Genomic DNA, 57671 nt, shown 5'->3' on the forward strand with positions numbered 1-57671 from the left:
GCCGAGGATGACGCGCGTCGTGAAGAGGCTGCTCAGGTATGAGCTGGTCGACCCGCCCGCCGCCCCTTCCCCGCCGATCGTGCCAGTCTGCACCTCCACGATATCAAAGACGTTCCGCGGAATTCTGCTGCTGATGAAAGTGCCGGCGAGCCGACCGCCGATCGTGAGCAGCTGCTCCGTGTACTGCGACGAGGTGTTGCTCAGCGCGAACGCCGGCTCCCCGGTCACCAGGTAGCTCAGCAGATCCGACTGCGACAGCGGCAGGCTGTCGGCGCTCGCCAGCGAGAGCACGGGCGCGCTCAGCGTGCCGGTGATCGCGACCAGCACGCGCACGTCCTCGCGGTTGAAGCTCTGCCGCGGACGCCGCACGGTGTGAATGGCGCGGATGTCGAGCGACGGGTTCACTTCCGGCTCGCCGAAGAACCGCAGCGTTCCGCGCTCGACCTCGAAAGTGGGCTGGACGACGCCGAGGTTGAGCACGTACGTGCCACGCTCCGCGTTGAGCGTTCCCGCGAGCGCGAGTTGCGGCGAGTCGGTCGACGCTCCCGTGATCGCGGACTCGGTCCGGCCGCGTACCAGATCGAGCCGGCCTCCGAGCTTGATGTTCGCCTCCGACGAGCGCAGCCACACGTCCTCGCCGACGGTGACGGCGACGTTGTCCAGCGTCAGGTTCGTCGCGAACGCGCTCGGCACCTTCGGCAGGAACCGACGCGCCTGGAGCAGCGTGGAGTCCACCAGGCCGTACAGCGCCGGATCGTCCAGGTCGATGACGTCCTTCCCCAGCAGCTCCGGCAGGTAGACGCTGCCTTCGTTCACTACCAAGCCGCCGCGCAACACGGCGGCGTCGTAGTCGCCCACCAGCTCTATCTCCGGACCGGTCGAGACGTCGAGCGTCGCGAGTCCGGCCCGCTGCACCGCGCGGAAATGGTCCGCCCGCATGCGGATGTCGAACCGCGGCCGCGTGTACGTGGTGAGGTCGATGTTCCCGATCACCGCGGCCCCGCCGTTCCGCCCCCCGCCGCGCGGCGTGTATACCGTGAGCCGGCGGATGTAGAGCGTGTCCTGCACCAGCTCGATCTCGCCGTCGAAGTTATTGTACGTCACTCCGGTGGCGGGAATGACGAAGCTCCCGTCGGTAACGCGCAGCATCCCGTTCAAGACGGGCTGCGTCACCGGCCCCGCGGCGCTGAGATTGATGTCGAGCGGCCCGCGCGCGTTGGTGACCGGAAGAACGCTCTGCACCACCGATAGATCGACGCCGGAGCTGAGCACGGAGCCGCGGACGGAATCGTTGGCCACCCGCACTCCCTGCACCAGCAGTGATCCGCCGGAGCGGTCGCGCGCGGCCCCTTCCTTGGTGAACAGCTCGAGCCGCAGCGAATCGAGCTCCACGAATTCCTTGGCCAGGGTGATCACGGCCGGCGAGCTGAGGCGGTAGTGATGCGCGCTGTCGGCCGCGATCGAGGCCGTGTCGAGCGCGACGAGCACCGTGTCCCCGCGCCGCTTGGTTCGCGCCGCCAGCCGCGTGCTTGCTCCGTTGGCCGCGACGAGCGTCGCCGCCGCGGTGCCAGTTCCGGCCGGGCTCTGATCTGTGCTCACGTCGACCGACGCGAGCCGGATCCGCCCGAACGAGACGGTGTCGGCCTTCAACGCAGCCGAGCCCGACACCGCGCCGTTCTCGCTCCGCGCGTCGAACGTCCCGCTGATCCGCTTTGCGCGGTTGTCGCGCACCGCCAGGTCGTTGCCGGCGACACTCCCCTCCACCGCCACCACGCCGGCGCTGGTCGTCGCCCGCCCCCGCACGGTTACGGCCCCGGTCGAGCGCCCTTCGCCGAGGTACGGCCGCAGCGCGCCGGGTGAGTCCGCGCGCAGCATGAAGTCGAACGCGCCCTTCGCCGACGGCGTGAGCCCGACAGTTCCGGTCGCGGACGCGGTGCCCGCCGGAGACGCGATCGTGAGCGTGTCGATGCGCGCGATCCCGTCCGCGATCGCGACGCGCGCGGTCGCCCGGTCAATCGCCAGCTCGTCGACGGTCGAGCCGCCGGCCGCGACGTGCACGGTGCCGCGCAGGTCTTCCGCGCTCGCACCGGTGAGATCGATGCCGTAGCGCGCGTTCAGCGAAGTCGGCGGCAGATCCGCTCGCGCCAGCAGACCGCGCGCATTCGCGCCCGTCACAACGCCCTCGCCCTTCACCACATAGCTCGGCGCTTCCGCGTCCACCTGTCCGTCGAACGAGATCGATCCATCGGCGTTGGCGAGCGTCGCCGCGACGGTCATGCCCGCGGCGGTCCCGCTCACGCGGATCGGTCCGCTCATCTCGCCGCGCAGCGGTATCGCGGGATACGACCGCGCGAGCGTCGTCAGTGACACAGGCGCGCCGGTCAGATCGACGTCGTACGTCACGTACTCGTCACCGAGCGTGAGGCGACCGGCGCCCGTCACTCTCGACGGCGGTCCCGGCCCGTCGTGGTGCAGCACGTCCGCGTTGCTGAATCGGACGTCGGTCCAGACGGAATCGAGTGTCGCGGTGCCGGCGAGCGTACCCAGCAGGCGCGGAAACTCGGGATTGAGGAATTGCGCGGTCCGCAGGTCGAAGCGTCCCACGTTCACGTCGAACCCGCGAAAGACCGCGAGCGCCGGCAGTCTTATGTCGAGCACTCCGCGGCCGGTGCCGCGCGAGATCGCGCCAGGCACGTGCGCGTCGGCGAACACGAGATCGGCCCGCTCCACCCGGAACCGGTCGAGCGGACCGCCGGACGCGGTCACGGTGCCGGTGATCCTCCCCTGCCAATCGTACGTGAACGGGCCGCCGGCCAGCGTGCGCAGCAGATCGAAGTCGACGGGCGCCGCCTCCAGCCGCACGTCTTTCGCTACGAGCAGTGGGCGACCTACGCCGAACGTCATCGTGCCGCTCAGCCGCGATTTCGTACTGGTCACGTCCATGTCGTAGATCCGGTAGTCGAGGACCCCGAGATCTCCGGGCGAGTTGCGGATGGCGAGCTTCATGCGCCCGCCACCCGTGCGCGGCAACGTCGGATACACCCACGCGACGTCGGACAGCGACACGGAGTCGCCGATCACGTCGACGTAATACCGCAGCGGCAGACCGCCGCAGCAGACGATCTTCGCCTTGCCGCTTCCCGTCGATCCCGGCAGATCGAAGTACGGCGCGTCCGCCCAGACGGAATCACCCAGGTGCCGGATCGTGCCGCGCACGTTCCGGAAATAGAACGGCGGGTCGAGTCCCTTGACCGCGAGATCGCGCACCGTGAACACGCGCGCCGCGCTGTCCGGGTCGGCGAGACGCGACGGTCCGAGCGCGACGTTCCCGCGCTCCCAGCGCCAGGTGCGCGTGAACCCCTCGCCCGAGCGGCGCACCTCCCGCGCGGGATCGGTGAGCGCCGCCGTCACGATGCTGTCGCGCACGCGCCGCGGCGGATTCCCGAGCACCCGCCACGGGATCGTGACCGCGAACTTGGCGTCGCGAATCAGGGCGGAATCCAGCTGCACGAACTCGCCGAACCCGCGGCGGCGCCCGAGCGGCGCCGGCTGGCCGCGCGGGAAGATCCGCTCGAAGTTCCACTTCCCGTCCGGGTAATACCGCAGGTGCACGTTCGGGTGCTCGACCTCCAGGCGCCGCACGAGTATCCGCTTGTCGAACAGGTCGCGCAGCTCGTACCGCACGAAGACTCGTCCCGTCGCCAGGAACAGCGAGTCGTTCTCGTCGCGGATCTCGATCGAGTCGATGACCACTCCGTTGAGCAGGCCGCCGCTGATGCGGCCCACGTGCATGGTGCCGCGCACCTTGGCCGCCAGCCACGATTGCACGAACGCGCGGACGCGCTCCTGCCCGAACTGCGTCTGCGTGCCGCCGACGACCAGCAGGACCACCGCCAGCATGAGCCCGATCAGAATCGCGGCGCTCGACAACACGACCTTTTGCCTGCGCGACATCGCCTAGAACGCCTGCCCGATGGCGAAGCTGAAAGTGAGACGCGAGGCGAAGCTGCCGTCGCGCGCGGGCGCGAAGGTCCGCGGACACCGGCCCTCCTCCTGCGTCAGCACGATCCCGTTCTCTCCTTCCACGGCGTGCACGGGCAGCACGTTGGTCGGGCTCACGCACGGCAGCGAGCCGCCGAGCGCCGTCGGAACCTCGTAGTACAGCGGCCCGGCCGGGCGATCGTACGGGTTGTAGCCGACGACCATGCGGATCAGCCCGACGGGCGACAGCGCCCCCAGCTGAATGCCCGGTGTCGCCTTGAGGCGAAAGTTCAGAAACACGTCGTCGGTGCCCCGGTTCCAGACGTCGCCCACGTCCGTGAACAGAGTCATCTGGAGAACGTTGGAGAAGACAGGAGCGGGCACGCGCAGCTCGACGTTGCCGACGAGCAGTGAGTTGCCGCCGACGGGAACGGCCCGGCGAAACCCGCGCTCTCCTTCACTGACCCGGAAGAGTGTGTCGCTCCGTCCGGTGACGGCGGGATACAGCGTGTCGAACTGGACCGCGATGTATATCGCGGATCCCAGCTCGTTTTGCGGAAAGCCGCGCACGGTCGTGGGTCCGCCCGCAAACAGCCTCTCCTCCGGCGGGACGAAGCGCGTGGGATCCCCGAATGCCGGGCCCAGCAGCCCCCCCGCCCGCAGCCGGAGTGCGAGGACGTTCCTGCCGCCGAGTCCCCAGTACCGCGCGGCGTCGCCGAGCAGCTTGTTGAAGCCGAGCGACTTGTCCGCCAGCGTGAGCCGCGAAGCGTGTCTCGCGTCGGCGCGCCAGGTGTAACCGCCCGTCGGATAGATCGCGTTGTTGGCCGCGTTGCGCGAGACCACGACGCTCGCGACGCCGAGCGGTTGGAGTCGCTGCAGCCGCTCCCGATCCTCTCGATCGCACCGGTTGAACACGGCGCAGAACAGCGCGGGCTGCGCCTCGGTACGCCCGTAATCGAGCTGGTACGCGAAGCCGACCGGCGTGCGCTGCAACCTGCGCCAGTCGAGCCCGACGATTCCGCCGATCGCGGTGGTGCGCAGATACGCCTTGTACTCCGACGTCCGGCCGCTGTAGACGGTGATTGTCGGAACGGTCCGCAGACCGAAGAACGACGGCTGCCGCAGTGTCGCGCCGAAGTAGTAGTTCAAGCGGCTGCTGTACGGATCCGATTTCGCCTGCGGACACAGGTCGCGCGCGCCGTCGAGCGGATGGCCGATGCCGATCTTCGACACGCGCGCGCTCAGCTCGAGCCGGCGCGCGCCCCGGAGGAAGTTGTAGTTGGTGAGCTCGCCGGTGGCGCGGACGCAATCCAGCGTGCCGTAGCCCAAGCCGACACGCGCGGCGCGCATGGCGTCCTCCGCCAGTGCGATGCGGATATCCGCCACCGAGTCACCGGGCACGGTGTCGTCGATGCCGATCGCGACCTGCCGGTACGCCTCGGTCTGATACAGCGCCCGCTGCGCGTTCAGGAGAGCACGCTCGCGATACACGGCGCCGCTGTCCACGCCCGCGATCCGCCGCACGACGGCGTCGGGGATCTGCTGCGTCTTTCCTGCGCGGGGCGTTACGACGACGCTCACCCCGCCTATCCGGGTGAACCGTCCGCTCGCCACGCGCAGCGTGTCATGAGCGACCAGCGCGGCCTGATCCTCCACGAACGAGTTCGTGACGACCGCCGCCGGGTAGCCGTTGTTCCGGAGCCGGCGCGCGATCGTGTCGCGCGCCGCTTCGATCCGCACCCTGTCGAACGGATCGCCCGCGCGGATCGGAAGGTTGCGAACCATGCGCGCCGAGTCCCGCACGCCTTCGAGTCCGACGACCGCGAGGGACGCCAGCTGGGTGGGCGGGCCTTCGTCGATCAGGAACCGGACCGCCACCGCGCTCGACCCGAGGCGAGTCGTGGCGGTGTCGACCGCGACCCGGGAATATCCGCGGTTCCGATAGAACACGATCAACCTGACCCGGTCGTTGACGAACTCAGCCGGGTCGAGGCAGCGGCGCGCGGCGAACGGCAACCGCAGCGCGCGCCGCGTCCAGCCGGATGGTGTCGTCGCGATCGTCTGTGCGAGCTGTCCGTCCGAGAACGCCGTGTTCCCGGAGAATTGCAGCGAACGTACCTCGAGATCACCCGGGCCGCAGGGCGCCGTTTGGGCGCCGGCGGGAGAGGAAAGCGCCAGCAGGAGCGATGTGAGGAAACAGACGAGCCGCACGGGGCGGCGATCCATCAAGGCGCTGCCAGCTTTATCGCTGCGCGAGGTGGCTGCGGCGGCTCGGAACGTGCGATGCTTTTCGTCCCGACTGACCGCGGAACGAGCGGCGTCTTCTCGGCCATTACGCGGGCGAGATAGAAGCCGGCCAGTCCCGCGCCCAGCCCGACCGCGATCGCGGGAAGCAGCTCGGCCAGGCCAAGTCGTCGGCGATAGTTGTATTCCGCGGTCACGATTTATGCTCTTGAAATGGTTCACTAAGTTCACGCGAATCTCACCACCAGTCAACAGTTTAGCCCTATGCGCCGAGCCTACCTAATCCTTCTTTTGCTCGCCTCAGTGGCGTGCCGCGGTGGTGATTCCTCGCCGTCGCGTCGGACGTTGATCGATTCGCGAGACACCTATGACCCCCGCTCGCTCGACCCCGCGCTCTCCACCGACGTGCCCACCGGTCGGGCAGTCGCGTACGTATTCGACGGCCTCGTACGTTTTACACCGGACGCGCAGATAGTACCCGGGCTGGCCAAATCCTGGGACGTCTCGTCCGACGGGACGGTCTACACCTTCCATCTCCGGCCGGGTGTGAAGTTCCACGACGGCCGCCCGTTCACCGCCCGGAACGTGCTGAGCAGCTTCCAGCGCGTGCTCGACCCCGAGACCACCGGCGGCCGGGGTTGGCCGCTGTACCCGATCCGCGGAGCGCGGGAATACGCCGACGGCAACGCCCCGACGATCTCCGGGCTCGCCGCGCCGGACGATTCGACCGTCGTGATCACGCTCACCGAGCCGCTGGCGATTTTTCCGAAGCTCCTGGCCATGCCGGTGACTTCGATCATTCCCGATTCCGTCCCGGCGAATTTCGGCGAGCACCCGGTGGGCACGGGGCCGTGGAAGTTCGTCGAGTGGCGGCACGACGATTACCTGCTGTTCGCGCGCAACGACGCGTACTGGGGCGGAGCCGCCAAGGCCGAGTCGCTGATGGCCCGCATCATCGCCGAGCCGAGCACGGCGGTGGCGGAATTCGAGACGGGGAACGTGGACGTGTTGCAGGTGCCCGAGCAGGAAGCGCGCAGCTGGGAGCAGACCGACGAGCGGAGCGCGCTGCTTTCTTCCGCGCCGGCGCTGCGCTTCTGGTACGTCGGCATCAACACGACGCGCGGCCCGTTGCGGGACGTGCGCGTGCGCCAGGCGCTCAATCTCGCCGTGGACGTCCCGACCATTCTCGACCGGATGGTCAGCGGACACGGCCGCGTGGCGGCGGGGGTGATACCACCGACGCTTCCCGGCGCCGACACCATGCGCGCGCCGTACAAGCGCGACGTGGCGCGCGCCAAGCAGCTCCTCGCCGACGCCGGCTTTCCGAACGGCATAGCCCTCGAGCTGTGGTCGTCGCAGTCGCCGCCGTTCCCGAGAATCGCCGAGGTGATCCAGGCGTATCTCGCCGAAGCGGGCATACGCGCGAAGCTCGTGCAGCGCGACGCGTCCTCCGTGCGCGAAGCGTCGCGTAAGGGCGAGACCGACATGATTCTCAAGGAATGGTTCGCCGATTATCCGGACGCCGAGAACTTCCTGTATCCGCTGCTGCACACCGCCAATCGCGGCGTGGGCGGAAACATATCGTTCTACAGCAATCCCAACTTCGATCGGATCGTCGATCAGGCCAGGCGCGAGCAGGACGACGCCGCGCGCGCGGCGCTGTACCGCCAGGCGGACCAGATCGCCTTCGCGGACGCGCCGATGATCTTCCTCTTTCATCACCGAGTGCTGTACGCTATTCAACCCTGGGTGAAGGACTTCGCGATCCCGACGATCTTCAACGGGCAGAACTGGACGGGAGTGTCGATAGCGAGGTAAGGCGCTATTGGCTATTAGCTATTTGCTCTTAGCTGACCAATAGCCAATAGCCAATAGCCAATAGCCATGCTTTCATTCATCCTGCGACGCCTGCTGCTAGCCATCCCGACGCTGTTCGGAGTGCTGGTCGTCGTGTTCCTCCTGCTGTACGTCGCGCCGGGAGACCCGGTCCAGGAGATGGTCGGCGAGCGGGCGGACCCGGAGACCGTCGCGCGCCTGCGGGCCGAGCTCCGGCTGGACGACCCGCTGCACAAGCAGTTCATCCACTACACGGGCGGCGTCCTCCGGGGCGATCTCGGCAGATCGTACATCACGCGCCGACCGATCCTGCAGGACATTCGTGAGCGGTTCCCGAAGACACTGCAGCTCGCGGGCGCGGCCATGCTCCTGGCCTCGGTGATCGGGATCACGATCGGAATACTCAGCGCGCGAGTTCCCGGCGGCTGGTTCGACCGCATCTCGCTCGGCGTCGCGTATCTGGGGATCTCCTTCCCCGTGTACTGGGTGGGGTTGATTCTGATTCTGGTATTCGCGGTGATGCTGCGCTGGCTCCCACCATCGGGCTACGGCGGAATCGAGTATTTGATCCTACCCGCGCTCGCGCTCGGCTCCCGCTCGATCGCCTTCCTCGCGCGCGTGACGCGCTCGGCGATGCTCGACGTGCTCGGCAGCGATTTCGTGCGCACTGCGCGCGCGAAAGGGCAGCGCGAGCGGTTGGTGATAACGCGGCATGCGCTGCGAAACGCGCTCATCCCGATCATCACCGTGCTCGGACTCGACTTCGGCTACTATCTCACGGGGAGCATTCTCACCGAGACGATCTTCAGCTGGCCGGGACTCGGCCGCTACGTGGTGAACGCCATCGCCCGCCGCGACCTGCCCGCGATCCAGGGCTCGGTGCTGTTCCTCAGCGTGGTGTTCGTGATGGTGAACCTGATCACCGATCTGGCGTACGCGAAGGCGGATCCGCGCGTTGCGTACAAGACCGCCAACTAGCGGGCTGCCCGGGTTTCGCTATGCGGTGCAGCGCATGTCGTCGTCAGCGGTGCGCCGACAGGTAGGGAATCGAGCGCTGTGCACGCCTACTCCCGTGAACAGGGTGAACCGGGACGCGCTCACGCGGTCCCCGGCGTCGACCCTGACGATGCAGAAAGCAACGTAACGGTCCCTTGGGCCGTGGCGCACAGACTTTCGTGTCCTTGCCGGAGCACAAACACATCGCAGCGACAAACGGCCTGACTCCTCCCCGCGTGAACCACTGCCGCACGGGCCACAATCGAATCGCCAACTGCCGGACGCATGTAGTTGATCTTGAACTCCGAGGTCAGCACGCCGGGACCGAGACCGCTACCCCCAGCGAACGTCAGCGCATTATCGGCGGCGTAGCTGATGACGCCACCGTGTACGAATCCGTGCTGTTGTTTCAGTTCCTCTCGAATCGAAATGCTGATCTCAGCCCGCCCCTCGGAAAAAGCCAGTAGTTCGGCCCCAAGCAGCACGCTGAAGGGCTGCGACGCGAGAGCGTGCTTGCCGCGAGTGAGCATGTCTTCCATTTTTTGAATTCCGCAGGCAGCCTACCGAAGATGTAGAATAAGTCCCTCGAGCATTTGCGCGATCGGATTGTTGAAAACTCGACCGCCAGAGCCCCCCAATCGACGATCACCACGTCGGGAATGATCGGAGCACCGCCCAGAAAGGCGACCACCGCGTCTCGACGACTTATTCTACAACGCCACGGTTCAGCTGCAGCGGAATGAAACAAAGCGCGAAACGCGCACACAATAGATCCGCTGTCTGCTGCAACCGTTTGTTAGCCGGCAGCGTGCTTCCACGATGCCTATACCGTCTCATTGAAGACTCAGTCGATCTGGTGGTCATTCGGAATGATCGCGGTGAGGTTGATCAGCCTGTCGCTACCGTTTTATTGGTTGGAGCGACACTCGATCCCAATCCACGAGCTGGAGCGTCGAGGACGAGAAACTGGTCAGGAGCAAGGTTCGCCCGTCCGGCGTCGTCTGGAGCTCGCGCGGGAACGCACCCGCCGAAATTGTTCCCAGCACGGCGGCGGCGCCAGCCGACATTCGCATTGCATCGACAACGGTCAGATTTTGATCATCAGTCTGCCTGGCGGCAAATCGGTTCGAGTTTGCGACAATGATCCTCGCGCCATCGTCCACCACGGCGACGCCGACTGGCGCAGGGCCAACCGGTACCTGGGCGAGAAGCGCGCCCATCCGGTTTTCGCGCAGCTTTCTCGTATCGAAAGCGAGAAGTGCGTCGCTGTTGCGCGCGGTCACGTACGCCACATCTCCTTTGGGTGAAAGCACAAGTCGCACCGGACTGCATCCTGCGGGCGCGGCAGCCACGATGGCATTCACCGGATCCGTCTTCGCGCGCTCCACGTCAATGACAAGAACCGCGCCTGGTGGATTGACCGGCTCGGCCGTCGGCCCGGTACCTTCCCGGCGGCAAGCCTTCGCCCAGGCGAGCTTCGCGGGGGCAATCTGACTCGTCGTATACAGGTAGCGCTGATCGGCCGAGAAGGTGAGCGCGACCGGAAAGCTGCCAACGGGAATCTTGCCGACGACCGCCGTCGCCGCAAAGTGGGAGGCCCGCGCCTTGACCAGATCCACCACCGTTATTGTCTGTGCGGCTTCGTCACTCACGAACAGGAAACCGTCGTCAGAGGTGACATTGAGGTAGAAACGCACGGGCCGGCCGCCGTCGCGCAGCTCGCCGAGAACGGCGTCGGTCCGCCCCATGATCAGGCGTTGCAGATCCACGAACACGACGCCGTCGCCGGCAGCGGCCATCAGCAGTGAACCATCGCGCGTGAGCGCAATCCCGTACGCAGGGACTTCCAGTGGTAGCAGGCGCGCGAGTGACACAACGCCGGTCGACCGGCTGAAGAGCGCGATGGCACCCGGCCAGCCGAGCTTCGTCGACGCGAGCGATGCCACCAGCCAGCAACCATCCGGCGTCGCCAGCGCCATCACCGGATTGCCGGGCAGTTCGACGCGAGTGATCGGCTCTCGGCTGGGCTCGTTACAGCGGCCGAAACTGCCGAACGGCAGAGAGCGCTCTGCTCCACCCTGTCGCAGTGCTGCCGCAGGCCGGGTGGTCGCCGGTGTTTCCGCCGCGCGCGTGGCAGTCCAGCCGAGTGCGGGGATCACGCCGCTTGCGATGCTGCCGTCCGGCAGAACGGCCATCCGCGCCTCGCCGAACCCGGGGAATACGACCGTGGCCGAGTCGGTCGTCGGCCAGACCACGTTCCAGCTCGTGGTGTCCATCTGTTGGAGCTGTACCACCGGCACCCGCACGGCTTGCGTGGTCGCGCGGGTACTACGGAGAAGCTGCTCGAGGAGCGCAAAGGATATGAGATACATCGGCATCGCCGGGACACCCGTGACGATTTCGCGCTGCCGTGGCTGTCCGCGCAAAAAGCCGGAAAGGCGAACCGTATCTGCCGTGAAGCGCATGACACTGTTCGCCCACCAGCCCCAGTCAAGCGAGGACTCGATCGAAGCGATGCCGCCATCGCGCCGCAGGCGCGCAACGTAGTGGAAGCGCTCGCCGCCGGGTCCGAACACGTCCCCCGCAAGAGTTTCGGCCCCACGCTCGAAATGCTCGACCGCGACCGTGTCGGTCCCCCGCACGATTACGAAGCCGCCACGCGTTATGACGCCTTGGGCGCGAGCCGTGGCCGGGAGCAGCAGGAACACCAGTGTTGCCAACGCACGGAGCATGTTCGTCCGGCTAACGCGCCGGAGTTAACCTGCCGGCGTTTCCAATAAAATGCGGCTCGCGAGCTCTGCGAGCGAGCCGCCACCGCAGAGCGCCGGTCAGGTTCAACTCCTCGTTAGGCCGCGCCCAAGATCGTGCAAGTCGCCGAGGCGGATCTGACCGCTATCGAGAAACACGAGAGGGCCTTCGTGCCGCCGCCGTCATTCGCGCGGAGGCTGGAGTCCGGAGTCTCCTGGCATCTTCAGAATCCATATCTCCCCACGGTCCCTGCCGGATGCAAACGCGAGTCGTCTTCCATTGGGATGTATGCGCACGTGGTTCTCGGCGCAGCAATCGTACAGCAGGCGGACCGGTTCGCCTCCGCGCACGCTGATGGACCAGAGGCTCGCCTGCTCGCCGCTCTCGATCTTGAACACGAGCCCGGAGCCGTCGGGCATCCACGTTACAGGCGGTCCAATTCGGCCGCGATCGGGCCGAAAGACCGTGCGCGAGCTTCCGCTGCCCGTCGTGGAAATAACGCGCAGCTCGACGTGACCCGAGGTGTCGTCGCGCGCGAGAAATGCCAGTTGCGTCCCATCTGGTGAAACAGACAGAGACGCTGTGACTGCTCTTGCTGTGCCGATCACGCGCATGACTCCAGTCTCCGCATCGGCAGCCACGAGGTTGTTCCCACGACCGCGGCCCTGCGGTCGCGCAACCATGTAGAGACTGCGGCCGTCCGGTCCCACATCGAACCACTTGATGGCGCTGCGGCCGACTGACGGCGGCGTCATCACGCGCCGGTGACTTCCGTCGCGAAGATCCAGCGCGAAGATGCCGTCCAGGCCGCGTTCATACGCGAAGAGAATGATTCGGTCCGCCGTCGCCCACCGGAAGGTTCCATTGCTGGTGTGGAGCGCGGGGGTGAGTACAATAGTCCGAACAATCTCTCCGGTCGTCGAAGCGATTTGCAGCCTCTCGACCGGATCTGGAAGGGGATCGTGGGTGACAAACGCCAAGCGGGCGCCATCGGGTGACCAGTCGGCTGCAAAGCTTCTGCGCCACGGCGGCTCGTGGACCGCCCGTGGCATTCGCACGTTATCTCCGCCAGCGGGGTCCACTTCTGCGGCGTGTACTCGTGTGGTCTCGGTCATAACGCCATACGCGTACCCGTCGCGCGTAAAACCGAGAGGGACGAGCGCAGGAACGTTGGCGTGGATGAGCTCTGGTTCGCCTATCGGCCGGCCCGCCCGCACCCGAAGCCGCCAAATTGATGGCGTGCCGTTGCGGTCGCTGTAGAAGAGAATCCCATCTCCGCCGGGGAGCCAACCGAGAAGTCGATCGGAGCCTGGCCCAGACACGAGCACTGTTTCCGCGCCTCCCGCTGAGGGCACGACTAAGATGTCGCGGGTTGACGCGGTCGGGTTCGGCGGATAGTCGTATGCGACGTACCGTCCGTCCGGTGACAAATCGGCGTCCGGATATGCCTGGTCATGTCCCCCGCCAGGCGTCTGCCAGCCAAGAGCTTTGACCGTCCGTATCGGGCCGCCCCCTGCGGGAACGAGACCGAGCTGCCAGGTCTGGTCCTTTCCCTGCACGGCGACTAGGATCTCGTCGCTCGAAGCGGACCAGTCGACGGGATCGATGTAGTAGCGATCAGGATCGGCAGGAACCACAGTTCGGAAGCGACCGCTGACGGTACTCATGACCCGCAACTCGTGAGCATTCACCGAATCGATATACCACGCGACCGCAATGCGCCGAGCGTCAGGTGAAAAGGCAGACGTCCACGCGTACCCGCCGGTGTAGCCCTGGCCGGTGAGATCGCGGGCCTCTCCCGAGCGGAGATCGACGAGCTGGAGGTCGCCGCTTGCCCAGTTGACCTGCGACAGGTAACGGCCGTCGGGTGAAATGTCGCCGCTGATGAAGTCCGGGCTGCCCGACCAAGCCCGTGTTACCAGAGCGTCCGCCGGATGCTGTATGTTGACGGCGCATGCCGCGGATGCTGCGAGGAGAAGACAACTGCCTAGTACATTGATTCTCATCCCGCCTCCATTGCGCCGGCGTGCGCTGCGTCGACGGCCTAACTATCTATTCACCTGCACAGGATACTACCCCTTATTCTGGCAACGCAGCAAGCATCGCCGCAATATCTGCTATTCGCCACCCAGCCGGTCCGCCGGACTCCGGACGCCTAACCGCCCGCGGTTCAGGACGTGGGTGTAAATCATCGTCGTACTGACGTCCGTGTGCCCCAGCAGTTCCTGCAGCGTCCGAATATCGTACCCGTCTTCCAGTAGGTGAGTCGCGAATGAGAGCCGCAGCGTGTGGCACGTCGCCCGCTTCGCCAGCCCGGCCTCCCGAACCGCGTGCTGCATCGCACGCTGCACCGCGGTCTCATGCACGTGATGCCGGCGCTCTTGCCCGCTGGCGGCATCCCGATGGCGACGCGAGGCGGGAAACACCCACTGCCACGCCAACTCCGTAGCCCAAGCGGGCGCCTTGCGGTCCAGCGCCTCCGGCAACGCGACATGTCCCGCCCCGTCGCTCAGGTCGCGCGCGTGCAACGCACGCACGCGCACCAGGTGCTTCTCCAGTGCCGGGCGGGCGATATCGGGTAGCATGGTGACGCGGTCTTTTCCGCCCTTGCCGCGTCGCACACGGATTTCTCCGCGCGCGAAGTCGAGGTCCTTCACACGTAACGTCAGGCACTCCAGCAAGCGCAGCCCCGCCCATACAGCAGCAGGGCAATCAGGCACGCGGTTCTAGTCGTCCTTCTGGCCGAAGATCGCCATGTTCGAGCTGTGCCCCGGCGCGACTTTCTTCTCCGGGTAGATCCAGTGCACCGCCTGGTTCACCGCGGCGGCGGCTTCACCGAAGCCGGTCGCGATCAGCTTGAGCTTGCCGGGATACGTCGTGATGTCGCCCGCGGCCCATACCCCCGCGCGGCCCGTCTCCATCCGGCTGTTCACCGCGATGTCGTTCCCCTCAAACGTGAGCCCCCAATCCTTGAGCGCGCCGAGCTCGCTGTGAAAGCCAAGCATCGGCAGCACGGAGTCCGCCTCGATGTCGCGCGTCGTCTTGGCTTTCACGTCCCGAACGCGCACGCCACGCAGCGTGTCGCCTTCGGCGAGGATCTCCTGCAGCTCGTGGAACGGGAGCAGCGTCGTCCGGCCGGCCGGCGGACACGCCGCGACCACCTCCGCTACCGTGGCCGCGTGCGCGCGGAAGCGGTCGCTCCGGTGGACGAGCGTGATCTCCGTCGCGACGTCGCGGAGCTGGTGCGCCCAGTCGAACGCCGAGTCGCCGCCGCCGATGATCACGATCCTCTGCGACTGGAACTGCGCCGGATCCACGACGCGGTCGTACACGCCGCGGCCGTACCATTCGTCGGTGCCCTTCTGCGGCAGCCGCCGCGGGAAGAACGCGCCGAGCCCGCCGGCGATCACCACCGCCCGCGTCGGGAATCGGTCGGTCTCGGTCGCGAGCACGAAGCCGCCGTCGGCTTCCTCCAGCGCGATGACGTTCTGGTTGAGGTGCGCCGGCGCGCCGAACTGGAAGGCCTGCTCGGCCAGCTCGCGCACGAGATTCTTGGCGAGCACCTGCCGGTACCCGCCGACGTCGAAGATGTACTTCTCCGGATACAGCGCCGTGAGCTGCCCGCCGATCTCGGGGAGCGCGTCCAGGATCTGCGCGCGGACGCCGCGCATGCCGGCGTAAAAAAGGGCGAACAGGCCCGTGGGCCCGGCACCTATGATCGTGATGTCGACTGATTCGTGGTTCATTATGTTCAACGGGATGAAAATCTACACGCGCACTGGCGACCTCGGAGACACCGGCCTCTTTGGCGGCGGGCGCGTTCAGAAAGATGACCCGCGCGTCGCCGCATATGGCGACGTGGACGAGCTGAACTCCGTGATCGGACTGGCGCGGTCGGGCGACGCGCTGCCGCGGGTGGACGAAGTGCTGGTAGGGATCCAGCGCGATCTTTTCGGCATCGGCGCGCTGCTCGCGACGCCCGACTTGGAGAAGATGCAGCAGCATCTCACCAAGGCCCGGATCGACGCCGCGCGCATCGTCGAGCTGGAGCGCGCGATCGACGCCTGCGAGGCGGAGCTGGATCCGCTCAAGGCTTTCATCATCCCGGGCGGCTCGCCCAAGGGCGCGGCGCTGCATCTCGCCCGAACCGTCTGCCGCAGGGCCGAGCGGGCGGTAGTCGGGCTCGCCAGGGCGACCACCATCCCGCCGGTAGTGGTGATCTATCTGAACCGGCTCTCCGACCTGCTGTTCGTGCTGGCCCGCGTCGCCAACAAAAGGGCGGCGGCCGGCGAAGTGACCTGGTAGGGCCGGGTCGATGTCGACTTTGAGAAAGCTGTCCGTCACTGGACCGCCGGTCGTCGTTTCGGCCGGGTCGCTCGCGCAGTTCGGGGCCGAGATTGCCGCGGTTGCGCCCGCGTTCCGCTACGCGATCATCACCGACTCCATCGTCGGGCCACTGTATGCCGAGCGGCTTGCGGGCTCGTTTCCAGATCCGACCAGCGTTTCAGTTCTAACCGTTTCCGCTGGCGAATCGCACAAAACTAGAGACAGTTGGGCGACATTAACCGACCAGTTAAGTAGCACTGGCCACGGTCGTGACACTACCATCGTGGGTTTGGGCGGCGGAATGGTTGGGGACCTCGCCGGATTCGTGGCGGCTACCTATATGAGGGGAGTCCCGCTGATACACGTCCCCACCAGCCTTCTTGCCATGGTGGACTCGGCCCATGGCGGCAAGACGGGCGTGGACACGACCGGCGGGAAGAATCTGGTGGGGGCATTTCACCCCGCAACCGCGATTTTTATCGATCCGGAAGTCCTTGCCACACTTCCACTTACAGAATTCCAGTCCGGGCTGGCTGAAATATTGAAACATGGAATCGTGCAAGACGTGCAATATTTCACGGACGTCGTGGCCGAGCTGCCTGGATTGCTCAGCCAATCGGGGGCTTCGGGTGACACCCTCGCTCGGCTCATCGTCCGTAGTGTGGAGATAAAGACGGAGATCGTGGCCCGGGACGAGCGGGAGCACGGTCTCAGAAAGATTCTGAATTTCGGCCACACCCTCGGCCACGGGATCGAGGCGGCCAGCGGGTACTCGCTGCTCCATGGCGAGGCGGTGGCCATAGGGATGTGCGCGGAGGCCAAGGCGGCCGAGCGCGCGGGGATCGCGGAGGCCGGTACGGCCGAAGCGGTTCGGAAGGCGGTGTGCCTGGCGGGGCTTCCGACCGTCTTGCCGCTGAGTGTCAGCGTCGAGCGAGTGATGCAGCTCGCCCGCGCCGACAAGAAGAAGCGATCGGGCGAGATCGAGTACGCCTTGCCCGAGAGAGTGGGAAGGATGGCTGGCCGTGACAGTGGATGGACGCTGCCGTTGCCCGACACCCTCGTGCAGGAGGTGCTGCAATGAGATATCAGACGCTGATCCGGACCGCGGTCGCGAGCATCACGGCCGCCGCCCTGGTCAAGGCGGACGTAGTGCATATGCCGTACGAGAGCCATGTCCTCGAGCACGCTCCCATAGTGGTATATGGCGAGCCGTCGCTCCCGCCGACGCTGGTCCACGCCAAGCGCAGCTTCTTTCTGGACCCGCGATTCGCCGGCCCGTTTGATCGCGCCCGTCCCGGGCTCGTAGTCCCCGTGTCGCTCACCCAGTACTGCCTGCAGGGCACCACACGCCGCGGACGATACGTGCGCCCGGGGATCGTCGCCGCCGACCCGCGCGTATTTCCGCTCGCGCGCTACGTCGAGGTGTTCCTGGGCAAGGAATACATCGGCCGCTTCCTGGTGGACGACACGGGCAAGAACGTCATCGGTCCCACGCTCGACATCTGGACGGAGGACTGCAGCCAGGCACGCAGGTTCGGACGGAAGTGGGGGCACGCGGTGCTCGTGGCGCGCGGACAACAGTGACTAGTGACTAGTGACTAGTGACTAGTGACTAGTGACTTGTGACTGGTGACTAGTAACTGCGTGCGCTTGGTAACGCTCTTGCATGGTTGCCCTCGAGGTCCGATGCTTGAGGCATCGGATGTAGTTCACTAGTCACTAGTCACCAGTCACCAGTCACTCTTTATGTCTTCCTTCTCGACGTACATGATCGGCTTCGTGGTGCTGGTGCTCGGTCTGGCCATCGCCGCCTATCTGCTCAACCTGCCCGCGATGTGGATCGCGGTCGGCGTGATCGTCCTCATCGGACTCGGCATCCTCATGGCTACGGGCCGAACGAAGCCCAAAGACCCGCCCACGGTCTGAGCCGGGGCGGGAAACAGTCCGCCTTTAACCACGCCGATTAGCTGCTAAGCGACCCTCCAATCCGCTCTCCGGATTGGCGTCAAGGTGTCTGTTGACCGTTCCTGAGCGCGACATTATCGTGGCCGTCCGAGTTCCCACCCAGCTGGTTCGCGGCCCACTTCGGGCCGCCCAAAAAACTCCCGATCAGGGCAGCTTATGCAGACCACGGCCGAAAGCAGGTCTAAGGGTTTTTTTCGCTCCTCGCCTTCCACCGCTTTCGACCAGTACCTGCACGACATCCAGAAGCTTCCGCTCATAAAAGATGTTCAGGAAGAGCGGCGCCTCGCGCGGCTCGCGCAGAATGGGGATGAACAGGCAGCGGAGCGTTTGGTTACGGCCAACCTCCGCTTCGTCATTTCATACGTGAAGAAGTACCAGGGGCACGGCCTCGATCTCAGCGAGCTCGTCGCTATCGGCAACGAAGGATTGCTCAAGGCCGTGCGCAAGTTCGATCCCGACCAGGGCGTCAAGTTCATCTCGTACGCCGTGTGGTGGGTCAGGCAGGCGGTCCTGAAGGCGCTCGCCGAGCAGACGCGCTCGGTCCGGATTCCCCTCAACCAGAACTCGCAGCTCATCAAGCTGTCGAGAGCGGAGACCGTGCTCTCGCAGGTGTTGAAGCGCGATCCGACCGACAACGAGCTGGGAAGACTGCTCGAGGAGACGCCCGAGCAGGTCCGCTCCGCCAAGCAGATGTCCGCGACCGAGCTCTCGCTCGACGCGCCGATCGACCGCTCCGACCGCGAGGCGTCGACCCTTGGCGAGCGCTTCGCCGGCGTCGACGGGATCGAGATCGAGGAGGTCACCGACTTCAATCTCATGCGCGAGTTCATCGACCGGGTCTTCCGCACGTATCTCACTCCGCGCGAGCGCAAGATCCTGTACCTGTATTACGGGCTGGAAGAAGGCTCCGAAGCCATGACGCTGGAGAAGATCGGCGCCCTGATGGGCGTTACGCGCGAGCGGATCCGGCAGATTCGCGAGCGGGCGTTCGAGAAGCTGCGGCAGTCGCCCGACGGCGCCGCACTCTCCGGGTTCTGGACTACCGCTTAACCGCTTCCCCTCCGAGCGATGGACAGGGACGTTGGCTAATGCCGGCGTCCCTGTTTTGATTGAAGGGATGGCAAGCCCGGTGATGAAGCCAGCCGCGACCGCGCGCGCGGAGGATCCGCGTGTCGTCGCGTTCCTCAACAGCGCCGCCGGCTCCGCTGAAGCCGCGCGTAAAGCGCTCGAGTCCGCCGGCGCGTTCGACATCCGCGAGACCGACGCCGAAGCCATGACCCGGCAAATTCGCGAAGCGGTCGATTCGGGGTCGAAGCGTGTGCTGGTGTGCGGCGGCGACGGCACGATCGCCTCCGCGGCGCACGCGCTGGCCGGCACCGGCGTCGAGCTGGCGATTGTGCCGGGCGGAACGCTCAATCATTTCGCCAGGGACCACCACATTCCGATCGATCTCGCCGAGGCGCTGACCGCCGCCCGCGGCGATGCCAGCGCGGAGGTCGACGTCGGGTACGTCGGCGACAAGCTTTTCCTCAACACTTTCTCGGTGGGGATGTACGTCGGCTACGTGCGCACGCGCGACCGGCTGGAGAAGCGCGTCGGCTATCGGCTCGCGAGCTTCCTCGCCGTGCTGCGGACGTTCGTCAGGATGTACACGATGCACGTGGAGCTGGAAGTCGACGGCCAGGTCCGCCGGTACAAGACGGCGCTCGTGTTTGTCGGCGTGGGCGAGCGCGAGCTGAAGGTACCGAAGCTCGGCGCGCGCATCGAAGGCGGCCGTCACGGGCTGCACGTCATGATCGTCGAAGGTCGCCGGCGCGCGCGGCTCGTCGCGCTGGCGATGGCCGCGGCCGCGCGCGGTGTGGAGCACGCCGCCGCGGGCGACGCGCTCGACGCCTTCATCGTGGAGCGCTGCACGATCCACCTCGCGCGCTGGCGCGCACCCGTGGCCGTGGACGGAGAGATCATGAGCCTGCCGGCTCCGCTGGAGCTGCGGGTGGAGCGAAACGCGTTGAAGGTGGTGGCGGCCAGATGTCCCTGAACGCGGAGCCGGCGCGTCCGTCCGGCGGCGACTACACGCTCGATCCCGCGCTCGCGCGCAAGCTCGCGGAAATAGTCGGCGGGACGCACGTTCTCTCGCGACAGTCGCAGCTGCTCGTGTACAACTCCGATGGTCTGCCGGGCTACCGGCGGCAGCCGTCGCTCGCCGTCTTTCCGGGAACGCGGGACGAGGTGATCGACGTCGTGCGCGCGCTGCACGAGGCCGGCGCGCCGTTCGTGCCGCGCGGCGCTGGCACCGGACTCTCCGGCGGCGCGCTCGCCGACGGCATCGTCCTGCTCGGCTTGAACCGCCTCAAGCGCATCCTCGATATCGACGTCGAGAACCGGACCGCGACCGTCGAGCCGGGTGTGGTGAACCTGAGCCTCAACCGCGCCGTCGGACCGAAGGGGTTGCTGTACGCGCCGGACCCGTCCAGCGAGGCGGCGTGCACCATCGGCGGCAACGTCGCCGAGAACGCCGGCGGCCCGCACTGCCTCAAGTACGGCGTGACGCTGAATCACATCCTCGCGGTCAAGGCGGTCCTCCCGGACGGATCTATCGTCCAGCTGGGCGACGAGGTGAGCGATCGCGCGGGCTACGACCTCGTCGGCGCGTTCGTCGGCTCCGAGGGATGCTTCGGCGTGGCGCTCGAGATCACCGTCCGCCTGCTGAAAAAGCCGGAAGTGATCCGCACGATGCTCGCGGACTTTCTGACCGTCGACGGCGGCGCGCGCGCGACGTCGGCGATCATCGCCAGCGGGATCGTCCCCGCGGCGCTCGAGTTTCTCGACGGCCCCACGACGCGCGTCGTCGAGTCTTCGATATATGCCGCGGGATATCCCACCGACGCGGAAGCGATCCTGCTGGTGGAGCTGGACGGCCTGCTGGATGGCATCGACGAGGACGTCGACCGCGTGCGGCGGATCTGCATGGATGCCGGAGCGCGCACCGTGCGGGTCGCGCGCGACGACGCCGAGCGACTCAAGCTCTGGCAGGGACGCAAGAAGGCGTTCGGCGCGATGGGACGGCTCGCGCCGCACCTCGTCGTGCAGGACGCGGTCGTGCCGCGCACGAAGATCCCCGAGATCCTCGCCGCCATTCACGGCATCTCGCAGAAGCATGGCGTCCTCGTGTGCAACATCTTCCACGCCGGCGACGGAAACCTGCACCCCAACATTCCGTACAACGCGGACGACGTCGAGCAGAGCGAGCGCGTGCACCAGGCGATGCGCGAGATCATGGGTGTCTGCATCGCCGCGGGCGGCACCATCACCGGCGAGCACGGCGTGGGGCTCGACAAGATCGGCTACATGGAGAAGATCTTCACGCCCAATTCGCTCGCGGCGATGTGCCGGTTGCGCGAGGTGTTCGATCCCGAGCGGCGCAGCAATCCCGGCAAGGTGGTACCGCTGCACTCGTGCCGCGAATGGTACGCGACACCGGCGGGACGCGGCCGGTGACGGCGACGGTCACACTCGACGACATCGGCTCGCGGGTCGCGGCGGCGGCGGCGGGCGGACGCGCGCTCCGGATCGCCGGACGCGGCACGTGGCTCGACGCGGGGGGGCCCGTCGAGGCGGGCGAGACTCTGAGCCTCGCGTCGTACTCCGGGATAGTCGACTACGTCCCGGGAGATCTCACTATCACCGTTCGGGCCGGTACTCCGCTCACCGAGATCGCGAGCGCGACGCGCGAGCATGGCCAGTGGCTTCCGCTGGATCCGCCGGGCTCGCCCGACGGCACGATCGGTGCGACCGTCGCTACGGGATCGTACGGGCCGCTCGCGACCGCGTTCGGCAGGCCGCGCGATCAGGTGCTCGGCCTGGAGTCGGTGTCCGGCACCGGCGAGGTGATAACCGTCGGCTCGCGCGTGGTGAAGAACGTCGCGGGCTTCGATCTCACCCGCCTCCTCGTGGGATCCTGGGGAACGCTGGGCGTCATCACCCAGCTCACGCTGCGCTTGCGCGCGCGCAACGACGTCGAGCGCAGCGCCGGGATCGTCGTGCCGGAGCGGGGCCGGAAGCTCGCCGCGGTTCTCGCCGCCGCCCGAGCCGCGCGTATCGCCCCGCTCGCGCTCGAGCTCCTGGACCCGTCCGTCGCACACCGGCTGGGGCTTCCCGCGGAGACGGTCCTGCTCGCCCGCTTCGGCGGAAACAGCGAGAGCGTCACCGCGCAGCTCGCGGAGCTCGCCGCGCTCGGACAATCCTTCGCGGCCCCGGACGATTGCTGGGACCGGCTCCGCGCGCTCGACGCGGACGCGACGGCGACGCTCCGCTTCTCGACGCCGCTCGCCGACCTGCCGATCCTCTGGGACGCGCTGGCCGACGGGGCGACCGGCGGGCAGGAGCTGCTCCGGCACGCGACCGTCATGCGCGGGATCGTGCGCTGCCTGGTGCAAGCTCCGGCCGGATCCGCGCGGTCGCTGGACGACGTGCTGACCGGGATCGCGCGCCCGCTCGAGAGCGCGCGCCTCATTCCGGAGCGGCTCGGGAACGCCTGGAGCCGGATCGCTGGAGCATCCATCGACGATCCGATCTCGCGCCGGGTGAAGCTGGCCTTCGATCCGGCGAACGTGCTCAACCCGGGAATTCTCGGAGAGTCTCCGTGACGGCGGCGGCCAACGTCACCGGCTCCGCGACGGACGCGACTCCGCCCGGGGACGCGATCGTGTGCGCGCTCCCCGGCACTCCGCTCGCCGGCGCGCTGCCCGGGATCAACGCGTGCGTGCACTGCGGCTTCTGCCTGCAGGCCTGCCCCACGTATCTCGCGATGGAGGACGAGAACGACAGCCCGCGCGGCCGCATCTTCCTGATGCGCTCGCTGCTGGAAGGTACGGTGCCCGTGGACGATCCCGTCGTGCGCGAGCACATCGACCGCTGCCTCGGCTGCCGCGCGTGCGAGACCGTTTGCCCCTCGGGAGTGCCGTACGGCCAGCTGCTGGAAGCCACCCGCGCAACGCTCACGCAGGTGCGCCCCGTTCCGCTGCTCGCGCGGCTGCTGCTCTGGTCCTTCGCGCGGCCGTGGGTGCTCGCGATCGGGATGGCGGGCGGGCGATTCCTCGCGGCCACGCCGATCCCGTGGCTGCTGTCGCGGTTGCCGGGCAAGATCGGCTTCGCGATGGCGATGCTGGCGTCCACGGAGAGCCGGCTCGAGCGCGGCGGATACAAGCCGACCATCGCTCCGACGCGCGGATCGTTCGCCCTGCTCGAGGGCTGCGTGATGGAAGGACTCTTCACCGCGACCAATCGGGCGACCGAGCGGACGCTCGCGGTGAACGGGTACGAGCCGCGCGAGGCGCGCGGCCAGCGATGCTGCGGCGCGCTGCACGCGCACGCCGGCGATCTCGAGACCGCGCGCCGACTCGCGCGGCGCAACATCGACGCGTTCGAGCGGTCGGGCGCCGACTTCATCGTCGTGAACGCAGCCGGGTGCGGCGCCGCGATGAAGGACTACGGTCTGCTGCTCGAGCACGACGCGGAATGGGCGGAGCGCGCGAGCGCCGTGGCGGCGAAGGCGCGCGACGTAAGCGAGCTGCTGGCCGCGGCCGGGCCGCTGCGCGGAAACCCGCTGCCGTTCAGGGTGACGTACGACGCGCCGTGCCATCTGCAGCACGCGCAGCGCGTGGTGCAGGCGCCGCTCGCGGTGCTGAGCGCGATCCCGGACCTGGAGCTGGTTCCACTGCACGATTCCGATCAGTGCTGCGGCAGCGCGGGCATCTACAACCTCATCGAGCCCGAGGTCTCCGACCGCGTGCTCACTCCCAAGCTCGCGAACATCAAGGCCACCGGCGCGCCGTGGGTGGCGACCGGAAATCCCGGCTGCATGATGCAGATCGGGGCCGGCATGCTGCGCGCCGGGATCCCCGCTCGAACCGTTCATCCCGTGGATCTGCTCGACGCCTCGTACGCCGCCCGTGGCTGACTCCGCGGGCGCGCGTCCGGAGACGGCGAGCGACTACGACGCGCTGCGCGCCGGCGCGATCGTACTGGACCGCGGCGACCGCGCCCGCTGGCGCTTCACGGGCGCCAAGGCTGCGGAGACGCTGACCGGACTCGTCACCAACGACGTGCTCGCGCTGCAGCCGGGCGAGGGTCTGTACGCCGCCGCGCTGACGCCCAAGGGAAAGATCGTCGCGGACCTGCGGGTACTGCGCGACGGCGACGAGTACCTCGTCGACACCGGTCCGGCGGCCGCGGCCGGCTGGCGCGCGATGGTGCGCAAGTTCGTCAATCCGCGCGTGACGCCGTTCAGCGAGATCACCGGGCAAACTTGCGACCTCGGCCTGTTCGGAAAGCGCGCGGCCGAGCTGCTGTCGCGCCTCTTCGAGGGAGCGGGCTGCTCGTTCGACCAACTGCGGCCATACGCGCACATCCGCGCGCGCTTCCAAGGCGCCGACGTCAGCATCGTCCGCGCATCGGAGCTGGGCGAAATACCGGGGTTCGACATCATAGCTCCCGCGGAAGCCGCCGCGGCGCTGACCGCGCGGCTCGTCGCGGCGGGCGCCATGCCGGGAACGCGGAAAACTTTCGACGTCGCGCGGATAGAGGCGGGGTTTCCCGAATGGGGCGCGGACATGACCGACGACACGCTGGCGCAGGAAGCGAATCTCGACGAGCTGGGCGCGATATCGTACTCGAAGGGGTGCTACGTGGGGCAGGAAGTGGTCGCGCGGATCCACTTCCGCGGGCATGTGAACAGGACGCTCCGGCGAATCACCTTCGCCGGCGATCGCGTTCCGCGCCGCGGCGCGGAGTTGGTGGACGCGAGCGGAAAGACGGTAGGCGACGTGCGGAGCGCAACGGCATCGCCGCGCTCCGGCGGAGTCGGGATCGCGATGGCGCGGCGCGAGGTCGGCGCTGGTGACTCGCTGACTGCGCAGTGGGCTGACGGGCGCGCCGAAGTGGTTGTGATCTAGCTGCAGTGCCAACCCAAAAACCGTTCACCACAAAAAAAGGCGCGACCAGGAGAGTCGCGCCTTTCTTGACGATACGAGTAAACCTTACGGCGTCGTGCCGCGGGTCGTCGTATCCATCGGCATGGTGTCCATCACCATTCCGGTGTCCATCGTGGCAGGCGCGGGCGCCATCGCGGGCGCGGCGGTATCGGTCGTAGCGTCGTCCTTTGCGGTGCATCCAACTGCGAACAGCACTGCGGCGACAAGAGCCAGGCGCTTCATGTACAAATCTCCTTGGAGAGGGGCTGATGATTACAGAGCCGGGCTGGATCAGCGGTCGCAGTGCCCGGTACAGGCGCGGCAAGAATCTATCCTACACTAATAAGGTGTCAAGACTTAGCCCGCTCTGGAAGGGGTCGGATCAGAACGGTAGATTCCAAATTCCCGCCACCTCTCCCCGCCGGCCGGAGTAGCACCGTGTCGCACTTAGCGGAAACATTTGGCGCCCTGCGCCGCTCCGAGTTCGCCCGGCCCGAGATGGCCACCCGCTCAGTGAAGCAGGAGCTGCGGCAGAACCTCCTGCAGCGGCTGAACGACGGTGGCGCGCTCTTTCCGGGACTCATCGGCTACGACGAGACGGTCATGCCGCAGATCGTCAACGCCATTCTCAGTCGGCACAACTTCATCCTGCTGGGCCTCCGCGGACAGGCCAAGTCGCGGATTCTCCGGGGCCTTACCGATCTGCTCGATCCCGTCATCCCGATCGTCGCGGGGAGCGAGGTCAACGACAATCCGTTCGCTCCCATCTCGAAGTACGCGCGCCAGCTGCTGGCCGAAGCGGGCGGCGACACGCCGATCGCCTGGATCGAGCGCTCCAACCGGTACGTGGAGAAGCTGGCAACGCCCGACGTCACCATCGCGGACATCATCGGCGACGTGGATCCGATCAAGGCCGCGCGCGGCGGACATATCCTCGCCGACGAGCTGACCATCCACTACGGGATGCTGCCGCGCGCCAACCGCGGAATCTTCGCGCTGAACGAGCTGCCTGACCTCGCGGGAAAAGTTCAAGTCGGCCTGTTCAACATCATGCAGGAAGGCGACGTCCAGATTAAAGGCTATCCGGTGCGGCTCGCGCTCGATGTCATGCTCTGCTTTACCGCCAACCCGGAGGATTACACCGCGCGCGGCAAGATCATTACGCCGCTCAAGGACCGCATCGGCAGCGAGATAACCACGCATTATCCCGAGACGGTCGAGCTTGGCATGGAGATCACCGCGCAGGAAGCGTGGACCGCGCGGCAGGGGCGGTGCGTGCGCATTCCCGATTTCATGGCGGAGCTGATCGAGCGCATCGCGTTCGAGGCGCGCACCGACAAGCGCGTTGACAAGCGCTCCGGAGTGTCGCAGCGGCTGCCGATCACGGTCATGGAGAACGTCGTATCCAACGCGGAGCGGCGCGCGGTCACCACCGGCGAAGTCGAGATCGTTCCGCGGATCGCCGACGTGTACGGTGCGCTTCCCGCGATCACGGGGAAGCTCGAGCTCGAGTACGAGGGCGAGATCGTCGGCGGCCCGGCCATAGCGCGCGAGCTCATTCGCCGGGCGGCGGACGAGACGTTCCGCGCGCGCGCCGGGGGCGTGAACACCGACGAGATCATCATGTGGTTCGACGCCGGCGGCGCGCTGCAGGTCACCGACGACGTCGCGGCCGATGTCGCCGTGCGTGGATTCGAGTCGGTGCCGGGGTTGATCGACATAGCGGAGCTGGTCTCGCTCGCGAAGCGGGCCGACGTCGCGGTCACCGCCGCGGCGTGCGAGCTGGTACTCGAATCACTCGTCGCGCGCCGCAAAATCTCGCGAACCGACGGCGGCAGCTACGGCCGCGCGCTGGACGAGAAGCGGCGGCGGCCGGGGCAGGATTACTTTGGCGGCATGTCGGCTTGAACGGCGGCTATTGGCTATTAGCTATTGGCTATTGGCTGTTAGCTGGCCAACGGCCAACAGCCAAGAGCCAATAGCTATTCCCAATGTCCGTAACCGTCCGCGCCGCCACCACCTCCGACCTCGACACGGTCGTGGCGCTTCGCCTCGCCCTCCTGCGCGAGCACGGATCGAATCCGTTGTTCGAGCGGCTCCACCCGGACGCCGACAGCAGGGCGCGCGAGCTGTATCGCACGCACCTCACCGCGCCCGACCAGATCATCCTGCTCGCCGAGCGCGACGGCGCCGCGGTCGGCATACTGCGCTGCCTGCACGCCGTCAGCTCGCCGCTCCTTCTCCCTGAAGCCTACGCCTACCTGTCGTCGGCGTACGTCGTTCCGGGCGAACGGCGATTGGGTATCTTGAAAGCTCTCTTCGACGAGGGTGTCCGCTGGTGCCAGGCGCGTGGCTTGAGCGAGTTCCGTCTGTACGTCTCGATCGAAGACGAGGTCGCCCGCTCCGCCTGGGGCTCGCTCGGGTTCACGCCCGTCGAGGAGCTGCGCATCCACCGTCTCTCGGCTGACGGAGTATAGAGTGCCGGTCATCACGATCTCGCGGATGTATGGCTCCGGCGGCTCCGAGGTGGCGCGGCTCGTCGCGGCAGAGCTCGGCTGGAGTCTGCTCGACAACGCCGTCGTGGACGCGGTCGCCGAGCGGATCGGCGCGACGCACGCGGAGGTCGCGTCCCGCGAGGAGCGGCTTCCCTCGCTGGTCGAGCGGCTCGCCAGCGCGCTGGCGCTGAGCTCGCAGGAGTGGATCTCTCCGATGACCGACGCCAAGCTTCCTCCCAGCGACGAGCGGCTGGTGAAGGTGACGACGCGCGTGGTTGAAGAAGCCGTCGCGCGCGGCCCCGTCGTCGTCGTCGGACGCGGCGCGCACTCGATTCTCGCTGCCCGCGCGGACGTGCTGCACGTCTTCTGTTACGCGCCGCGTTCAGCGCTCATAGCGCGGGCCGTCGCGCGCGAGAAGGTCACGCCCGAGGAAGCCGCGAAGCTGGTGGACGAGACCAACCGGCACCGCGAGGAGTGGGTGCGGAAGCACTGGTCCCGGTCGTGGCGGGCGCACGAGAACTACCACCTGAGCCTGGACACCGAGTGGTTCGGAATCAAGCGGGCCGCCGACCTTGTGGTTCAGATGGCAAAAGAACGGTTCGGCGAGGCACGCGCCACCCCGTAAAAGCTGCTTCTTGCTGCGCGGGCAGTGAGCCCCTAAGATTTTGCCGGGTCAGCACGGATCGTCCAAGGACCAGTACGGCTCTCCCGCTCGACGATTGTCCGTCCACCACCATATGGGGTCATCATGAAGCGCGCGATGTCCTTCCCCCGTCTCGACCGTCTCGTGTCCTGCCTGGCAGCGGCGGGTGTCCTCGCCCTTGCCGTGGCTCTGTCCGCGCCCGCAGTCGCGGCGCAGCAAGCCGGCGTCATAGCCGGTGTCGTGCTCGGAGCGGGCGGCCAGCCGCTCCCCGGCGCGCAGGTGCGCGTGGCCGGCACGGACCTCGGCGCAACGACCGACGCGTCCGGCCGGTTCCGAATCGTAGGATTGTCCGGCTCGGCGGCCACCGTCGAGGTGCGGCGCCTCGGCTACCGGATGGAATCGCGCGAAGTTCCCGTGGGCGAGACGAATCTCCGCTTCAGCTTGACCGAGCAATCCGTGGCGCTCGACGTGGTCGTCGTCACGGGCACCGCGGGCGGCCAGTCCAAGCGCGAGCTGGGTAACGCGGTCACGACGATCAACGCCAGCGATGCCAAGGAGATCGCCGCCATTAACAGCGTGCAGAACCTGCTGAGCGGCCGCGCCCCGGGCGTCGTGGTGCAGAGCGCCACGGGCAACGTCGGCGCGGGCGCGCGCATCCGGATCCGCGGCGCCTCCAGCATGTCGCTGTCGAACGAGCCGCTCATCTACATCGACGGCGTCCGCGTCGCGAATCAGCCTGCCTCCGGGTTCTCGAACCAGTCGTTCGGCTCTTCGTCGATCTCGCGCATCAACGACATCAACCCCGACGACATCGAGTCGGTGGAGATCATCAAGGGTCCCGCGGCGGCCACGCTGTACGGCACCGAGGCGTCGAACGGCGTCATTCAGATCATCACCAAGAAGGGAACGACGGGCGCGCCACGGTGGACGCTGGCGACGCGGCTCGGGACCAACTACCTGCGGAATCCCGAAGGCCGCTGGCCGGTGAACTACGCCAGCGTTCCGCGGCCTGGCGGACCGGCAGGCGCGCGCGACACGATCTCGATCGACATCATCGACCTGGAGAACGCGCGTGGGACGCCGGTCTTCAGGAACGGACCGCTGCGCGAGTTCGACCTGGGAGCCAGCGGCGGCTCGGGCATCTTCACGTACTACGCCGGCGCCGGCCTCGAGGATAGCGAGGGAATCGAGCCGACGAGCACCGTCAAGCGCTACTCGGGGCGGCTGAACGTCGCGGTCGTGCCGAACGCCAAGTTCAACATGGCCGTGAACTTCGGCTACATGAACGGCGACATCCACCTGCCGTGCGAGGCCGGTTGCGGCGGCCGCACGCTGACCACGATCTGGGCCAACGCCGCCAACAACGTTCCGATCAACGGACAGCCCAATCCGCGGCGCGGATTCAACTCCGGCCTGCCTGAGCAGTACGACGCGTACGTGCAGATCTGGCAGGCGGTCAACCGGTTCACGGGCGGCATCCAGCTCAACCACGAGCCTTTCAGCTGGCTCAAGCACCGGCTGTCGGCCGGCACGGATCGCACCACGGAAGACGACAACTGGCTCCAGCCGCGCACGGAAGACTCGCTGACCCGCGTGATCTTCGGCGGCAACGGCTACCGCGCCGTGCAGAACCGCCAGCTCAACTATTACACGCTCGACTACTCTGCGTCCGGCAAGTTCGCCGTGCGTCCCACCATCAAGTCCACGACGTCCTTCGGTGCGCAGTACTATCGCAATACCAGCAACTTCCAGTACTCGGAAGGCTCGGTCTTTCCGACTGTTGGACTGACCGCCCTGTCCGCGACGACGGTCAACCGAAGCACCTCCGGCGACGGCGAGCAGGACGCGACCCTCGGGTTCTTCCTGCAGGAGCAGCTCGGATTCAACGACCGGCTGTTCGTGACGGCCGCGGTGCGGGCCGACGACAACAGCGCCTTCGGGCAGAACTTCGACCGCGTGTACTATCCGAAGTACAGCGCGGCCTGGGTGCTCAGCGAGGAGCCCTTCTGGCGCTGGCCGATCGTGAACGCGCTGAAGCTGCGCGCGGCGTACGGCGAGTCGGGCAAGCAGCCGATCACCTTCTCGGCGCTCCAGACCTACACGTCGGCCACCGGCCCCGGCGACGTCGCGACCGTGACGCCGCAATTCCTCGGCAACGCCGACCTCGGCCCCGAGCGCAGCAAGGAGATCGAGATGGGCTTCGACCTCGGTGCGCTCGACGACCGGCTCGGCATCGAGTTCTCCTGGTATCGCAAGAATACCCTCGAGGCGATTCTCAACCGCCAGATCGCACCGTCGCTCGGCCTGCCCAACACGCAGCCGTTCAACGCCGGCAAGATCAGGAACTGGGGCACCGAGCTCATGCTGCGCGGCACTCCGATCCTGCGCGACGCGTTCTCGTGGGACGTAACTTTCGGAATCTCGACGAACGACAGCGAAGTGGAGGACCTCGGAACGCCCGAGGCGATTCTCGAGCTGCGCAGGGCGAGCGGAACCCCCGACTTCGTGGTCGGCGGCTTCGCGATCAAGCACCAGGTCGGCTATCCGATCGGCGCCTACTTCGAGCAGAAGGTCGTGAGCGCGGCGCTGCTTCCGAACGGACAGGCTGATCGCGCGAACGTCCTGTGCGACGACGGCAAGGGCGGCACGATGATTTGCGCCGGCCCGGATCTCATCTACGGCAACGGGGACGACGCTCCGGATGTCTTCCTCGGCAAGTCGCTGCCGGGCACCGAGGGCGCGTTCAGCAGCACCATGACGCTGTGGAAGCGCTTCCGTGTGTACGGCTTGATCGACTTCAAGCGCGATTTCCTCAAGCTCGACGGCAACATGCGCTCGCGCTGCGCGATCTTCGGCCGCTGCCGCGAGAACTTCTATCCGCTGGAGTTCGACCCCAAGACCATCGCGGGTCTCCAGTCCAACGGGCAGCTGATCGACTACTACATCAACAACTCCAGCTACGCCAAGCTGCGCGAAGTGAGCTTCTCGTACACGCTGCCGGTGATCAACAGCCGCTTCGCGCGCTTCAACCGCGCGGTGGTGACTCTCGCCGGCCGCAACCTGGCGACCTGGACCGATTACCCGGGGCTCGAGCCCGAGGCGATGTTCCTCGGCGGCAGCCGCGGCGGAAACTTCGGACAGTTCGAGCAGACCACGAATCCGCAGCTGACCACGTGGGTGCTCGGCGTCAATCTCGATTGGTAACGCGTGCCTGACAAACCTTCGACTCGAGAACTAATCATCATGTCTTCATCGAACGCAAAGGCACGCTGGACGGTGTGGATGACGGCGGCGATGCTGCTCGTGGTCCCCACGGCGTGCGACACGCTCAGTAATCCGCTCGAGGTCGAGCCGGCCAGCCGCATTCCGGCCGCGCAGATCGAGAGCCCGCAAAACGCGCAGATCCTGTCGGACGGCGCGATCGCCGACTTCGAGTGCGCCTTCAACTCCTATACGGTCCTGAGCGGCGTCATAGGGGAAGAATTCATCTACGCCCAGCAGACGGCGTCGCGCACGCCGTATGACCGCCGCAACATGACGAAGGACGATTCCGATTACGCGGTGAACTCCTGCACCGGCAACCTCGGGGTATACACGCCGCTGCAGACGGCGCGGCAGTCGAACGAGAACCTACTCGCGCTGCTGAACGTGTGGACCGACGCGGAGGTCTCGGCCGGAGCCGGCTCGCCGAACCGCACGAACCTGATCGCGATCGCGTCCGCGTACGCGGGCTACTCGTACGTGCTGCTGGGCGAGGCCTTCTGCACGATGGCGATCTCGCGGGTGAACCTCGACAAGTCGCTCACCTACGGCGGCGAAATTCAGCGGGACAGCGTGTTCAAGCTGGCCATCGCCAGGTTCACGGACGCGATCGCCGCCGCGACTACGGCGAACAATACCAGCATCAGAAACATGGCCTATCTCGGACGGGCGCGCGCGAAGCTGAACCTTGCGGACTACGCGGGCGCCAAAGCCGACGCGCAGCAGGTCCCGGCCGGCTTTCTGAGAACCGTCAGCGCATCGGATGCCAACGCGCGCCGGCAGAACCGGGTGGTCGCCGAGAACAGCGTGCTCAACCGCACGCAATCCGTCGGGGAGCCATACCGCTCCATGGGGGATACGCGCGTTCCGGTCACCGCGACCGCGCTCGTGAGCGCGACCGGCGTGACCCATTACTACCAGACGAAGTACACTACCACGGCTACTCCGCTGCCGCTGGCGACGTACGAGGAAGCGCAGCTCATCATCGCCGAGGCCGACATTCGGGCGAACAACCTGCTGACCGCGCTCCCGATCATAAATGCGTCGCGCACGCGTGGCGGGCAGTCCACGCCCTTCACCGGCGTCACCCAGGCGGAGTATCTCGCCGAGCTGATCGACCAGCGCCGCCGAGAGCTGTTCCTGGAGAGCCACCATCTCGGCGACCTGATCCGGTACGACCTCCCGTTGAATCCAGCGGCCGGCACGCCGTATCACTTCGGCGGAACGTACAGCACACAGCGTTGCCTGCCACTGCCGGCGGCCGAGAGACTGAACAACCCGCTGATCGGAAGCTGAGAAAAACAGCTAGCAGCTAAACAAAGAGCCCCCGTCGAAAGACGGGGGCTCTTTCATTTAGCATACTTCGCGGGATCCTTCTGAAACTCGAGCATGCACTGGTCGGAGCAGAAGTAGTACGTCTTCCCCTGGTACTCCGCCTTCCCTTCCGCTGATTCGGGGTACACCACCATCCCGCAAACCGGGTCCTTATGCTCAGCCATTGGCCACTCCGCGTGAGTTGGTTCTTGATTCCAACCTGCAACCGCCGAGCCAGTAGCAGCTAGCTGCTAGCTGCTAGCTGCTAGCTGCTAGCTGCTAGCTGCTAGCTGTAGTTAATGAAAATCATGCGACTGGTGCGCCAGCCCTCTGACCTTCAGCTCGCGGAACTTCTCCCCCACCACGTTCATCACCGCGCCGTCCCGCTCGAACCGCCCGCGCACCATGATGAACGTCGCGAACTTCACCGGCTCGGCGAACTCGTCCACCAGCTTGCTCGGCACGATGATGTTCATGAAGCCGTGCTCGTCTTCCAGCAGCAGGAAGATCGTCCCACCCGCGCTCTCCGGCCGCTGCCGTACCGTGACCAGCCCCGCCACCAGCACGCTCTCCCGGTGCTTGAGCTTCGGAAAGTCGCGACTCCCAACCACCCCCGCGCCGCTCAGCTTCGGGCGCAGATGCTCCATCGGATGCCCGCGCGCGCTCAGCCCCAACGCGAAATAATCCATGAAGATCAGGTCGCGCTGGCTCAGCGGGCGCGGCGAGTTCATCCCGTTCCCCGCCGGCGCGAGCGGCAGCGAATCGCCCGCCACGCGCAGCGCCTCCCACGTGGCGCAGCGCCGGTCCTGCTCCCACACCGCGAAGACGTCGGCGCGCGCCAGCGTCAGCGCTTCGGCGCGCGTGAGCTCGCACCGGCGCACCACGTCTTCTATTGAAGTGAACGGCGCCTCCACGTGCGCCGCCCGCAGGCGCTCGATCGTCTTGTCAGCCAGGCCCCGCACGTGCCGCCAGCCGACTCTCAACGCGGGCTTCGAGAAATCCGCCGTCTCTTCCACAGTGCACTCCCAGTCGCCGTCGCGCATGCACGGCTGCCGCACCTCCACGCCGTGCCGCCGCGCGTCGTGGATCAGCGTGGACGGCGGATAAAAACCCATCGGCCACGAGTTCAATATCCCCATGTAGAACTCGGCGGGATGATGCGCCTTGAGGTACGCCGACGCGTACGCGATTAGCGCGAAGCTCCACGCGTGCGATTCCGGAAAGCCGTAGTTGGCGAAGCTGATCAGGTCCTCGCAGATCCGCGACGCGACATCCGGCTTCACGTCGTTGGCGATCATCCGGAGCCGCAGCTTCTCCAGCACCGCCTCGAGCTTTCCCTTCTTGCGGATGTTCCCCATGGTGCGACGGAGCTGGTCCGCCTCCGCGGCGGAAAACCCGCCGAGCGCCATGGAGATGGACATCGCCTGCTCCTGGAAGATCGGAATGCCGTAGGTTCGCTCCAGGATCGGCCGCAATCGCTCGTCGGCATAGTGCACCTCCTCGCGGCCGAGTCTGCGATTGGTGTAGGGATGCACGAACTTCGCCTGGATCGGGCCGGGACGGATCAGCGCGATCTGCACCACGATGTCGTACATACGCTCGGGCTTGGTGTGGAGTATGGACACGATCTGCGCGCGACTCTCGATCTGGAACGTGCCGATCGTCTCCCCGCTCGCTATCAGATCGTATGTCTTCCTGTCGTTCACGGGGAGGCGATAGATTTCCGGGCGGGTGCCGGTACGCTGCTCGATCGCGTCGAAGGAGCGGCGCACGAGCGACAGCGCGCCGAGCCCGAGGAAGTCGAACTTCGGCACGCCGACCGCGTCGAGATCGTCCTTGTCGAACTGGATGATCGTGCGTCCCATCGTCGTGTGCTCGATGGGCATGTAGTCGCCGAGCGGTGCGGACGAGAGCACGAACCCGCCCACGTGCGTCGAGCGCAGCCGCGGCAATCCCTCGAACGTCCGCACCGCGCGCAGTAGCGCGCGCCCGCGCGGAGTCTCGAGGTCGAGCGAGAACTGCTTCGCGAGTCCGTTCTGCATGTGGCCGGCGCCCGCGTCCGGGTCGAACCGATGCAGCCGCTTGGAGATCTCGCCCGACTGCTCGGGCGGATAGCCGAGGGCGCGCATCGAGTCGAGCACCGCGTTGGGCGCGCGATACGTCTGCACGATGCAGGTGATCGCGGAGTGAGCGCGCTCGTACCGGCCGTACACGTAGTCGAGCACCTCCTCGCGCCGGTCGTGCTCGATGTCGAGATCGATGTCGGGCGCCTCGGTCTGTCCGTCCACGCGGATCTCGGAGAGGAACCGCTCGAACAGCAGCCCGTTCATCACCGGATCGACGGCGGTGATCCCCAGGCAGTACGCCACCGCGGAGTTGGCCGCGCTGCCGCGTCCCTGGCAGAGAATCCCCTTGTGCCGCGCGAATCGTACCGCGTCCCACATCACCAGAAAGAATCCGGAGAAGCCGAGCCGCGCGATTACGCCCAGCTCGTGCTCGAGCTGGGCTTCCTCCTTCGGCATGATCTTCCCCCACCGCTGGTGCGCGCCCTCGAACGCGTTGCGCCGCAGGAACTCGTCGTCGCTGAGGCCGTCGTGCTTGGGGAAGCTCGGCAGCGGCGGGCGCAGCCAGCCGAGCTCGAAGTCGCACTCGCCGGCGATCCGCTCGCTCTCGGCGATTCCTTCCTCGCGGCCCTGCCACCGCCTCGCGATCTCTTCCGGCGAATGCAGCCGCCATTCGCCGTTCGGGTGCAGCACGCCCTTCGCGAGCGCGGTGTCCAGGTCCATGTCGTACCGCAGCGCGGTGAGCATGTCGTGCACTAGCCGCGTGTCGCCGTCGATGTAGCGCGCGTCCTGGCACACGACCCACGGCACGCTGCACTGCCCCGCGAGCTCGATGAGCGCGCCCGCGAGCGCGGCTTCTTCCCCGCCCGTGTGATGCAGCTGCACTTCCACCGCGAGCCGGTCGTCAAAGACGTCGCGCCAGCGCGACAGCGCGTACAGCGCCTCGCTCTTTCTCCGCGACAAAATCAACGAGGCGATCTCTCCGCTGGCCGGGCCGGTGAGCGCGTGCAGTCCGGCGCTGTGCTCGGCCACCTGGCTCCACGTCACGCGCGGCCGGCCGCGGGTGTGCTGGATGGCGTCCTTGCTCCAGAGATGGAGATCGCCCACGCGCGAGCGCGTGACGAGCGCCGCCAGGTTGTGGAACCCTTCTTCCGTCCGCGCGAGGAATGCGGCGGTGTGTCCCTCGACGGTGAGCTCCGCGCCGATGACGGGCTTGAGGTTCTGCCGCCGGGCTTCTTCGGTGAAGCGGACCACGCCGCCGAGGTCGGCGGTGTCGGTCAGTCCAAGGGAGCTGTAGCCCAGGTGGGCGGCGAACGCGGCGAGCTTCTCGGGGGTGAGGCTGCCGTCGCCGAACGAGAATCCGGAGTGCGCCCGGAGCTCGGCGAAGCGGGGAGGCATGCCCGGAGCATAGCCCGAACAAATCCCGAAAACAAGGGCTTTGCTACCGTCTGTGCTTCAGTACCTTTTCCGCCTCTTTTGGCGGCAGCAGCGCGGAGACCTTTTTGAGGAGGCGCTGGATTCGCGCTGCCATCTCGGCGTCGCCGGCAAAGCCACGGTGGTCGTAAAACCGCAGCATCTCCCCAAGCAAAGCCTCGTCCTCGTGCGTGAAGCCGAAAGGCTGGTTGTGCAGGGCGATCGCCGCCACGGCGTGCCGCTTGTCCTCCAGCGTGAACCGTCGAGCCGGTCCGAACGGACGCTTGTCCGCAGCCCAATCCGCCATGATCCGGAGATCATCGCCGTATTGAATCCATTCTTCGGGGCTCAGCGCTGGGTGCGGATCGTCTGGCATCGCGCTTTAACATTACACGCGCGCCATCACCTCGAAAGCTAAATTCGGCGGATGCTCGATCTCTCCAAGGCACGCGTGCTCGTGACGGGCGGCGCCGGATTCATAGGGAGTGCCCTGGTGTGGGCGCTGAACCTGCGCGGGTGCGATTCGATCGTGGTCGTGGACTTCCTCGGACAGACCGACAAGTGGCGGCACCTGCGCCCACTCCGCTTCGAGGATTACGTCGAGGCCGACGACCTTGCCGACCAGCTGTGCAACGACCGGCTTGGAAAGTTCGACCTGGTGCTGCACATGGGCGCGTGCTCGTCCACCACCGAGACGGACGCGGCGTATCTCATCCGCAACAACTACCAGTACACCAAGGACCTGGCCGGGTACGCGATGAAGAGCGGCGCGCGCTTCGTGTACGCGTCGTCGGCGGCAACGTACGGCGACGGCTCCGCGGGAATGAGCGATTCAGCGGAGCTGGAGTACCTGCACACGCTGCGGCCGCTCAACATGTACGGCTACTCGAAGCACCTGTTCGACGTGCACGCCGCGCACAACGGCTGGCTCACCCAGATCGCCGGCCTCAAGTACTTCAACGTGTACGGGCCCAACGAAGATCATAAGGGCGACATGCGGAGCCTCGTGCACAAGGCGTACGGCCAGGTCGTCGAGACCGGCCGCATCCGGCTGTTCCACAGTCATCGCGACGACTACGGCCACGGCGAGCAGCAGCGCGACTTCCTGTACGTGAAGGACGCCGTGGACATGACCCTGCACGTCGCGGCCGGCGGACACAACGGACTGTTCAACATCGGGTCCGGCCGCGCGGCGACGTGGAACTCGCTCGCCAACGCGGTGTTCTCCGCGCTCGGCAGGGATCCGAAGATCGATTATTTCGACATGCCGGAAGAGCTGCGGGAGAAGTACCAGTACTTCACCCAGGCCGACATCTCCCGATTGCGGAAGACAGGATACGCTCGGGAAGTGACCTCGCTGGACGAGGCGGTCAGAGATTACGTCCAGAGCTATCTGGTCCTAGGGAAGCAACTCGGCGAATAATGGCCGCTGGTGAGGAGCTATCTCGTACGTGGAGGCGCCTCGACAGTAGTTTCACGTTTGCGGTAACTCTCCGAGCGCCTCGAGGTCTCCCAGGTCTTTGTGACGGCCCGCGGCACGCTTGTTCTGAATCAGTGCGGCGCGGCCGAGAAACGGAATCTGAACGCCCCGAACCGGATGCTCGATCCGGTCTGACCAGGCCGTGTCGAATTCCGGCACCCCGCTGATCGACGTCAGGATGCCAATTCGATTCGGCGGGACGCCAAGCTGTACTATCGTGCCCGGTCGCCGCAGATCCTCCAGGGAAATTTCAAGATCAGCGAGTGGCGCACCGAATTGGGCCAGTGCCCGCCAAACGCGGTCGGTATTGTCCTGATCGGTAGCGATCCACACGTCTATATCCTGTGTACCGCGCGGCACCCCGTGAACTGCCATCGCATGTGCGCCAACTACCATGAATCGCGCGCCTGCGTGCAGCAATGCAGCGAGAAAGTCAGTCCAGTCTTCGTTCACCGCAGGCGAATCACCCGCCCCGGCATAGTGGCGCGGGTGTAGGAAGGCAAAGGCCGGCCCGTCAACTCCCACATCCGCCGAGTCAGCACCGAGACCATTTCAAGACGCTCGTCAATGGTCGTTACGGCCGAGAGGTCGTCGCCACGTTCTTCGCCAAGGCGGTACGCGCGAGCGAAGAAAGGCTCGCGAACTCGCGCAGCGGGGTCAGGTGACATGACGAATAATAGGGTCGCCGTGGTCAATCCCACCAGCCGTGCAGGTACCACTTGCCTCGCCGTACATCGCGGTAGATCCACACCATCGCTCCCTCCCGCGTAACACACCGGAAGTACTCCCGCGCGAAATGATCCCCTTCCCACTCTCCACCGGACACGCGCTCCGGCCCCAGCGCGGATAGAATCGCCGTCCACTCTCCAGACTCGCGATACCGCGCCGGCAGATCGTGATCCCGCCGGCGCTCGGTCAGCACCGTGATCCTCTTCGGCTCGGGCAGCATCTGCAGAGTCAGCTCGGGCGCCGGCTCTACAGCTCCCGACCGAAACGCCAGCCGCGGCCGCGCCGCTTCGCCCGGCTCCTGCGGAATCCAGCGCGTGCGCCGCTCCAGCAACGGATGCGCCGAATTGCTCGGCACGACGACGATCGCGCCCTGATCATCCAGCATCTGCGCGATCGTCTCCTCCGTCGCGCGCGCGGTCGCGAAGCCGCGGTCGAACAGATCGCCCTGCCGTTCGGCGTGCGCGACCACGGCTTCGACGCGCAAGGAGATTCCCGTGACCGAGTCGGCCAGCCTGATCTTCTCCAGCTCGGCGCGCACCAGCCGCATCCACGCCTTCTGGCTCGACGTCGCGCGCGCCGGACGCAGCCGGTGCTCGGCGGTGGACCTGTTCGCCAGCGAGAACGCGAGCACCATCTCGCGCGCGCCCTCACCCCGTTCGGTGAGCGAGGCGCACACGCTGCCCATCAGCGAGTTGATCACGAACAGCAGCCGCTCCGGGTCCCGCAGCGTGTACTCCACCCACTCGAACGAAGCGCTCGGCAAATTGCGCGGCATCTCCGCGAACAGCCGCCGCTTGTCGTCCGCGCGGGAGAGATGCCAGAGCCTGCTTCCCTCGCTGCCGAACCTGACTTCTATGGAATGATGGTCGAGCGCCGCGAGATCGCCGCACGTCTCGATCCCTACCGCGAGCAGCATCGCGAACAGCTGATCCGACGGATCGAGCAATTCGACCGGCAATCGCGCAATGAACTCCGCGTCAGTGCCCGCGCCTACGACTGTGACTCTCGGCGCTGGTCGCGTGGGTGTCAGGGGTGCCCACGCTCCCGCCGGCTTGGTTCTAGCCGCAAGCTCGGCGGCAACGGGAGTCGCAGCCACGCCCCCACGACCGGCACGCAAACCGTTATCCGCAAGGCAATCGAGCAAAGACTCCGCGATCTCGCGCGCCGGCAGGCTCCGAGTGTCCGCCCAGATCACCCCGCGCGCTCCGAGCGCCAGCCGTGGAACGATCTCCAACATCGGTGGTGCGAGCTGCGATAACTTCTCGGCCGGCGCATTCGGCACCGCAACGCACACTACGCTCACGGCATGACTACCAGGTTCAAGATCTGCTGCATGCAAAACGTCGAAGAAGCGCGACTGGCCATGGAGCACGGCGCGTCCGCGCTCGGCTTCGTCACCGCGATGCCGAGCGGATTCGGCCCGATCGACGAGCATCGCATTGCGCGGATCATCGCCACCGTTCCGTCGAACATCGCGACTTTCCTGCTGACCTGCGCGACCGACGCCAGAACGATCATGAACCAGCAGCGCCGCAGCGGCGCCAATACGCTCCAGCTCGTGGATGAAGTGAGTCCCCGCACGTACGCCGTGCTGCGCGACGCACTCCCGGACGTGTCCATCGTGCAGGTCATCCACGTCGAAGGTGAGCAATCCATTCGCGACGCGGCCGCGGTCGCGCCGCACGTGGACGCCATTCTGCTCGACTCCGGCAAGCCCTCGCTCGCCATCAAGGAGCTCGGCGGCACCGGGCGCGTGCACGATTGGGAGATCAGCCGCCGCATCCGCGAGGAGGTGGAGGTGCCGGTCTTTCTCGCCGGCGGCCTGCGCGCGGAAAATGTGAGCGAAGCCATCGCGAGCGTGCGCCCGTTCGGCGTGGACGCGTGCACCGGACTGCGCACCAACGGCGCGCTGGATCCGGTGAAGCTCGAGAGCTTCGTCACCGCCGTGCGGGCTGCCGCCTAGCCTTCTTCCTGGAAGAGGCCGACAGCACACCGCGCCGATCGATTATTCCGCAATCGAGCGAGGTGCGAAGAGCATGCTGCGACACCGGCAGCAGCAGCTCGGTCTTCGCGCTCCAGCCCAGCGAGTGGGCGTGCACCAGAACGCGCGCGCGGCGGACTTGCGCCGGCTCGCCGAACGGGCTCGCGTCCCAGTCGTAGCCGCGCGGTAGGATGCTCGACGTGAGCCGCAGACTCGCCATCGCCGCGTGCGGAGTGAGCGCCACGAAGGCTCCGCCGCCTTCGCGCACCGCGCGCGACAACCGCACGGTCTCGGTCGCATCCGGCTCGATCCCCGAGAGCACGACGAGCGCGAACCCGCCGCACCGTAGCAGCTCTTCGGTGCCGCGCAACGCCGTCTTCCGCGACGTCGGCCTGACGAACAGCGGTCCCTCTTTCCAGTACGGACCCGAGATGCAGCCGAGTCCGTCTATCCAGGCCGCGCGCTCTCCGGCGGACACCGCCTTCTGGGCGGCGGCCGTCAGGATCGCCGTCGCCCCTCCTTTAGGAAGCCAGACCGTGAGCCGGGAACGAGGAAGCCCGCCCCCGGGCAGGATCTTGTCGAGCCCCGGAATCCCGGTGGCCACCGGCTCCGCGGTCCGATGGGTGAGCGGGGTCGCATCGGGGAACCGCTGCTCGAGGAGCTCGCGAAGAGCGGGGAGCGCGGACATACCCTGAGCATAGCCCGAAGAAAACCCGAACACAAGTAGTGTAGCGGGGACGGGGCACCGCGTAGTAAATCAGTACTCCATATGCCTCATAACGTCCTGATTGAAGCCGAGTTCCTCCTCCGGATATTCCTCGCGGCTGTGTTCTCGGCGGCGCTGGGGTGGGAGCGCGAGCGGGCTGGAAAGGCGGCCGGCTTCCGGACTCACATCGTCGTCGGAGTGACCGCTGCCCTGTTCGTGATCACCGGGATCCTGGCGGTCGAGCAGTACGGCACGACTGCCGGTGTAAACGTGGATCCGACGCGCACGATTCACGCGATCGCCGTAGGCATCGGATTTCTCGGCGCGGGGCTGGTTGTCTTTTCTCCCAGGGATGAGCGGGTGAAGGGGCTGACGACCGCGGCCTCGGTCTGGGGAACCGCCGCTGTCGGGGCCGCAACGGGATACGGCCTGTATCTGGTGGCGAGCGGCACGACGGTGATCCTGCTGATCGTGCTCAACAAGCTGGTCAGTCTCGACGCCTCGATCGACGCGATCGAGGACAGGCGTCACACGGGCGAGTTCAAGACACCGTTAGGAGGCGACGACGACGATTAGCCGCTCGTTCGCTGGCGGGGTATATGCGGGTCGAAACATGTAACTCGCAGACGGAGGTTTCATGAACCAGATCCGTTCGACCGGAAGTGCGCTCCTGTTCGCTGCGTTAATGCTCACGCTCCTCCCGGGTTGCGGCCAACCCACCGCGCCACCGTACGATGCCCTGGTCAGTACGAGGCAACCGATTTTCGGCATTCCAACGGGCTCGGATTCGTTTACACTCCAAGCCAGCGTGACCAACACGCTCGACGAAACCATCACCCTGGATCTGGCCGGTCGGGATCTGCGAAGCCTGGAAAAATGGGTATCCGGATCATGGCGCCTGGCGTATTCCCCGGCATATACAGACCAGGGCAGGGTCCCCGTCCCGGTCGAGCCCGGCGAGACGCGTCAGCTGCAGACATGGCTGAACCTGGTGAAGGCTCCGAACACGTATCCAAGGTTCAAATACGACATTCCGGGGACTTATCGCGGAGTGTATCGCTTTGAACGCGGGGGGAGTTTCATCGAAGCTTATTCCAACCCGTTCGAGCTTCGCTGGGCCAAGTGATTCGATTCACTTACACCCCTCCCGTTTCCTGAAAACCGCGCTCATGTTACGGAGAGAAAGCACCTGGCCCTGACTATCAGCTCCTGCCAAGAGCCAATAGCCAACAGCCAACAGCTACAAAAGGAGGCGTGATCGTCATATGAGGGAATATCGCAGCGGGGACATACGCAACATTGCAGTGGTGGGACACGGAGCGAGCGGGAAGACCACTTTGGTCGACGCGCTCGCTTTCGTTTCCGGGGCCAGCAAGCGGCACGGCTCGGTTCGTGACGGAACCGCGCTGACCGACTTTTCACCCGAGGAAGTCGAGCGCGGCTTCTCCATCTCGCTCGGCTGCGCGCACGCCGAGTGGATGGACACGAAGATCAACCTGCTCGACACGCCGGGCTATCTCGACTTCCAGAGCGACGCCATCGCGGGAATCGCTGCCGCCGACGGCGCGCTCCTGGTCGTGAGCGGCGCCTCCGGCGTCGAGGTCGGCACCGAGCGGATGTTCCGCGAAGCCATCCGCCGCAAGGACCCGGTGCTCGTCGTCGTCTCGATGATGGACAAGGAGCACGCGTCCTTCGAGACCGTGTGGGAAGAGATCAAGAAGCGGCTGGACTCGCGCGTCATTTCCGTGGAAGTCCCGATCGGCGAAGGCGCGGATTTCCACGGCATCCTCAACCTGTTCGACAAGAAGGCGCACCTGTTCAAGAAGGGGACGAAGACCGGCGAGTACACCGAGGTCGATGTCCCCGACGAGCATCGGGCGCTGTTCGACCAGTACTACGAGCAGCTCATCGAGACGATTGCCGCGACCGACGACACTCTGCTCGAGCGCTACCTCGACGGCGGCGAGATCTCGCGCGCGGACGCGCTCAACGCGATGAAGGAGGGAATGAAGCGCGGCGAGCTGTTCCCGCTCTTCTGCTGCTCGTCCGAGCTGACATATGGGACGCAGGCGCTCCTCACCAAGATTGTCGAGCTCATGCCGTCGGCGTACGAGATGGAGGAACTACACGCGTTCGTCGGCGCCGAGGGCGACAAGACGTTGGAGATCCACGCCGACGACGACGCGCCGCTCACCGCGCTCGTGTTCAAGACAACGTCGGAGCCGCACGTGGGCGACGTGCTGTATTTCCGCACGTTCTCGGGAACGCTGCGCAACGGGCAGGACGTGTACAACGCGACGCGCGACGGCACGGAAAAGATGTCGCACCTGTGCGTGGCGCAGGGGCGCGAGCGGCTCGAGGTCCCGCTGCTGCACCCGGGCGACATCGGCTGCGTGGCGAAGCTCAAGAACACGCACACCAACGATACCCTGTCCACGCGCGAGCATCCCGTGCGGCTGCCGCAGATCGAGTTCCCGCACCCGCGCGTGTCGTTCGCGGTGCACGCGACCGCGCGCGCCGAGGAGGAGAAGCTGCAGCAGGCGCTGCACCGGATGCACGACGAGGACCCGTCCTTCGAGACGCACTACAACTCGGAGACGCACGAGACGATCGTGTCCGGCCTCGGCGAGCGGCACCTGGAAGTCAGCCTCGCCAAGCTCAAGCGGAAGTACGGCGTGAGCGCCGAGCTGACCAAGCCCAAGATCGCGTATCGCGAGACGATCATGGCGAAGTCGGAGGGCCAGGGGCGCCACAAGAAGCAGAGCGGCGGACGCGGCCAATTCGGCGACTGCTGGATACGCATGTCGCCCGCTCCGCGCGGGCGCGGCTACAACTTCGTCAACTCGGTCGTCGGCGGGTCGATCCCGTCCAAGTACATCCCCGCGGTGGACAAGGGGATCCAGGAAGCGTCGGTGCGCGGCGTGCTCGCCGGCTACCCGATGGTGGACTTCGAGGTCGAGGTGTACGACGGTTCGTATCACTCCGTGGACTCGAGCGAGCAGTCGTTCAAGATGGCGGGGATCCAGGCGTTCAACTCCGTCGCGTTCAAGTGCAAGCCGGTGCTGCTCGAGCCGCTGGACGAGATCGAGATCACGACTCCCGACGAGTACATGGGCGACGTGCTCGGCGCGATCTCGGCGCGGCGCGGCCACATCCTCGGCACGGAAGCTTCACAGGACGCCGGCTCGGTGATTCGCGCGGTGGTGCCGCAGGCCGAGCTGCACGGCTTCGCGACCGAGGTACAGTCCATGACGCACGGCTACGGCGGCTTCAGCCAGAAATTCCGCGGCTACGAGCAGATGCCCGCCGAGGCCACGCACAGCGTGATCGAGGAGGCTCGCGCGAACGGGGCCCATTCGAAGGTCCACGCGCACGCGTAGTTTCTGTGTGTACGGCGGTTCGAGGGCAAGCATCCTCTTCGCGCGCTACGCCCGCAAACCGCGCGGGCTAAGACGCGCGCTGCGAGGACGCTTGCCCTCGAGCCGCCGCCGAGCATCTCCACGTGCGCACGCCTTCGGTTCCGCCGTTCCACCCCTCCCCGCACGCGCCCTCAACCGCAGTGCGTCTGCGTGCGCGAGAAGCCGGTGATGGCTGCCCGATCTGTGTCCCCGAAGTCGCCGTCTTAGCGAAGCGTAGGCGACGCAGGGGACACAGATCCGGCAGCCTTGCGAGAAACCATGATCTATCGCGCGCTCGCGGACGCGACGATGCTGGTCCATTTCGCGTTCATTGCGTTCGTTGTGCTGGGTGGGCTGCTCGCGCTGCGCTGGCGCTGGATGCCGTGGCTGCACCTGCCGGCCGCGGTGTGGGGAGTGCTGATCGAGCTGCGCGGCTGGGCGTGCCCGCTGACGCCGTTGGAGAATCACTTCCGCCGTCTCGGCGGAGAAAGCGGTTACGCCGGCGGATTCATCGACCGATACCTCGAGCCCGTGATCTACCCGCCGGGGCTTTCGGGCTCGACGCAGCTCGTGCTGGCCGGGTTCGTCGTGCTGGTGAACGCGGTCGTGTACTGGCTCGTGTTCCGGCGGCGCGCGCGGCGCCCTTCGATATCCTGACCGGCGCGCCCTTCGATATCCTGACCGGCGCGCCCTCCAGTCACTAGTCACTAGTCACTAGTCACTAGCCACTGCCGTTGTCGCACAACCCGCGCCGCCGGATTACCATTGTGTCGTACACCCGTATATGAGGCACGCATGTCACCCCGTCTGATTCTCTCGCTCACATCGGCCGCCGCTCTGGCCGCCTGCTCCCCCTCCACGCCGGAAGCGGAACCGGCTGCTTCGGCGGTCGCCCCGCCACCCGTCTTGGCGACCACCTCCGGCTCCGACAGCACGACCCTCGTGGTCTACAAGGAGGCGACCTGCCCCTGCTGCAATGCGTGGGTCGACTACATGCGCAACAACGGCTTTCGCGTCGTGACGTACAACGTCCCGGATCTCGACGCGGTGAAGCAGAAGCACAACATCGCGAGCAACCTCCAGTCCTGTCACACGACGGAAGTAGGCGGTTACTACGTCGAAGGGCACGTGCCCGCCGATTTCGTGCGGAAGCTGTTGGCCGAGCGACCGAGCATCGCCGGGATAACGGTTCCGGGAATGCCGGTAGGGTCACCGGGAATGGAAGTCGGGCCGCCGGAGCCCTATGACATACTCAGCGTGGACAGCGCGGGCCGCACGGCGGTATTCGGCAGCAGAGGGCGGTGACTAGTGACTAGTGACTAGGAACTACCAAAAGCCAACAGCCAACAGCCAAGAGCTCCCCATGTCCTCCCGCCGTGACTTCCTCTCGAGACTCGCAGTAGCCGGAGTTGCCGCGCCGCTGTTCCGGGAGGACGCCATTCGCAAGCTGTTGCGCGCCGAGGAAGTGGCCGGCGGCCGCCTTCCCTCCGCCGTCGCCGACGACGAAGCGTACTGGGCGGAGATCCAGCGCGCTTTCGACGCCGACCGAACGATGATCAACCTCAACAACGGCGGCGTCAGCCCTACGCCCAGTCACGTGCTCGAGGCGATGATCCGCGACCTCCGCTTCAGCAACGAGCTGCCGGTGGAGCACATGTGGCGCGTGCTCGAGCCCCGCATCGAGAGCGTGCGGCGGGATCTCGCGCGCGACTTCGGCTGCGACCCCGAGGAGATGGCGATCACGCGCAACGCGTCCGAAGCGCTGGAGACGATGATCTTCGGCATCCACCTCGAGCCCGGCGACGAAGTCCTGCTGACAAATCAGAACTACGGCCGCATGATCACGAGCTGGGAGCAGCGCGCCCGGCGCGAGGGAATCGTCGTGCGGCAGATATCCTTCGACGTTCCGCCGCCGTCGATGTCCTACCTGGTGCGGCAGTTCGAGAAGGCGATCACACCGCGCACGCGCGTCATCGAGGTCACGCACATCACCAACCTCACCGGGCAGATCATGCCGGTGCGCGAGCTCGTCGAGCTCGCGCGGCCGCGCGGAATAGAAGTCTTCGTCGACGGCGCGCACGCCTACGCCCACTTTCCGTTCAAGCGCGACGACCTCGGCTGCGACTACTACGGCACGAGCCTGCACAAATGGCTGCTCGCTCCGATAGGAACCGGCTTCCTGTACGTCAAAAAGGAAAAGCAGCGCGGGCTCTGGCCGCTGATGGCGGCCGGCCCGGAGCTGGACGACAACGTCAGGAAGTACGAGGAGATCGGCACGCACCCCGCGGCCAATCACAACGCGATCTCGGCCGCGCTGGCGTTCCATCGCGGGATCGGCGCCGAGCGCAAGGCTGCGCGGCTGCGGCTGCTGCGCGACCGCTGGGCGAAGCGCCTGGCCGCGGCGAGCGACCGCGTCCACGTCCTCACGCACCTCGACGACCGCAACTCGGGCGCGATCGCGCTCTTCAACGTCGACGGAATTGAGAGCGGCGCGTTGGGGAGCTGGCTGATGGCGAAGCACCGCATCGTCACCACGCCGATCGCGCACAAGGAGTACAACGGGCTGCGCATCACCCCGAACGTGTACACCACGCTCGACGAAGTCGACACCTTCGCCGACAAGGTCCTGATCGCAATCAACAGAGGAATCTCGTGATCGGGCTGCTAACCGATCCCCATGCATGGCTGGCTTTCGCGACGCTGCTCGCGCTCGAGGTAGTGCTCGGGATAGACAACGTCGTCTTCATCGCGATTCTGGCCGGGAAGCTCCCGGCCAATCAGCAGGCGAAGGCGAGGCAGCTCGGCCTCGGGCTCGCGGCGATCACGCGCGTCATGCTGCTGTTCATGCTGGCGTGGATGATCAAGCTGACGGCCCCGCTGTTCGCGGTGCTCGGCCAGGAGATCTCGGGGCGGGATCTGATCCTGATACTCGGGGGCCTTTTTTTGATCGCGAAGAGCACGCACGAGGTGCACGACAAGCTCGAGGGAGAGGTGGGCCGCGTCTCCGCGAAGGTGGCGGCGAACTTCGTGAGCGTCATCGGTCAGATCCTGCTGCTCGACCTCGTGTTCTCGCTGGACTCGATCATTACTGCCGTCGGGTTGGTCGACGAGCTCGCGATCATGGTGGCGGCGGTCCTCGCTGCCGTGGGAGTGATGATCGCGTTCTCTGGGGTCATCTCCCGCTTCGTCGATAGGCACCCGACCATCAAGATGCTCGCGTTGAGCTTCCTGATGCTCATCGGCGTGAGTCTGGTCGCCGAAGGACTCGAGTTCCACCTGCCGAAGGGAATGATCTACTTCGCCATGGGCTTCTCGCTCTTCGTGGAGATGCTCAATCTGCGAATCCGCGGCAAGGCCGCTCCGGTGCACCTACGCGACCCATATCACGAGGCGGCGAAATGACCGTGTTCCTTTTTCTGGTGATCGGAGTGCTCGCCGGCGTACTGTCGGGGATGTTCGGGATCGGCGGCGGGATAGTGATCGTGCCCGCGCTGCTGCTCATCGCCAAGATGACTCCGCTGACGGCGACGGGAACCTCGCTCGGCGCGCTGCTGCTGCCGGTCGGCGCGCTGGGGGCGTGGGAGTACTACCGCAACGGGAACATCGACATCAGGGCGTCGCTGCTGGTCGCGCTGGGACTGTTCGCCGGCGCGTGGTTCGGGGCGAAGCTGGCGCACACGATGGGGGACGCGACGTTGAAGCGGGCGTTCGCCGTTTTTCTGGTCGTCGTCGCGGGGAGGATATGGTGGACGGCGTAGCGGAGTCCTGGTGACCCGCCGAGGGAATCCAGGCCGTTAGCAGTGAGCTATTAGCCATCAGCAATCAGCAACTGCGATTGGGACGTTCCCGGGATTTCGGGGCAAACGCATCGACACGTCCAATATGTCAGTTGCCTGAGAGCTGACAGCTAACAGCTCAAAGCTCCACGGCCTGGATTCCCCCTGGAATATTCCTGGAGCTAAAACGGTCCCGGGCTAGAGTGTCCTCAACTCCGGGTGCTTCCAGAAAGTCCATAACGCAAACAGCAGCATCACCGCCCCACCGGCCGCCAGTGTCCACTCGATCCCCACCGCCCGCGCCATCGCTCCTCCCGCGAACGACCCGATCGGCGCGAACCCGACGTACACCACGACGTACGCCGCCATGACCCTGCCCCGCAGCTCGTCGGGCACGATCGCCTGCAGGATCCCGTTCGCGAGCGCCGTCTGGAGAATCATCGAAAGTCCGGCCAACAGCACCACGAACCCGGCGACCGGCGCTTGCCTCGTCGCCGAGAGCGCGAGAATCATCAACGGGAAAGCAACCGACGCCATCGCGAACAGCCGGCCCCGTCGGACGCGTCCACCGACCGCCGCCAGAAACAGCGCGCCCGAAAGCGCGCCGATCCCCGTCACGCTCATGAGCAGCCCGTAGCCGCTCGCGCCCAGCCCGAGCGCTTCGCGCGCGAACACCGGCATCAGCGTGAGATACGGCACGCCGAAGATAGAGAATACCGACACCATCCGCATCACGACGATGATCTCCGTCGTGTTGAACATGTACGCGATCCCTTCCCTGAGTCCCGCCATCGGCGATGGGCGACCGACCGGACGCACGTACGGCGGCAGCCGCAGCATGAACAGCCCCGCCAGCACCGCCGAGAAGCTGAGCGCGTTCAGCCCGAAAGCCCACGCGAGCCCGGCACTCGCGATCACCGCCGCAGCGATGGACGGGCCGAGGATTCGCGCGAGGTTGAAAGCGCTCGTGTTCAGCGCGATCGCGTCCATCAGGTCGTCGCGCACCACGAGCTCGATGAGCAGCGCCTGGCGCGCCGGGATCTCGAAGGCGCTCACGATCCCGGCAAAAGTCGCGAGCGCGAGCAGCCACGGGATCGTGATAGTGCCGGTCAGCACGAACCACCAGAGCAGCGCCGCCTCGAGCGCGAGCAGCCCCTGACCTATCATCACCAGCCTGCGCTTGTCGTACCTGTCCGCGATCACGCCGCCGTACAGGGAGAACACGAGCACCGGGAACGACCCGGCCGCGCTCACCACGCCGACGATGAACGCGTCGTTGGACAGCTCCAGCGCGAGCCATCCCTGGGCCACGATCTGCACCCAGCTGCCGGTGAGCGAGACGGCCTGCCCGATCCAGAAAATCCTGAAATTCCGATGTGCTTTGAGAGCGCGGAACGGATTGAGGGATCGGGGCACGGGCGGAGTATACTCAGCTTTTGCCGCTCCTGGTTAGGGCAACCGGAATCCAAGAGGTGAGATGCCAGGAGTGAGATGACAGATCGCCAGATGAAGATCATCTCCCGTCTGACTTCTGTCGTCTGGCATCTCACCTCTTGGATTCCGCCAGTCTCTCGCAAGGGCTTTCCACCTGCATCCACCGCCGGCCCACCCGTATTATTGGATATGAGGTTTCACACGTATTCGAAGTTCAGTGCCGACCTCGCCGACGCTGTCGACCTCGAGGCCCTGCTCGACAAGCTGGCCGATTTCCTCCTTCAATCCGGCTTTGCCGGCGGGCCCGCGCAGCATCCGTATTGGGGCGACATCGGCGAGGACGCCGACCGCTCGCTCGGCGCGCTCAAGGAAGCGATCCTCAACGCGCTGCTGAAGGGCGGGCAGTTCACGCCCGAGATGCTCCAGGCGCTGCGCGGCGAAGGCGACGAGGAATCGCAGGCCAACCTCGCGAAGCTGCTCGACGAGCTGGTCCAGCGGCTGGCGGCGGAGGGCTACATCGCCGTTGAAGCGCCGCCGCAGATGCCGTCCGGTCACCAGCCGGTGGTCGGCAAGGGCAGCCTGTCGCACGCCGCCGCGAATTCGGTGCAGTTCAACCTTACCGACAAGGGGATCGACTTCCTCGGCTACAAGACGCTCCGCTCGATACTCGGCTCGCTGGGAAAGTCGAGCTTTGGCAGCCACGACACGCAGTACCTCGCGACGGGAGTCGAGGCCGACGGCTGGACCAAGGAGTACGAGTTCGGCGACACGCTGAACCTCGACGTCAACGAGACCCTCCTGCGCGCGCTCGGCCGCACGGGCTCGCTCGACATCCCGCTGGATCTGGATTACCGCGACCTGATGGTGCGGCAGGCCGAGTACAGGTCGTCGTGCGCCACGGTGCTGATGCTGGACACGTCGCACTCGATGATCCTGTACGGCGAGGACAGGTTCACGCCGGCCAAGAAAGTCGCGCTCGCACTCACGCACCTGATCCGGACGCAGTTCGCCGGCGACACGCTCCGGGTCGTGCTGTTTCACGATTCGGCCGAGGAGATCCCGCTGGCGAAGCTGGCCGAGGCGCAGGTCGGGCCGTACCACACCAACACCGCCGAAGGGCTCAAGCTCGCGCGCCGCATACTCATGGCGCAGAAGAAGGACATGCGGCAGATCGTCATGATCACCGACGGCAAGCCGAGCGCGCTGACGATGCCGAACGGGCAGATCTACAAGAACTCGATGGGCCTCGACGCGACGGTGATCGCCGAGACCCTGCGCGAGGTCGCGAACTGCCGGCGCTCGGGGATCATGATCAACACCTTCATGCTGGCGCGCGACCGGGCGCTGGTCGAGTTCGTCAAGCGCGTGTCGGAGATCAGCCTCGGCAAGGCTTACTTCACCAACACGATGACGCTCGGTCAGTTCATCCTGATGGACTTCCTCAAGAAGAAAACCCGCAAGGTTTCGTAGTTCGGCGAGTTTCTACTGCCGCAGCGCGTCCTTCTTGGCGCTGCGGTGCCCGCCCTTGGCCGGCGTGAGCTTCGTCTTGTACTCGCGCTCGCCGGGCCCGGTGTAGATCTGCCGCGGGCGCGCGATCTTCTGCTCCTTGTCGAGCAGCATCTCCTCCCACTGCGCCAGCCACCCCGCCGTTCGCGCGATCGCGAACAGAACCGTGAAGAACTCGGCCGGGAACGACATCGAGCGATAGATCAGCCCGGTGTAGAAATCCACGTTCGGGTACAGCTTGCGCGAGACGAAGTAGTCGTCCGACAGCGCGATCCGCTCCAGCTCGAGCGCGATCTCCAGGTCCTTGTCCACGCCGACGACCTTGAACACGTCGTCCGCGAGCTGCTTCACGATCCGCGCGCGCGGGTCGTAGCTCTTGTACACCCGGTGGCCGAAGCCCATGAGGCGCTGGCCCTTGCCGCCCTTCACTCCCTCGATGAACTCGGGGACGTTCTTCGGATGCCCGATCTCGCCGATCATCCGGAGCACGGCCTCGTTCGCGCCGCCGTGCAGCGGACCGAACAACGCGGCGATGCCGGCCGAGATCGCCGAGAACGGGTCCACGTGCGACGAGCCCACCGCGCGGACCGCGCTGGTGGAGCAATTCTGCTCGTGATCCGCGTGCAGGATGAACAGGATCTCGAGCGCCTTCACGAAAACCGGGTCCGCCTCGTACTTTGTCTCGCTCATCCGCGCGACCATGGACAGGAAGTTCTCGACGTACGAGAGATCGTTGTCCGGATACACGAACGGGAGGCCCTTGACGTGGCGGTACGAGAAAGCCGCGATCGTCGGGACCTTGGCCAGCAGGCGGATGATCGAGATGTCGCGGTGCTCGGCGTCGAAGATGTTGCGCGAATCCGGATAGAACGAGGCCAGCGCCGCGACCGCGCTGTTGAGCATCGCCATCGGGTGCGCGTCGTAGCGGAACCCCTCGAGAAACTTCCGGATGTTCTCGTGCACGTACGTGTGGTACGTGATGTCGTGTTCGAACTCGTCGTACTCCTTCTGGTCCGGCAGCTCCCCGTGGCGCAGCAGCCACGCGACCTCCAGGAAATTCGCCCGCTCGGCCAGCTGCTCGATCGGGTAACCGCGGTAGCGCAGAATTCCCCTGTCGCCGTCGATGTAGGTGATCGAGCTCCGGCACGCCGCGGTGTTCAGGAACGCCGGGTCGTAGCTCATGAGGCCGCCCCCGTCGGGGTCGCCGCTGGGGATCTTCTTCAGGTCCGTCGCGCGGATCGCGCCGTCGGTGATCGGAAGCGTGTGCTTCTCGCCGGATCTCGTGTCGGTGACGTCGAGCGTCGCGGCCGAGGCTTTCGGGGGGGCTTCTATCGTCGCAGACTTTGCCATGGTCGTTCCCATGAGATAGTTGGAGGTGTCCGTGACACCTCCCCGAAATCTAGCCGGGGTCCCGTACCGGAGCGGAACTCCGCGGGCGTACATTGATTAGAAGTGCGACTCCTTCACTCCCGATAATGCGCATCCCGAATCGTCCCCTGCTAATCCTGGCCCTGCTGCTCGTCGCCACCCGGCTGGCGGGCGCCCAGTCGCCGGCCCTCTCGTACCCGGCCGCCCCGCAGGCCGATCAGACCGACCTCCTGCACGGGGTCGCCGTAGCCGATCCGTATCGCTGGCTGGAGGACACCGATTCGCCGGTGACCCGGGCGTGGATCGTGGCGGAGAACGCGCTCACCTTCGGCTGGCTGGCGGCGATTCCCGAGCGGCCGCGCATCGCCGCGCGCCTCACCGAGCTGTGGAACTTCGCCCGGTACGGAGTCCCGTTCAAGCAGGGCGGCCGCTACTTCTGGTTCGAGAACAGCGGGCTGCAGAATCAGAGCGTGCTGTACACCCAACAGGGCCGCGGCGGCAGAGCCCGGGTTTTGCTCGACCCCAACACCCTGTCGGCCGACGGTACCGTCGCGCTGACCTCGACCGAGCCGTCCGAGAGCGGCCGGCTGCTCGCGTACGGCATCGCTCGCAGCGGGTCGGACTGGAACGAGATCCGAGTGCGGGACGTGGAGTCCGCGCGCGACCTCGCCGACACGGTGCGCTGGGTGAAGTTCTCCGGGATCTCGTGGACCAGGGACAACCGCGGCTTCTTCTACTCGCGATACGACGAGCCGGCCGGCGGGAACGCGCTGCAGAGCGTCAACAAGTTCCAGAAGATCTACTACCATCGGATCGGCACGAGCCAGTCGGCTGACGAACTGGTCTACGACCGCCCCGACCAGCCCGACTGGCGCCTCAACGGCGAGGTATCCGATGATGGTCAATACCTGATCATCTACGCGAGCGAAGGCACCGACACGCGCAACCGGCTGTACTTCAAGGACCTCGCGAGCCCGGGCCGCCCGCTGGTGAACGCGCCCGTCGTGCGGCTGATCGACAGGCTCGAAGCTTCGTACGACTTCGTGGGAAACAACGGCACCGAGTTCATCCTGCGAACGAACAGGAACGCTCCGCGCGAGCGACTCATCGCCGTAGACATCGACAATCCGCGGGAGGAGAACTGGCGCACGCTCATCCCGGAGTCGAGGGACCTTCTCCAGACCGCGGCGTTCGTCGGTGACCGGCTGGTGGCGCGCTATCTCCAGGACGCGCGGGCCTCGATTCGCTTTTATGTGCCGCCGGCGGAGATTCTGCGCGGAGGAACGGGCCGGCCCCAAGGTCCGGGAGGGACTCGCCGCGCGGGCGCCCCGGCCACTATTTCCCGCACGCGCGTCGGCAGTTACCGGTTCGAGCGCGAGCTGGAGCTCCCCGGACCGGGCATGGTCAGCTTCAGCGGAGACCGCGGTGACCGGGAGATGTTCTACTCCTTCACCTCGTACCTCTATCCCACGACCGTCTTCCGGTACGACGTGCGGTCGGGCGTAAGCGAGATCTTCCGCGAAGCGCGCGTGGACTTCGATCCGTCACTGTACGAGACGAAGCAGGTGTTCTACGAGAGCAAGGACGGGACGCGCGTCCCGATGTTCATCACCGCGCGCAAGGGCATCGCGCTCGACGGAAACAACCCCACGCTGCTGCACGGCTACGGCGGATTCAACATCCCGCAGACGCCCTCGTTCTCCATCGGCAATCTGCTCTGGCTCGAGATGGGCGGCGTGTACGCGGTCGCGAACATCCGCGGGGGCGGCGAGTACGGCCGCGAGTGGCACGATGCCGGCAAGCTCGCGAACAAGCAGAACGTGTTCGACGATTTCATCGCGGCCGCGGAATACCTGCAGCGCGAGCGGTACACTTCGCCGGCGAAGCTCGCGATATCCGGCGGATCCAACGGCGGGCTCCTCGTCGGCGCGGTCCTCAATCAGCGGCCCGAGCTGTTCGGCGCCGCCTTGCCGGCCGTGGGCGTGATGGACATGCTCCGCTTCCACAAGTTCACGATCGGCTGGGCGTGGACCTCGGACTACGGGTCGCCGGACGATGCGGAGCAGTTCCGCGTGCTGTACGCGTACTCCCCGCTGCACAACATCCGGCGGGGCGCGCGCTATCCCGCGACGCTGATCACGACGGCGGACCACGACGACCGCGTCGTCCCCGGCCACTCCTTCAAGTACGCGGCCGCGCTGCAGGCGGCACAGGGCGGGCCGGCTCCGATCCTGATCCGGATCGAGACCAAGGCGGGGCACGGCGCCGGGAAGCCGACCTCCAAGCAGATCGAAGAGGCCGCGGACCGGTTCGCGTTTCTCGTGCGATCGCTCGGCATGACTCCCCGGTTCGAGTAGCCGCGCTTGCCCGCTATCGATTCGATCCTCGGAGCCGTCCGCGTCGCGACGCTGTTCGTAGTGGCGGTGTTCGCCGTCATCTGCGTCGTGGACTGGGCCGTCCGCACGAAGCGGATCAACGCGTTCAACCCGATCGCGCGCTACTTCCGCTCGACCATCGATCCTTTCATCGCTCCCATCGAGCGCCGAGTCGTGCGCGCGGGCGGGTCGCCCGCCGTAGCGCCCTGGTGGGCGCTGGTCGCGGCGGTCGTCGGGGCGATTCTGCTCCTCAGCCTGCTCGGCTTCGTCCGGAACCAGGTGCTGTTCGCCGCGCTCGCCGCGAACCAGGGCGCCGCCGGCGTCTTCCGCCTGCTGGTCGTCTGGACGTTCGCGATTCTCCGGCTCGCGCTCATCGTCCGGGTGATCAGCTCCTGGCTGCCGGTCAACCCGTATTCCCCGTGGCTCAGGTGGTCGTACCTGCTGAGCGAGCCGATCCTGCGGCCGCTGCGCCAGATAGTCCCGACCCTCGGAATGATCGACATCACCCCGATCCTCGCGTATTTCCTCCTCGGCTTTCTCGCGCGCATCCTCGTCAGCGCCCTTTAGCCGGAACCGCCTTGTCCGCGCCCGTGTATCCTGAACAAACTGCAATACCGGCTCGTTGGTTTTCCCACCCGCTTGAGGTGCAGGCCATGCGTCGAAGTTTTCTCGTCGGATTCCTTGCGGGCGCGGCGTTGGTCGCGAGCGCCGCTGATGCGCAGCAGTTCACTCCGCAGGTTCGCCAGCCCGCGTTTCCCGCCGGAACGGGACCGCGCGTCCTGATAGACGCGGGACATTTCAACGAGGACCGCGCGGAGCTCGCGCCCCTCGTCGAACTGCTGAACAGGGACGGCTTCCGCGTCTCCTTCCACGAATCGACGTGGACGCCGACGGCGCTCAGCCAGGCAGACCTCGTCATCATCGCGAGTCCACTCGGCGCGGCACGCGCCAGCATGCAGTCCGCGGGCGCGGACTTCGCGTGGACCGACCAGGCGCGGCGCGACGCGTTCAGTACCGAAGAAGTCAACGCGATCACCCGCTGGGTCCGCGCGGGCGGGAACCTGCTGCTGCTGCTCGACGAAGCGCCGGTGCCGGCGGCGACGCGCACGCTGGCGGAGGCGCTCGGCGTCGAAGTCCGCAACACGCGGACGTGGGACGCCGGCCAGAGACCCGCCGGGTACACGTATCCGCCCGATGATCTCAGCGGCAGCTACATCATGTTCACGCGCGAGCGCAAGACGATCGGCAAGCACGCGATACTGGACGGCAGGAACCGGGACGAGAAGGTCGATCGCGTTGCGACGTATCTCGGCAGCTCGTTGACGGGACCGTTCGACGGCTCCGTGCTGCTCGCGCTCTCACCGGACGCGTTCGATTACTGGAAGGACGCGCCGGAGCGTGGCAGCGCCGAGCATCGCGTGCCGGCGGTCGGACGCGCGCAGGCCGTGGCCTTCAAGCTGGATCAGGGCCGTGTGGTGGTGGTATCGGAGTCGGGCGCGTTCCAGGTGCCGGCCGGCGGCGCGGAAGATCCGGACAATGCGCTCGGCAAGGGACTCGCGTTCAAGGGGGCGCAGAACCAGCAGTTCGTGCTGAACACCCTGCGCTGGCTGGCCCGGGTACTCCCTTAGACCGTCGCGGTTTCGGGCCTCTGGCACACCGTTCGCGGTCCTGGCGTTCAGGGGGAGCTCAGCAATGTCCGAACGCAGGAAGACGCACAATGGCCGAGACCTCTCCGGCCACTTCAGGGTGAAACAGGTGGACGTCGAAGATCTGAAGGCGGATCGCGACGGCGTGGATTTCATCGAGGATGACGTGCGGCTGGGCGGCGCGGTCGCGGACACCGGACCGAACGCGGGTCAGCGCGGCGTGCGGATCCACGAGCTGATCAAGAAGGATCACGGGAAGAAGAAGCGGCCGACGAAGGGTAAATAAGGCGCGAGCACGTTACGGACGTGCTACGCATGCCGGGCCCGGCTCCAGAGCGGCTTCGCGCGCGAGCGGCGTGACTTGCAGGTATTGCACTTTCGCCGGCTCGGTCGGAGCGAGGGTGATCGAGATTTGTAGATCGCCGTCTCGACAGCGCATTCGCCAGCGGCCCCGCAGCGCGTTCGCCACCACGAACGGACCTTCATTCCGGCATTCATCTCCAGCGGTACTCCGAAGTCGCTCGATCGCCGCCCGCCTCCGATCCTTCGGCTCGTCCAGATACAGATTCATCGCCGCAAGGCTGTCGGCGAGCGCATCACTCCACCGCGCGACGAGACGCGACACCTGTTCGCGTCTCTCCAACAGAACCGGCGCCGGTTGCGGAACGCGCGGCACGAGTCCGCCGGTTCGCTGCAGAATCTCGAGCGCCTGCGTGCTCACCGGAGTCCAGCCGGTGTAGGTGAGATTGCCGAGGGCGACTATCCCGACGCCGTACTCGGGAAGCCAGCGCATGAGCGAGCCGAAGCCCGGCAGCCCGCCGGTGTGCGAGACCGACGCCAAGAAGAGACACGTCTGCTGCACACGCAGTCCGTAGCCGTAGCCGTTGGCCGCCAGCGAGATGTTCCCCGTGCTGTCGGTGCTCGCCGACGCGCCGATGTAGCGCGTGACCTGCTGCATCTCCCGGCGGGAAGCACGGCTCAGCGGACCGCTGTCGGGGTCGTCACGCGGCGGCCAC

General features: G+C 66.4%; 50 protein-coding genes (1 of these 50 running past the window's edge). 32 read left to right on the forward strand and 18 right to left on the reverse strand.

Annotation, left to right across the window (positions count from 1 at the left end; all coding sequences use genetic code 11):
• The 3 genes from WEA80_11110 to WEA80_11120 form a co-directional block, all read right to left on the reverse strand.
• Positions 1–3954, reverse strand: a 3954-nt coding sequence (locus WEA80_11110; protein MEX1187127.1) for a translocation/assembly module TamB domain-containing protein, incomplete at its 3' end; no start/stop codon positions are given.
• A gap of 3 nt (positions 3955–3957) precedes the next feature.
• Entirely contained in the window at positions 3958–6207 is a 2250-nt protein-coding gene (locus WEA80_11115) for a BamA/TamA family outer membrane protein (protein ID MEX1187128.1), read from the reverse strand.
• Positions 6207–6422 (reverse strand): hypothetical protein, encoded by a 216-nt coding sequence (locus tag WEA80_11120; GenBank protein ID MEX1187129.1) that lies wholly within the window; start codon positions 6420–6422, stop codon positions 6207–6209. The genes WEA80_11115 and WEA80_11120 overlap by 1 nt, the downstream gene beginning before the upstream one ends.
• A 148-nt stretch (positions 6423–6570) precedes the next feature.
• On the opposite strand from WEA80_11120, the gene WEA80_11125 reads away from it, so the two are divergent.
• Together WEA80_11125 and WEA80_11130 are read left to right on the forward strand one after the other, a co-directional pair.
• Positions 6571–8043: an ABC transporter substrate-binding protein gene (locus WEA80_11125; GenBank protein ID MEX1187130.1), complete on the forward strand. Its 1473-nt coding sequence runs from the start codon at positions 6571–6573 to the stop codon at positions 8041–8043.
• A 66-nt stretch (positions 8044–8109) separates the two neighbouring features.
• A complete protein-coding gene (locus WEA80_11130) occupies positions 8110–9039 on the forward strand; it encodes an ABC transporter permease (protein MEX1187131.1) in 930 nt (309 codons plus the stop codon).
• A 119-nt stretch (positions 9040–9158) separates the two neighbouring features.
• Here the strand turns inward: WEA80_11130 and WEA80_11135 are convergent, their stop codons facing one another.
• From WEA80_11135 to WEA80_11155, 5 genes are all read right to left on the reverse strand, one after another.
• Complete coding sequence (locus WEA80_11135; GenBank protein ID MEX1187132.1) at positions 9159–9596, reverse strand: PaaI family thioesterase; 438 nt, start codon at positions 9594–9596, stop codon at positions 9159–9161.
• Between the two features lie 360 nt (positions 9597–9956).
• The gene (locus tag WEA80_11140) at positions 9957–11765 is read right to left on the reverse strand and encodes a YncE family protein (GenBank protein ID MEX1187133.1); all 1809 of its coding nucleotides are present in this window, start codon (positions 11763–11765) and stop codon (positions 9957–9959) included.
• A gap of 222 nt (positions 11766–11987) precedes the next feature.
• The gene (locus WEA80_11145) at positions 11988–13811 is read right to left on the reverse strand and encodes a hypothetical protein (GenBank protein ID MEX1187134.1); all 1824 of its coding nucleotides are present in this window, start codon (positions 13809–13811) and stop codon (positions 11988–11990) included.
• A gap of 111 nt (positions 13812–13922) precedes the next feature.
• Positions 13923–14462, reverse strand: coding sequence for a tyrosine-type recombinase/integrase (locus WEA80_11150; GenBank protein MEX1187135.1), 540 nt, complete (start codon positions 14460–14462; stop codon positions 13923–13925).
• 69 nt (positions 14463–14531) lie between these two features.
• A complete protein-coding gene (locus WEA80_11155; GenBank protein ID MEX1187136.1) occupies positions 14532–15551 on the reverse strand; it encodes an NAD(P)/FAD-dependent oxidoreductase in 1020 nt (339 codons plus the stop codon).
• Between the two features lie 13 nt (positions 15552–15564).
• Between WEA80_11155 and WEA80_11160 the strand changes: the two genes are divergently transcribed.
• The 10 genes from WEA80_11160 to WEA80_11205 all read left to right on the forward strand — a co-directional run bounded on the left by WEA80_11160 (position 15565) and on the right by WEA80_11205 (position 25049).
• Positions 15565–16110, forward strand: coding sequence for a cob(I)yrinic acid a,c-diamide adenosyltransferase (locus WEA80_11160; GenBank protein ID MEX1187137.1), 546 nt, complete (start codon positions 15565–15567; stop codon positions 16108–16110).
• A gap of 10 nt (positions 16111–16120) precedes the next feature.
• Complete coding sequence (aroB, locus tag WEA80_11165) at positions 16121–17212, forward strand: 3-dehydroquinate synthase (protein MEX1187138.1); 1092 nt, start codon at positions 16121–16123, stop codon at positions 17210–17212.
• Positions 17209–17715, forward strand: coding sequence for a 3D domain-containing protein (locus tag WEA80_11170; GenBank protein ID MEX1187139.1), 507 nt, complete (start codon positions 17209–17211; stop codon positions 17713–17715). The genes aroB and WEA80_11170 overlap by 4 nt, the downstream gene beginning before the upstream one ends.
• A gap of 162 nt (positions 17716–17877) precedes the next feature.
• A complete protein-coding gene (locus WEA80_11175; protein ID MEX1187140.1) occupies positions 17878–18057 on the forward strand; it encodes a hypothetical protein in 180 nt (59 codons plus the stop codon).
• 195 nt (positions 18058–18252) lie between these two features.
• Complete coding sequence (locus WEA80_11180) at positions 18253–19146, forward strand: RNA polymerase sigma factor RpoD/SigA (GenBank protein MEX1187141.1); 894 nt, start codon at positions 18253–18255, stop codon at positions 19144–19146.
• 82 nt (positions 19147–19228) lie between these two features.
• Positions 19229–20134, forward strand: coding sequence for a diacylglycerol kinase family protein (locus WEA80_11185; protein ID MEX1187142.1), 906 nt, complete (start codon positions 19229–19231; stop codon positions 20132–20134).
• A complete protein-coding gene (locus WEA80_11190; protein MEX1187143.1) occupies positions 20125–21594 on the forward strand; it encodes an FAD-linked oxidase C-terminal domain-containing protein in 1470 nt (489 codons plus the stop codon). Before WEA80_11185 ends, WEA80_11190 begins: the two co-directional genes overlap by 10 nt.
• Positions 21561–22742: an FAD-binding oxidoreductase gene (locus tag WEA80_11195; GenBank protein MEX1187144.1), complete on the forward strand. Its 1182-nt coding sequence runs from the start codon at positions 21561–21563 to the stop codon at positions 22740–22742. Before WEA80_11190 ends, WEA80_11195 begins: the two co-directional genes overlap by 34 nt.
• Complete coding sequence (locus WEA80_11200; GenBank protein ID MEX1187145.1) at positions 22739–24055, forward strand: heterodisulfide reductase-related iron-sulfur binding cluster; 1317 nt, start codon at positions 22739–22741, stop codon at positions 24053–24055. Before WEA80_11195 ends, WEA80_11200 begins: the two co-directional genes overlap by 4 nt.
• The gene (locus WEA80_11205) at positions 24048–25049 is read left to right on the forward strand and encodes a hypothetical protein (protein ID MEX1187146.1); all 1002 of its coding nucleotides are present in this window, start codon (positions 24048–24050) and stop codon (positions 25047–25049) included. The genes WEA80_11200 and WEA80_11205 overlap by 8 nt, the downstream gene beginning before the upstream one ends.
• A gap of 84 nt (positions 25050–25133) precedes the next feature.
• Here WEA80_11205 and WEA80_11210 read toward each other — a convergent pair whose 3' ends face one another.
• Positions 25134–25310 carry a hypothetical protein gene (locus WEA80_11210; GenBank protein ID MEX1187147.1) on the reverse strand — a complete coding sequence of 59 codons (177 nt, stop codon included), beginning with the start codon at positions 25308–25310 and terminating at the stop codon, positions 25134–25136.
• A gap of 195 nt (positions 25311–25505) precedes the next feature.
• Between WEA80_11210 and WEA80_11215 the strand changes: the two genes are divergently transcribed.
• The 5 genes from WEA80_11215 to WEA80_11235 all read left to right on the forward strand — a co-directional run bounded on the left by WEA80_11215 (position 25506) and on the right by WEA80_11235 (position 32762).
• The gene (locus WEA80_11215) at positions 25506–26975 is read left to right on the forward strand and encodes a magnesium chelatase (protein ID MEX1187148.1); all 1470 of its coding nucleotides are present in this window, start codon (positions 25506–25508) and stop codon (positions 26973–26975) included.
• Between the two features lie 83 nt (positions 26976–27058).
• On the forward strand, positions 27059–27544 hold the full coding sequence (locus tag WEA80_11220) for a GNAT family N-acetyltransferase (GenBank protein MEX1187149.1): 486 nt from the start codon (positions 27059–27061) through the stop codon (positions 27542–27544).
• 1 nt (position 27545) lies between these two features.
• Entirely contained in the window at positions 27546–28187 is a 642-nt protein-coding gene (locus WEA80_11225; protein ID MEX1187150.1) for a cytidylate kinase-like family protein, read from the forward strand.
• A 123-nt stretch (positions 28188–28310) separates the two neighbouring features.
• The gene (locus tag WEA80_11230) at positions 28311–31409 is read left to right on the forward strand and encodes a SusC/RagA family TonB-linked outer membrane protein (GenBank protein MEX1187151.1); all 3099 of its coding nucleotides are present in this window, start codon (positions 28311–28313) and stop codon (positions 31407–31409) included.
• Positions 31410–31448: 39 nt separating this feature from the next.
• Complete coding sequence (locus WEA80_11235) at positions 31449–32762, forward strand: RagB/SusD family nutrient uptake outer membrane protein (protein ID MEX1187152.1); 1314 nt, start codon at positions 31449–31451, stop codon at positions 32760–32762.
• A gap of 53 nt (positions 32763–32815) precedes the next feature.
• Here the strand turns inward: WEA80_11235 and WEA80_11240 are convergent, their stop codons facing one another.
• The 3 genes from WEA80_11240 to WEA80_11250 all read right to left on the reverse strand — a co-directional run bounded on the left by WEA80_11240 (position 32816) and on the right by WEA80_11250 (position 36632).
• A complete protein-coding gene (locus WEA80_11240) occupies positions 32816–32965 on the reverse strand; it encodes a YHS domain-containing protein (protein ID MEX1187153.1) in 150 nt (49 codons plus the stop codon).
• A gap of 111 nt (positions 32966–33076) precedes the next feature.
• Positions 33077–36241: an error-prone DNA polymerase gene (locus WEA80_11245; protein MEX1187154.1), complete on the reverse strand. Its 3165-nt coding sequence runs from the start codon at positions 36239–36241 to the stop codon at positions 33077–33079.
• A gap of 43 nt (positions 36242–36284) precedes the next feature.
• Positions 36285–36632 (reverse strand): hypothetical protein, encoded by a 348-nt coding sequence (locus WEA80_11250; GenBank protein ID MEX1187155.1) that lies wholly within the window; start codon positions 36630–36632, stop codon positions 36285–36287.
• A 51-nt stretch (positions 36633–36683) separates the two neighbouring features.
• On the opposite strand from WEA80_11250, the gene rfaD reads away from it, so the two are divergent.
• Positions 36684–37679 (forward strand): ADP-glyceromanno-heptose 6-epimerase, encoded by a 996-nt coding sequence (gene rfaD / locus WEA80_11255; GenBank protein MEX1187156.1) that lies wholly within the window; start codon positions 36684–36686, stop codon positions 37677–37679.
• A 51-nt stretch (positions 37680–37730) separates the two neighbouring features.
• Here the strand turns inward: rfaD and WEA80_11260 are convergent, their stop codons facing one another.
• A complete protein-coding gene (locus WEA80_11260) occupies positions 37731–38189 on the reverse strand; it encodes a hypothetical protein (protein ID MEX1187157.1) in 459 nt (152 codons plus the stop codon).
• Between the two features lie 238 nt (positions 38190–38427).
• A complete protein-coding gene (locus WEA80_11265) occupies positions 38428–39423 on the reverse strand; it encodes a hypothetical protein (GenBank protein ID MEX1187158.1) in 996 nt (331 codons plus the stop codon).
• A 348-nt stretch (positions 39424–39771) separates the two neighbouring features.
• Between WEA80_11265 and WEA80_11270 the strand changes: the two genes are divergently transcribed.
• On the forward strand, positions 39772–40428 hold the full coding sequence (locus tag WEA80_11270) for a phosphoribosylanthranilate isomerase (GenBank protein MEX1187159.1): 657 nt from the start codon (positions 39772–39774) through the stop codon (positions 40426–40428).
• On the opposite strand, the gene WEA80_11275 is transcribed toward WEA80_11270, so the two are convergent.
• Positions 40403–41134 carry a hypothetical protein gene (locus WEA80_11275; protein ID MEX1187160.1) on the reverse strand — a complete coding sequence of 244 codons (732 nt, stop codon included), beginning with the start codon at positions 41132–41134 and terminating at the stop codon, positions 40403–40405. The genes WEA80_11270 and WEA80_11275 overlap by 26 nt on opposite strands.
• A gap of 81 nt (positions 41135–41215) precedes the next feature.
• Between WEA80_11275 and WEA80_11280 the strand changes: the two genes are divergently transcribed.
• From WEA80_11280 to WEA80_11315, 8 genes are all read left to right on the forward strand, one after another.
• A complete protein-coding gene (locus tag WEA80_11280; protein MEX1187161.1) occupies positions 41216–41728 on the forward strand; it encodes an MgtC/SapB family protein in 513 nt (170 codons plus the stop codon).
• A gap of 61 nt (positions 41729–41789) precedes the next feature.
• Complete coding sequence (locus WEA80_11285; GenBank protein ID MEX1187162.1) at positions 41790–42278, forward strand: hypothetical protein; 489 nt, start codon at positions 41790–41792, stop codon at positions 42276–42278.
• A gap of 139 nt (positions 42279–42417) precedes the next feature.
• Complete coding sequence (gene fusA / locus WEA80_11290; GenBank protein MEX1187163.1) at positions 42418–44532, forward strand: elongation factor G; 2115 nt, start codon at positions 42418–42420, stop codon at positions 44530–44532.
• Between the two features lie 297 nt (positions 44533–44829).
• Complete coding sequence (locus WEA80_11295; protein ID MEX1187164.1) at positions 44830–45207, forward strand: DUF2784 domain-containing protein; 378 nt, start codon at positions 44830–44832, stop codon at positions 45205–45207.
• A gap of 138 nt (positions 45208–45345) precedes the next feature.
• Positions 45346–45855, forward strand: a complete 510-nt coding sequence (locus WEA80_11300) for a DUF411 domain-containing protein (GenBank protein ID MEX1187165.1) — start codon at positions 45346–45348, stop codon at positions 45853–45855.
• Positions 45856–45913: 58 nt separating this feature from the next.
• A complete protein-coding gene (locus WEA80_11305) occupies positions 45914–47206 on the forward strand; it encodes an aminotransferase class V-fold PLP-dependent enzyme (protein ID MEX1187166.1) in 1293 nt (430 codons plus the stop codon).
• Positions 47203–47952 carry a TerC family protein gene (locus tag WEA80_11310; GenBank protein ID MEX1187167.1) on the forward strand — a complete coding sequence of 250 codons (750 nt, stop codon included), beginning with the start codon at positions 47203–47205 and terminating at the stop codon, positions 47950–47952. Before WEA80_11305 ends, WEA80_11310 begins: the two co-directional genes overlap by 4 nt.
• Positions 47949–48308: a sulfite exporter TauE/SafE family protein gene (locus WEA80_11315; protein MEX1187168.1), complete on the forward strand. Its 360-nt coding sequence runs from the start codon at positions 47949–47951 to the stop codon at positions 48306–48308. Before WEA80_11310 ends, WEA80_11315 begins: the two co-directional genes overlap by 4 nt.
• A 216-nt stretch (positions 48309–48524) precedes the next feature.
• Here WEA80_11315 and WEA80_11320 read toward each other — a convergent pair whose 3' ends face one another.
• A complete protein-coding gene (locus tag WEA80_11320; protein ID MEX1187169.1) occupies positions 48525–49742 on the reverse strand; it encodes an MFS transporter in 1218 nt (405 codons plus the stop codon).
• Positions 49743–49949: 207 nt separating this feature from the next.
• On the opposite strand from WEA80_11320, the gene WEA80_11325 reads away from it, so the two are divergent.
• Entirely contained in the window at positions 49950–51230 is a 1281-nt protein-coding gene (locus WEA80_11325; protein ID MEX1187170.1) for a VWA domain-containing protein, read from the forward strand.
• A 12-nt stretch (positions 51231–51242) separates the two neighbouring features.
• Here the strand turns inward: WEA80_11325 and WEA80_11330 are convergent, their stop codons facing one another.
• Positions 51243–52616 (reverse strand): citrate synthase, encoded by a 1374-nt coding sequence (locus WEA80_11330; GenBank protein MEX1187171.1) that lies wholly within the window; start codon positions 52614–52616, stop codon positions 51243–51245.
• A gap of 125 nt (positions 52617–52741) precedes the next feature.
• Between WEA80_11330 and WEA80_11335 the strand changes: the two genes are divergently transcribed.
• The 4 genes from WEA80_11335 to WEA80_11350 all read left to right on the forward strand — a co-directional run bounded on the left by WEA80_11335 (position 52742) and on the right by WEA80_11350 (position 56941).
• Positions 52742–54991 carry a prolyl oligopeptidase family serine peptidase gene (locus WEA80_11335; GenBank protein MEX1187172.1) on the forward strand — a complete coding sequence of 750 codons (2250 nt, stop codon included), beginning with the start codon at positions 52742–52744 and terminating at the stop codon, positions 54989–54991.
• Positions 54992–54997: 6 nt separating this feature from the next.
• The gene (locus WEA80_11340) at positions 54998–55576 is read left to right on the forward strand and encodes a YggT family protein (GenBank protein MEX1187173.1); all 579 of its coding nucleotides are present in this window, start codon (positions 54998–55000) and stop codon (positions 55574–55576) included.
• Positions 55577–55662: 86 nt separating this feature from the next.
• On the forward strand, positions 55663–56637 hold the full coding sequence (locus tag WEA80_11345) for a hypothetical protein (GenBank protein ID MEX1187174.1): 975 nt from the start codon (positions 55663–55665) through the stop codon (positions 56635–56637).
• A 64-nt stretch (positions 56638–56701) separates the two neighbouring features.
• Complete coding sequence (locus tag WEA80_11350) at positions 56702–56941, forward strand: hypothetical protein (protein ID MEX1187175.1); 240 nt, start codon at positions 56702–56704, stop codon at positions 56939–56941.
• A 12-nt stretch (positions 56942–56953) separates the two neighbouring features.
• On the opposite strand, the gene WEA80_11355 is transcribed toward WEA80_11350, so the two are convergent.
• Positions 56954–57671, reverse strand: the end of a protein-coding gene (locus WEA80_11355) for a serine hydrolase domain-containing protein (GenBank protein MEX1187176.1). 884 nt of this gene lie beyond the right edge of the window; only the last 718 of its 1602 coding nucleotides appear in the window; the start codon falls outside the window, past its right edge; its stop codon occupies positions 56954–56956.

This window comes from Gemmatimonadaceae bacterium, from assembly GCA_040882285.1.
Lineage (GTDB): Bacteria > Gemmatimonadota > Gemmatimonadetes > Gemmatimonadales > Gemmatimonadaceae > JACDCY01.

Coding starts and splice junctions, on each gene's coding strand:
- WEA80_11115 (MEX1187128.1), bottom strand. CDS start 6,207: ATGGATCGCCGCCCCGTGCGGCTCGTCTGTTTCCTCACATCGCTCCTG.
- WEA80_11130 (MEX1187131.1), top strand. CDS start 8,110: ATGCTTTCATTCATCCTGCGACGCCTGCTGCTAGCCATCCCGACGCTG.
- WEA80_11135 (MEX1187132.1), bottom strand. CDS start 9,596: ATGGAAGACATGCTCACTCGCGGCAAGCACGCTCTCGCGTCGCAGCCC.
- WEA80_11145 (MEX1187134.1), bottom strand. CDS start 13,811: ATGAGAATCAATGTACTAGGCAGTTGTCTTCTCCTCGCAGCATCCGCG.
- WEA80_11155 (MEX1187136.1), bottom strand. CDS start 15,551: ATGAACCACGAATCAGTCGACATCACGATCATAGGTGCCGGGCCCACG.
- WEA80_11160 (MEX1187137.1), top strand. CDS start 15,565: ATGAAAATCTACACGCGCACTGGCGACCTCGGAGACACCGGCCTCTTT.
- aroB (MEX1187138.1), top strand. CDS start 16,121: ATGTCGACTTTGAGAAAGCTGTCCGTCACTGGACCGCCGGTCGTCGTT.
- WEA80_11170 (MEX1187139.1), top strand. CDS start 17,209: ATGAGATATCAGACGCTGATCCGGACCGCGGTCGCGAGCATCACGGCC.
- WEA80_11175 (MEX1187140.1), top strand. CDS start 17,878: ATGTCTTCCTTCTCGACGTACATGATCGGCTTCGTGGTGCTGGTGCTC.
- WEA80_11180 (MEX1187141.1), top strand. CDS start 18,253: ATGCAGACCACGGCCGAAAGCAGGTCTAAGGGTTTTTTTCGCTCCTCG.
- WEA80_11185 (MEX1187142.1), top strand. CDS start 19,229: ATGAAGCCAGCCGCGACCGCGCGCGCGGAGGATCCGCGTGTCGTCGCG.
- WEA80_11190 (MEX1187143.1), top strand. CDS start 20,125: ATGTCCCTGAACGCGGAGCCGGCGCGTCCGTCCGGCGGCGACTACACG.
- WEA80_11195 (MEX1187144.1), top strand. CDS start 21,561: ATGGTACGCGACACCGGCGGGACGCGGCCGGTGACGGCGACGGTCACA.
- WEA80_11210 (MEX1187147.1), bottom strand. CDS start 25,310: ATGAAGCGCCTGGCTCTTGTCGCCGCAGTGCTGTTCGCAGTTGGATGC.
- WEA80_11220 (MEX1187149.1), top strand. CDS start 27,059: ATGTCCGTAACCGTCCGCGCCGCCACCACCTCCGACCTCGACACGGTC.
- WEA80_11230 (MEX1187151.1), top strand. CDS start 28,311: ATGAAGCGCGCGATGTCCTTCCCCCGTCTCGACCGTCTCGTGTCCTGC.
- WEA80_11235 (MEX1187152.1), top strand. CDS start 31,449: ATGTCTTCATCGAACGCAAAGGCACGCTGGACGGTGTGGATGACGGCG.
- WEA80_11240 (MEX1187153.1), bottom strand. CDS start 32,965: ATGGCTGAGCATAAGGACCCGGTTTGCGGGATGGTGGTGTACCCCGAA.
- WEA80_11245 (MEX1187154.1), bottom strand. CDS start 36,241: ATGCCTCCCCGCTTCGCCGAGCTCCGGGCGCACTCCGGATTCTCGTTC.
- WEA80_11250 (MEX1187155.1), bottom strand. CDS start 36,632: ATGCCAGACGATCCGCACCCAGCGCTGAGCCCCGAAGAATGGATTCAA.
- rfaD (MEX1187156.1), top strand. CDS start 36,684: ATGCTCGATCTCTCCAAGGCACGCGTGCTCGTGACGGGCGGCGCCGGA.
- WEA80_11270 (MEX1187159.1), top strand. CDS start 39,772: ATGACTACCAGGTTCAAGATCTGCTGCATGCAAAACGTCGAAGAAGCG.
- WEA80_11275 (MEX1187160.1), bottom strand. CDS start 41,134: ATGTCCGCGCTCCCCGCTCTTCGCGAGCTCCTCGAGCAGCGGTTCCCC.
- WEA80_11280 (MEX1187161.1), top strand. CDS start 41,216: ATGCCTCATAACGTCCTGATTGAAGCCGAGTTCCTCCTCCGGATATTC.
- WEA80_11285 (MEX1187162.1), top strand. CDS start 41,790: ATGAACCAGATCCGTTCGACCGGAAGTGCGCTCCTGTTCGCTGCGTTA.
- fusA (MEX1187163.1), top strand. CDS start 42,418: ATGAGGGAATATCGCAGCGGGGACATACGCAACATTGCAGTGGTGGGA.
- WEA80_11295 (MEX1187164.1), top strand. CDS start 44,830: ATGATCTATCGCGCGCTCGCGGACGCGACGATGCTGGTCCATTTCGCG.
- WEA80_11300 (MEX1187165.1), top strand. CDS start 45,346: ATGTCACCCCGTCTGATTCTCTCGCTCACATCGGCCGCCGCTCTGGCC.
- WEA80_11305 (MEX1187166.1), top strand. CDS start 45,914: ATGTCCTCCCGCCGTGACTTCCTCTCGAGACTCGCAGTAGCCGGAGTT.
- WEA80_11315 (MEX1187168.1), top strand. CDS start 47,949: ATGACCGTGTTCCTTTTTCTGGTGATCGGAGTGCTCGCCGGCGTACTG.
- WEA80_11325 (MEX1187170.1), top strand. CDS start 49,950: ATGAGGTTTCACACGTATTCGAAGTTCAGTGCCGACCTCGCCGACGCT.
- WEA80_11330 (MEX1187171.1), bottom strand. CDS start 52,616: ATGGCAAAGTCTGCGACGATAGAAGCCCCCCCGAAAGCCTCGGCCGCG.
- WEA80_11335 (MEX1187172.1), top strand. CDS start 52,742: ATGCGCATCCCGAATCGTCCCCTGCTAATCCTGGCCCTGCTGCTCGTC.
- WEA80_11345 (MEX1187174.1), top strand. CDS start 55,663: ATGCGTCGAAGTTTTCTCGTCGGATTCCTTGCGGGCGCGGCGTTGGTC.
- WEA80_11350 (MEX1187175.1), top strand. CDS start 56,702: ATGTCCGAACGCAGGAAGACGCACAATGGCCGAGACCTCTCCGGCCAC.